This is a genomic window from Methylobacterium isbiliense, assembly GCF_022179325.1.
GTDB lineage: Bacteria > Pseudomonadota > Alphaproteobacteria > Rhizobiales > Beijerinckiaceae > Methylobacterium > Methylobacterium isbiliense.
The window spans coordinates 53,705-94,242 of sequence record NZ_BPQQ01000008.1 but is presented as its reverse complement, the minus strand read 5'-3'; the positions used below and the strand labels follow the sequence as shown (position 1 = coordinate 94,242).

The 40,538-nt window shown below is 72.5% G+C and carries 48 protein-coding genes and 1 pseudogene (1 of these 49 cut by a window edge); 34 read left to right on the top strand and 15 right to left on the bottom strand.

Features of this window, described 5'->3' with window-relative positions:
• The 3 genes from MFF61_RS04015 to MFF61_RS04005 all read right to left on the bottom strand — a co-directional run.
• Nucleotides 1-672 (bottom strand): ABC transporter transmembrane domain-containing protein (locus MFF61_RS04015; RefSeq protein ID WP_238233833.1); only part of this gene is annotated, 672 nt, incomplete at its 3' end.
• Between the two features lie 215 nt (nt 673-887).
• Nucleotides 888-2,231: an MFS transporter gene (locus MFF61_RS04010; RefSeq protein WP_238233832.1), complete on the bottom strand. Its 1,344-nt coding sequence runs from the start codon at nt 2,229-2,231 to the stop codon at nt 888-890.
• Nucleotides 2,228-2,926: a PRC-barrel domain-containing protein gene (locus MFF61_RS04005; protein WP_238233831.1), complete on the bottom strand. Its 699-nt coding sequence runs from the start codon at nt 2,924-2,926 to the stop codon at nt 2,228-2,230. The genes MFF61_RS04010 and MFF61_RS04005 overlap by 4 nt, the downstream gene beginning before the upstream one ends.
• Before the next feature lie 405 nt (nt 2,927-3,331).
• Between MFF61_RS04005 and MFF61_RS04000 the strand changes: the two genes are divergently transcribed.
• From MFF61_RS04000 to era, 5 genes are all read left to right on the top strand, one after another.
• A complete protein-coding gene (locus MFF61_RS04000) occupies nt 3,332-4,090 on the top strand; it encodes a pyridoxine 5'-phosphate synthase (protein ID WP_238233830.1) in 759 nt (252 codons plus the stop codon).
• On the top strand, nt 4,087-4,485 hold the full coding sequence (acpS, locus tag MFF61_RS03995; RefSeq protein WP_238233829.1) for a holo-ACP synthase: 399 nt from the start codon (nt 4,087-4,089) through the stop codon (nt 4,483-4,485). The genes MFF61_RS04000 and acpS overlap by 4 nt, the downstream gene beginning before the upstream one ends.
• Nucleotides 4,486-4,646: 161 nt before the next feature.
• Nucleotides 4,647-5,438, top strand: coding sequence for a signal peptidase I (gene lepB, locus MFF61_RS03990; RefSeq protein ID WP_238233828.1), 792 nt, complete (start codon nt 4,647-4,649; stop codon nt 5,436-5,438).
• Nucleotides 5,439-5,446: 8 nt separating this feature from the next.
• Nucleotides 5,447-6,229 (top strand): ribonuclease III, encoded by a 783-nt coding sequence (rnc, locus tag MFF61_RS03985; protein WP_238233827.1) that lies wholly within the window; start codon nt 5,447-5,449, stop codon nt 6,227-6,229.
• A gap of 3 nt (nt 6,230-6,232) precedes the next feature.
• Entirely contained in the window at nt 6,233-7,144 is a 912-nt protein-coding gene (gene era / locus MFF61_RS03980; protein ID WP_238233826.1) for a GTPase Era, read from the top strand.
• 46 nt (nt 7,145-7,190) lie between these two features.
• Here the strand turns inward: era and MFF61_RS03975 are convergent, their stop codons facing one another.
• Complete coding sequence (locus MFF61_RS03975; RefSeq protein ID WP_238233825.1) at nt 7,191-7,502, bottom strand: hypothetical protein; 312 nt, start codon at nt 7,500-7,502, stop codon at nt 7,191-7,193.
• A gap of 269 nt (nt 7,503-7,771) precedes the next feature.
• On the opposite strand from MFF61_RS03975, the gene sugE reads away from it, so the two are divergent.
• From sugE to MFF61_RS03950, 5 genes are all read left to right on the top strand, one after another.
• Nucleotides 7,772-8,086 carry a quaternary ammonium compound efflux SMR transporter SugE gene (sugE, locus tag MFF61_RS03970; RefSeq protein WP_238233824.1) on the top strand — a complete coding sequence of 105 codons (315 nt, stop codon included), beginning with the start codon at nt 7,772-7,774 and terminating at the stop codon, nt 8,084-8,086.
• A 56-nt stretch (nt 8,087-8,142) separates the two neighbouring features.
• Nucleotides 8,143-9,258 (top strand): chorismate synthase, encoded by a 1,116-nt coding sequence (aroC, locus tag MFF61_RS03965; RefSeq protein WP_238233823.1) that lies wholly within the window; start codon nt 8,143-8,145, stop codon nt 9,256-9,258.
• 53 nt (nt 9,259-9,311) lie between these two features.
• On the top strand, nt 9,312-10,646 hold the full coding sequence (gene ribB, locus MFF61_RS03960; protein WP_373324561.1) for a 3,4-dihydroxy-2-butanone-4-phosphate synthase: 1,335 nt from the start codon (nt 9,312-9,314) through the stop codon (nt 10,644-10,646).
• Between the two features lie 49 nt (nt 10,647-10,695).
• Nucleotides 10,696-11,706, top strand: a complete 1,011-nt coding sequence (locus MFF61_RS03955) for a sensor domain-containing diguanylate cyclase (protein WP_238233822.1) — start codon at nt 10,696-10,698, stop codon at nt 11,704-11,706.
• 211 nt (nt 11,707-11,917) lie between these two features.
• Nucleotides 11,918-12,847, top strand: coding sequence for an AEC family transporter (locus tag MFF61_RS03950; protein ID WP_238233821.1), 930 nt, complete (start codon nt 11,918-11,920; stop codon nt 12,845-12,847).
• 31 nt (nt 12,848-12,878) lie between these two features.
• Here MFF61_RS03950 and MFF61_RS03945 read toward each other — a convergent pair whose 3' ends face one another.
• Nucleotides 12,879-13,139, bottom strand: a complete 261-nt coding sequence (locus MFF61_RS03945) for a hypothetical protein (RefSeq protein WP_238233820.1) — start codon at nt 13,137-13,139, stop codon at nt 12,879-12,881.
• Between the two features lie 219 nt (nt 13,140-13,358).
• Complete coding sequence (locus MFF61_RS03940; RefSeq protein ID WP_238233819.1) at nt 13,359-14,288, bottom strand: histone deacetylase family protein; 930 nt, start codon at nt 14,286-14,288, stop codon at nt 13,359-13,361.
• 202 nt (nt 14,289-14,490) lie between these two features.
• On the opposite strand from MFF61_RS03940, the gene MFF61_RS03935 reads away from it, so the two are divergent.
• The 4 genes from MFF61_RS03935 to MFF61_RS03920 all read left to right on the top strand — a co-directional run bounded on the left by MFF61_RS03935 (nt 14,491) and on the right by MFF61_RS03920 (nt 18,321).
• Nucleotides 14,491-15,072: a L,D-transpeptidase gene (locus MFF61_RS03935; RefSeq protein ID WP_238233818.1), complete on the top strand. Its 582-nt coding sequence runs from the start codon at nt 14,491-14,493 to the stop codon at nt 15,070-15,072.
• A gap of 150 nt (nt 15,073-15,222) precedes the next feature.
• Entirely contained in the window at nt 15,223-15,648 is a 426-nt protein-coding gene (locus MFF61_RS03930) for a hypothetical protein (RefSeq protein WP_238233817.1), read from the top strand.
• A 248-nt stretch (nt 15,649-15,896) separates the two neighbouring features.
• Nucleotides 15,897-17,900, top strand: a complete 2,004-nt coding sequence (locus MFF61_RS03925) for an acetyl-CoA carboxylase biotin carboxylase subunit (RefSeq protein ID WP_238233816.1) — start codon at nt 15,897-15,899, stop codon at nt 17,898-17,900.
• A 4-nt stretch (nt 17,901-17,904) separates the two neighbouring features.
• Nucleotides 17,905-18,321 carry a gamma-glutamylcyclotransferase family protein gene (locus tag MFF61_RS03920; RefSeq protein WP_238233815.1) on the top strand — a complete coding sequence of 139 codons (417 nt, stop codon included), beginning with the start codon at nt 17,905-17,907 and terminating at the stop codon, nt 18,319-18,321.
• Nucleotides 18,322-18,538: 217 nt separating this feature from the next.
• Here MFF61_RS03920 and MFF61_RS03915 read toward each other — a convergent pair whose 3' ends face one another.
• Both MFF61_RS03915 and MFF61_RS03910 read right to left on the bottom strand, forming a co-directional pair.
• Nucleotides 18,539-19,015, bottom strand: coding sequence for a DUF192 domain-containing protein (locus MFF61_RS03915; RefSeq protein ID WP_238233814.1), 477 nt, complete (start codon nt 19,013-19,015; stop codon nt 18,539-18,541).
• A 10-nt stretch (nt 19,016-19,025) separates the two neighbouring features.
• Nucleotides 19,026-19,649 carry a cold-shock protein gene (locus MFF61_RS03910; RefSeq protein WP_238233813.1) on the bottom strand — a complete coding sequence of 208 codons (624 nt, stop codon included), beginning with the start codon at nt 19,647-19,649 and terminating at the stop codon, nt 19,026-19,028.
• Between the two features lie 296 nt (nt 19,650-19,945).
• Between MFF61_RS03910 and MFF61_RS03905 the strand changes: the two genes are divergently transcribed.
• A complete protein-coding gene (locus tag MFF61_RS03905; protein WP_238233812.1) occupies nt 19,946-20,944 on the top strand; it encodes an acetyltransferase domain-containing protein in 999 nt (332 codons plus the stop codon).
• Between the two features lie 27 nt (nt 20,945-20,971).
• On the opposite strand, the gene efp is transcribed toward MFF61_RS03905, so the two are convergent.
• Entirely contained in the window at nt 20,972-21,538 is a 567-nt protein-coding gene (efp, locus tag MFF61_RS03900; protein WP_238233811.1) for an elongation factor P, read from the bottom strand.
• A gap of 137 nt (nt 21,539-21,675) precedes the next feature.
• Here efp and epmA point away from each other — a divergent pair, with 137 nt between their 5' ends.
• The 4 genes from epmA (at nt 21,676) to MFF61_RS03880 (ending at nt 25,249) form a co-directional block, all read left to right on the top strand.
• Complete coding sequence (gene epmA, locus MFF61_RS03895) at nt 21,676-22,743, top strand: EF-P lysine aminoacylase EpmA (RefSeq protein WP_238233809.1); 1,068 nt, start codon at nt 21,676-21,678, stop codon at nt 22,741-22,743.
• Nucleotides 22,740-23,798 (top strand): lysine-2,3-aminomutase-like protein, encoded by a 1,059-nt coding sequence (locus tag MFF61_RS03890; protein WP_238233808.1) that lies wholly within the window; start codon nt 22,740-22,742, stop codon nt 23,796-23,798. Before epmA ends, MFF61_RS03890 begins: the two co-directional genes overlap by 4 nt.
• On the top strand, nt 23,798-24,418 hold the full coding sequence (locus tag MFF61_RS03885) for a glutathione S-transferase family protein (RefSeq protein ID WP_238233806.1): 621 nt from the start codon (nt 23,798-23,800) through the stop codon (nt 24,416-24,418). Before MFF61_RS03890 ends, MFF61_RS03885 begins: the two co-directional genes overlap by 1 nt.
• Nucleotides 24,419-24,544: 126 nt before the next feature.
• Nucleotides 24,545-25,249 (top strand): ribonuclease activity regulator RraA, encoded by a 705-nt coding sequence (locus MFF61_RS03880; protein ID WP_238233805.1) that lies wholly within the window; start codon nt 24,545-24,547, stop codon nt 25,247-25,249.
• A gap of 50 nt (nt 25,250-25,299) precedes the next feature.
• On the opposite strand, the gene MFF61_RS03875 is transcribed toward MFF61_RS03880, so the two are convergent.
• From MFF61_RS03875 to MFF61_RS03850, 6 genes and pseudogenes are all read right to left on the bottom strand, one after another.
• Nucleotides 25,300-25,593: a DUF3253 domain-containing protein gene (locus MFF61_RS03875; protein ID WP_238233803.1), complete on the bottom strand. Its 294-nt coding sequence runs from the start codon at nt 25,591-25,593 to the stop codon at nt 25,300-25,302.
• Nucleotides 25,583-26,269: a DUF599 domain-containing protein gene (locus tag MFF61_RS03870; protein ID WP_238233802.1), complete on the bottom strand. Its 687-nt coding sequence runs from the start codon at nt 26,267-26,269 to the stop codon at nt 25,583-25,585. The genes MFF61_RS03875 and MFF61_RS03870 overlap by 11 nt, the downstream gene beginning before the upstream one ends.
• A gap of 13 nt (nt 26,270-26,282) precedes the next feature.
• Nucleotides 26,283-26,558 (bottom strand): acylphosphatase, encoded by a 276-nt coding sequence (locus MFF61_RS03865; protein WP_238233800.1) that lies wholly within the window; start codon nt 26,556-26,558, stop codon nt 26,283-26,285.
• A gap of 255 nt (nt 26,559-26,813) precedes the next feature.
• A pseudogene (locus MFF61_RS03860) lies at nt 26,814-27,011 on the bottom strand (type II toxin-antitoxin system RelE/ParE family toxin); the annotation flags it as partial.
• 92 nt (nt 27,012-27,103) lie between these two features.
• The gene (locus tag MFF61_RS03855) at nt 27,104-27,355 is read right to left on the bottom strand and encodes a type II toxin-antitoxin system ParD family antitoxin (protein ID WP_238233798.1); all 252 of its coding nucleotides are present in this window, start codon (nt 27,353-27,355) and stop codon (nt 27,104-27,106) included.
• Between the two features lie 114 nt (nt 27,356-27,469).
• Nucleotides 27,470-28,054, bottom strand: a complete 585-nt coding sequence (locus tag MFF61_RS03850; RefSeq protein WP_238233797.1) for a hypothetical protein — start codon at nt 28,052-28,054, stop codon at nt 27,470-27,472.
• A gap of 239 nt (nt 28,055-28,293) precedes the next feature.
• Between MFF61_RS03850 and MFF61_RS03845 the strand changes: the two genes are divergently transcribed.
• The 15 genes from MFF61_RS03845 to MFF61_RS03775 all read left to right on the top strand — a co-directional run.
• Nucleotides 28,294-28,581 (top strand): YARHG domain-containing protein, encoded by a 288-nt coding sequence (locus tag MFF61_RS03845; protein ID WP_238233796.1) that lies wholly within the window; start codon nt 28,294-28,296, stop codon nt 28,579-28,581.
• A 75-nt stretch (nt 28,582-28,656) separates the two neighbouring features.
• Nucleotides 28,657-28,806, top strand: coding sequence for a hypothetical protein (locus tag MFF61_RS03840; RefSeq protein WP_238233795.1), 150 nt, complete (start codon nt 28,657-28,659; stop codon nt 28,804-28,806).
• Between the two features lie 61 nt (nt 28,807-28,867).
• Nucleotides 28,868-29,551, top strand: coding sequence for a DUF1045 domain-containing protein (locus tag MFF61_RS03835; RefSeq protein ID WP_238233794.1), 684 nt, complete (start codon nt 28,868-28,870; stop codon nt 29,549-29,551).
• Complete coding sequence (locus MFF61_RS03830) at nt 29,548-30,183, top strand: LbetaH domain-containing protein (RefSeq protein WP_238233793.1); 636 nt, start codon at nt 29,548-29,550, stop codon at nt 30,181-30,183. Before MFF61_RS03835 ends, MFF61_RS03830 begins: the two co-directional genes overlap by 4 nt.
• A 76-nt stretch (nt 30,184-30,259) precedes the next feature.
• Entirely contained in the window at nt 30,260-31,066 is an 807-nt protein-coding gene (gene phnC, locus MFF61_RS03825) for a phosphonate ABC transporter ATP-binding protein (protein ID WP_238233792.1), read from the top strand.
• Between the two features lie 89 nt (nt 31,067-31,155).
• Nucleotides 31,156-32,088: a phosphonate ABC transporter substrate-binding protein gene (gene phnD / locus MFF61_RS03820; RefSeq protein ID WP_238233791.1), complete on the top strand. Its 933-nt coding sequence runs from the start codon at nt 31,156-31,158 to the stop codon at nt 32,086-32,088.
• Nucleotides 32,089-32,099: 11 nt separating this feature from the next.
• On the top strand, nt 32,100-32,984 hold the full coding sequence (gene phnE, locus MFF61_RS03815; protein ID WP_238233790.1) for a phosphonate ABC transporter, permease protein PhnE: 885 nt from the start codon (nt 32,100-32,102) through the stop codon (nt 32,982-32,984).
• Nucleotides 32,981-33,868: a phosphonate ABC transporter, permease protein PhnE gene (gene phnE, locus MFF61_RS03810; RefSeq protein ID WP_238233789.1), complete on the top strand. Its 888-nt coding sequence runs from the start codon at nt 32,981-32,983 to the stop codon at nt 33,866-33,868. The genes phnE (MFF61_RS03815) and phnE (MFF61_RS03810) overlap by 4 nt, the downstream gene beginning before the upstream one ends.
• A gap of 118 nt (nt 33,869-33,986) precedes the next feature.
• Nucleotides 33,987-35,021, top strand: a complete 1,035-nt coding sequence (plsX, locus tag MFF61_RS03805; RefSeq protein WP_238233788.1) for a phosphate acyltransferase PlsX — start codon at nt 33,987-33,989, stop codon at nt 35,019-35,021.
• A gap of 15 nt (nt 35,022-35,036) precedes the next feature.
• The gene (locus MFF61_RS03800) at nt 35,037-36,014 is read left to right on the top strand and encodes a beta-ketoacyl-ACP synthase III (RefSeq protein WP_238233787.1); all 978 of its coding nucleotides are present in this window, start codon (nt 35,037-35,039) and stop codon (nt 36,012-36,014) included.
• Between the two features lie 310 nt (nt 36,015-36,324).
• On the top strand, nt 36,325-36,639 hold the full coding sequence (locus MFF61_RS03795; RefSeq protein WP_238233786.1) for an integration host factor subunit alpha: 315 nt from the start codon (nt 36,325-36,327) through the stop codon (nt 36,637-36,639).
• Nucleotides 36,640-36,688: 49 nt separating this feature from the next.
• Nucleotides 36,689-37,249 carry a MerR family transcriptional regulator gene (locus tag MFF61_RS03790; RefSeq protein ID WP_238233785.1) on the top strand — a complete coding sequence of 187 codons (561 nt, stop codon included), beginning with the start codon at nt 36,689-36,691 and terminating at the stop codon, nt 37,247-37,249.
• A gap of 6 nt (nt 37,250-37,255) precedes the next feature.
• Entirely contained in the window at nt 37,256-37,696 is a 441-nt protein-coding gene (locus MFF61_RS03785) for a hypothetical protein (RefSeq protein ID WP_238233784.1), read from the top strand.
• 223 nt (nt 37,697-37,919) lie between these two features.
• The gene (locus tag MFF61_RS03780; protein WP_238233783.1) at nt 37,920-38,339 is read left to right on the top strand and encodes a 4-aminobutyrate aminotransferase; all 420 of its coding nucleotides are present in this window, start codon (nt 37,920-37,922) and stop codon (nt 38,337-38,339) included.
• Between the two features lie 352 nt (nt 38,340-38,691).
• A protein-coding gene (locus MFF61_RS03775; protein ID WP_373324558.1) for a PrkA family serine protein kinase crosses the window boundary here: on the top strand, nt 38,692-40,538 show its 5' portion. Its footprint extends 106 nt past the window's final position; the window shows 1,847 of its 1,953 coding nt (coding positions 1-1,847); its start codon is at nt 38,692-38,694; its stop codon lies off the right edge, out of view.

The window sequence follows — 40,538 nt, the reverse complement described above, 5'->3', positions numbered from 1 at the left end:
GCGCTTGAAGGCCGAGAAGGCGCGCACCAGCGGCATGTTGCTGACGAGGTCGACCATCTCGCCGTCCACGGAAGCCGCCTTCTCGGCGAAGTCGTGGTGGAGCGGCTTGCCGGCGGCGGCGATGCGGAACATCAGCACAACCACCCCGCCGCAGATCACCAGCAGGCCGAGCGCCATCGGGATGCTCACGGCGCCGACGTACAGGATCGCCCCGAACGCCGCCGCGCAGGGCGGCATCACGTTCCAGACGAACATGTTCTCGGCGGTGAAGATCGCGTTCGAGGTCGCCGTGATGCGGCTCGCCAGCGTGCCCGGCTGCCGGTCGGCGAAATAGGAGGGCGAGTGCCCGGTGAGGTGCTTGAACAGGTCACGCCGGATGTCGCCTGTCACCGACACGAAGGTGAAGCTGGCGATCAGGCTCGCCACGCGCCAGAGCATGTTGTCGGCGGCGATGAAGACGACCAGGATCGTCAGAGCGGTCCAGATCTCGCCGCTCTGCGGCCCCTTGCCCAGCGCGTCAACGACCCCCTTGAGGCCGTACTGCGTGCTGACCGAACAGGCCACGGCCCCCAGCACCGCCACGATGATCGCGGCATGCGGAACCGCGCGGCGGCGGATGTAGCGGGCGACGAAGGCCCACGGCCGGTGAGCGTACGCGCAGAGGTCGTCCATCGTGCTGATCGATCCCGGTTCTTCGCGTGCGGTTGCTCGCCGGTCGGCGGGCAGGACCCGCCCGAACTCGCAACGCGCAAGCGTCGCCTTATGTTGCAGGCAAAAGACGTCGGTCGCCCGCTTTATACGCGTCCCACATGAACGGGAGTTGAGCGGACGTGCCGCGATGCGGCGGACGCGTGCGGTGCAACGGCCCGCGCCGACGGCGGCGGCGCTCAGCGCCCACGCGCACGGCGCGTCTCCGGCATGAGCAGCACGAGGGCCAGGAATGCGAAACCCGCAACGGCCGCGAGCCCCAGAAAGGCGGCGTGGGTGCCGAATCGGTCGGCCATGTAGCCCGACAGGGTGGTCGAGACCGCCGCCCCGATGCCCATTGCCGTGCCCACCGCCCCGAGCGCGAGGTTGAAGCGGCCGGTCCCGCGCGTGGCGTCGGCCACCACCAGCGGCACCATCACGCCGATCACCGCCGCCGAGATGCCGTCGAGGATCTGGATGACCACGAGCAGTTCCGGCTCGTCCGTGAAGGCGAACAGCAGGCCGCGCAGCGGCAGGGCGGCGAAGCCGAGGAGGAGCAGGGGACGGCGGCCGTAGGTCTGCGCCGCCCGGCCCACCGCCGGGGCGATCAGCGCCAGTACCACCTGCGGGGCCATGATGCAGGCGGCGATCAGGATCGTCGCGGTCTGGCTCGTGCGCATCGTCAGCACGCTGCCCACGAGCGGCAGCATCGCCGCGTTGGCGACGTAGAACAGCAGGATGCAGAACGAGAAGCAGAGCAGCGCCCGGTTGGTGAGGACGAGCCGCAGGCTCGCCCAGCCGCCGGGCGGGGAGGCGCCGCCCTCGCGCGCCTGCGGGCGCACCACGTCGATCTCGCTCGCGCGCACGAACCAGAGCGCGGCGAGCGTCGGCAGGACGAGGGCGGCCGTCACGTAGAACACGGCGGCGTTCGACAGGTAGTAGCCGCAGGCCCCCATGCCGGCGGCCGCGAGCGCGTTGCCGATCGACGAGAAGCGCGCGTTGCGGCCGAGCCGCTCGCCCAGCCGGTCGTGACCGACGAGACCGAGGCTGATCGCCGCGATGGCCGGGGTGAGCGTGCAGCTCGCCAGCGAGTGGGCCGCCATCGCCACGGCGACGATCAGGAAGGTCGGCCACAGGGCGAGGCCGGCGGCGCTCGCCCCGATGATCGCGACCGACAGCGCGGCCACGAACCGCTTCGAGCGCACCCAGTCGACGAAGGCGCCGCCCGGCACTTGGCCGAGCAGGCTGAACAGCCCGCCGATGGTGAGCACGAGGCCGATATCCGCCTGCGTCCAGCTGTGGGAGGTGAAATGGACCGCCAGGAAGGGGCCGAAGCCGGTCTGCAGGTTGGCGACGAAGAACGTGAAGGCGTCGAGGCCGCGGCTGCTGGTCGCCGAGGGCGCCGGCTTCTCGCGCAGCCGCGCCGGCTGGACCGCGGCGGGGGCCGGCCGGGCTTGGTCGCGCAGCACCTCGCCGCGCGGATCGTAGCGGGACGCCTCGCGATGGCTCGGGGGCCGTCGTTGCGTCTGGCGGGCAGGCGTCATTTGTCCGGCGGGTTGCGCGCGGCGGCCTGTTCGGGGTCGGGCGCCGGCGAGGCCGGTCCCAGGACCACGATCGGATCGCCGGGCTTGTATTCGGGCGAAACCCGCACTTGGTTTCGGGTGAGCTGGAGGACGGCCCGGCCGGGCTTGTTGTCGGCCGAGAAGTGCAGCGCCCGCCAGTCGACCGCGATCTTGCGCGAGCCGACGCCGAGGAAGCCGCCGAAATCGATGATCGCGGCCCGCGGCCGGCCCTCCTTGTCGACCACGATGTCGATGATGCGCCCCATGTCCTCGCCGGCCGCGCTGCGCACCGGCTTGCCGAGCACGCCGTCGTAATCCTGGGTGTCGAGGACGGTGGCGGGGGTGCCGGGGGCCTTGGGCGGCGTCGCGGGCTGGGCCGCGGGCGGCGCGGCGGGGGGCTGCGCAGACTGCGCCGCCGGGAGTGCCTGGCCGGCCGGCGGCGGGGAGGGTGCCTGACCGGAGGGCGCCTGGGCGGGGGGTACCTGGGCGGCAGGCGGCGGGGTCGGCGCGGGCTGGGCCGCCGGGGGCGCGGCCTCGGGCGGCTTCGCCTCCTGGGGCGGGGCGACGGGCGGTGCCGTCGTGTCCTGCGCCGCCGCGGCCACGGCCGACAGGGTCGCGAGCGCAGCGATGACTGTCCGCAGGGTCCTCAGCACGTCCGCCTCTCGTCGCAAGGTCACGCCGGTCGCTCCGCCAACCGCGGCCGTCCGCGCGGGTTCCACCAGGAGTTCCGGGGCAGGGCGCCCTGCTCCCGGATGCCGGAGGAAGGCGGCGAAGTTGTGGGAGCAGGCCCGCAGGGCGCGCCGGGGATCGGGGGCGCCGCGGGTGGGCCGTCGAACAGGCATCGTCACTCGTCTCCCGGACCGGCGGGGGCCGGCCCGCATCGGGTCGTCGCTCGGGGAGGGCCGGCGGGCGGCCCGCGCCTCAGAGTGCGGGCACCCCGGGGGCCTGTCCAGGCGCAAGAGCGGGATTTCGCCGCGCGCACCGGCCGCCCTCCGGGCGGAGTCGGGCATTGCCCACTCGTCCGCTGGTTTCGCGGGGCGGCGTCCGCTACATCGCGCGGCAGCCCCGGGAGTGCCCTACCGATGCCCGCGTCATCCCTCCGCCTCGGCGTCAACATCGACCACATCGCCACGCTCCGGAACGCCCGGGGCGGCGTGATGCCGGATCCCCTGCGCGCGGCCCACGCGGCCGTGGCGGCGGGGGCCGACGGCATCACCGCCCATCTGCGCGAGGACCGCCGCCACATCCGCGACGTCGACGTCGAGCGCCTCAAGGCGGAGATCGACCGCCCGCTGAACCTGGAGATGGCGACCACCGACGAGATGATCGCCATCGCGGTGCGCCTGAAGCCCCACGCCGCCTGCCTCGTGCCCGAGCGGCGCGAGGAGCGCACCACCGAGGGCGGCCTCGACATCGTCGGCGCCCGCGAGACGGTCGGGCCGGCGGTCGCGCGCCTGGGCGAGGCCGGCATCCGGGTCTCGCTCTTCGTCGAGCCGGACGTGCACATCATGGACGCGGCCCGGCAGCTCGGCGCGCCGGTGGTCGAACTGCATACCGGCCGCTACTGCGAGGCGGTGGCGGCGGGCGAGACCGAGGAGGCGCGGCGCGAACTTGCCCGCATCGCCCGCGCGGCGGCCCACGGCAGCGCGCTCGGGCTCGAGGTCCATGCGGGCCACGGCCTCACCCTCGACAGCGTCGGCCCGGTGGCGGCCGTGCCGCAGATCCGCGAGCTGAACATCGGCCACGCCATCGTGGCGGAGGCGGTGTTCGTCGGCTTCGGCGAGGCCGTGCGGGCGATGCGCGCGGCGATGGACGCGGCCCGGGCCGAGGCGGCCGCATGATTGTCGGCATCGGCTCGGACCTCTGCGACATCCGCCGGATCGCCCGCTCCCTGGAGCGGTTCGGCGACCGCTTCACCCACCGGGTGTTCACCGCGGGGGAGCGGGCGCGCAGCGACCGCCGGGCCGCCCGGGCGCCGTCCTACGCCCGCCGCTTCGCCGCCAAGGAGGCCTGCGCCAAGGCGCTGGGCACCGGGCTGGCGCGCGGCGTCTTCTGGCGCGACATGGAGGTGGTCAACCTGCCCGGCGGCCGCCCGACCCTGCGGCTCACCGGCGGGGCCGCCGCGCGCCTCGCCGACCTGATCCCCGCCGGCCACCGCGCCAACGTCCACGTCTCGCTCACGGACGACCCGCCGCTCGCCCAGGCCTTCGTGGTGATCGAGGCCGTTCCGGAATGAGGCGCGCCCGTCCTCGCGCCGGCCTCCGTTGCGGGCGCGCCGACGTTGGTCTAGACCCCCCGCACCGCGGATGGCTGGCCCGCGTCCCGGCGGTCGCCCAGGTGACTGGTCCAAGGTGACGGAACCCAGGCGAGATCACGGACCGCCGGAGACGTAACGCAATGGAACGCGCGCGCACGAACCAGGACCTCAAGCCGGCCAAGGAGGCCGGCCTGTGGGAGTCGATCAAGGAGACCGTGAAGGTCGGCCTCCAGGCGCTGCTGATCGCGCTCGTCGTGCGCACGCTGCTGTTCCAGCCCTTCAACATCCCGTCGGGCTCGCTGGTGCCGACCCTGCTGATCGGCGACTATCTCTTCGTCTCGAAGTACTCCTACGGCTATTCCAAGTACTCGCTTCCCTTGAGCGAGTACCTGCCCTTCGAGGCCAAGGGCCGGATCTGGAGCGCGGAGCCGAAGCGCGGCGACATCGCGGTGTTCAAGCTGCCCAAGGACAACGCCACCGACTACATCAAGCGGGTGATCGGTCTGCCGGGCGACCGGATCCAGATGATCAACGGTACGCTGACCATCAACGGCAAGGCGGTGAAGCGCGAGCAGATCGCCGACTACGCCACCACCGACGCCTTCGGCCAGCCGATCCAGGTGCCGCAATACGTCGAGACCCTGCCGGGCGGCGTCTCCCACCGCATCATCGAGCGCGACGGCGACCGCGGCATGTGGGACAACACCCAGGTCTACACGGTGCCGCCCAACCACTTCTTCATGATGGGCGACAACCGCGACAATTCGACGGATTCGCGCGACCTCGGCAGCGTCGGCTACGTTCCCTTCGACAACTTCGTCGGGCGGGCCGAGGTGATCTTCTTCTCGATCGACGAGGGCGCCTCCGCGTGGCAGATCTGGAACTGGCCCTGGACGGTGCGCTGGAACCGCCTGTTCAACCCGATCCACTGAGGCCGGCCGTGGGGGCCGCCGACGCGACCGAGCCGCCCGCGCCCGCGGACGGGAAGGCCGCGACCGCGCGCGCCAAGCGCCGCCGCGAGCGGCCCGACCTCGCGGCCCTCCAGGAGCGGATCGGCCATTCCTTCCGCGATGCCGGCCTGCTGCAGCGGGCGCTCACCCATGTCAGCGCGGGGAGCGGGCTCGAAAGCTACCAGCGCCTCGAATTCCTCGGCGACCGCGTGCTCGGGCTGGCGGTCGCGGACGGGCTGTTCGCGGCGCTCCCCGGCGCCGACGAGGGCGACCTGTCGCGGCGCCTGTCCGGCCTCGTGCGCCGCGAGAGCTGCGCGGCGGTGGCGGGCGCCTGGGACGTCGGCCCGCACCTCAAGCTCGGCAGCGGCGAGGTGCACGGGGGCGGGCGGCGCAACGCCGCCATCCTGGCCGACGTCTGCGAGGCGATCCTCGGCGCGGTCTTCCTCGATGCCGGCTACGAGGCCGCCAAGGCGGTGATCGACCGCGCCTTCGCGGCCGGGAACGAGACCGAGGGCACGCGGACCCGCGACCCGAAATCCGCGTTGCAGGAATGGGCGCAGGGGCTCGGCCTGCCGACCCCGACCTACGCGGTGGTGGAGCGCGCCGGGCCCGACCACGCCCCGATCTTCCACATCGAGGCGCGCGTGTCGGGCGTCGCGCCGGGGCTCGGCATCGGCGGCTCGAAGCGCCTCGCCGAGCAGGAGGCCGCGCGCCTGATCCTCGTGCGCGAGGGGGTGTGGCGGCAGGAGGAGGGCGCCGCGGGCGCCGGATGAGAGATGGCCGAGGATACGCCTGAGACCCGCGCGGGCTTCGCCGCCCTGATCGGGGTGCCGAATGCCGGCAAGTCGACCCTTCTCAACAGCCTCGTCGGCTCCAAGGTCTCGATCGTCTCGCGCAAGGTGCAGACGACCCGGGCGCTGGTGCGCGGCATCGCCATCGAGGGATCGGCGCAGATCGTGTTCGTGGACACGCCCGGCATCTTCGCGCCCAAGCGCCGGCTCGACCGGGCGATGGTGACCTCGGCCTGGAGCGGGGCGGCGGATGCGGACGCGGTCTGCCTGCTGGTCGATGCCCGCAAGGGCGTGGACGAGGAGGTGGAGGCGGTGCTGGGCAAGCTGCCCGACCTGCGCCGGCCCAAGATCCTGGTGCTCAACAAGATCGACGTGATCGCCCGCGAGCGCCTGCTCGACCTCGCCGCGTCGCTGAACGCGCGGCTGCCCTTCGACCACACCTTCATGATCTCGGCGCTCACCGGCGACGGCGTGCCCGATCTGCGGCGCGTGCTCGCCGGCCTGATGCCGCCCGGGCCCTGGCTCTACCCGGAGGATCAGGTCTCGGACGCGCCGCTGCGCCTGCTTGCGGCCGAGATCACCCGCGAGAAGATCTACGACCGGCTGCACGAGGAACTGCCCTATTCCTCGACCGTCGAGACCGACCAGTGGCAGGTGCGGCCGGACGGGTCGGTGCGCATCGAGCAGACGATCTTCGTCGAGCGCGAGAGTCAGCGGAAGATCGTGCTCGGTAAGGGCGGCCAGACCATCAAGGCGATCGGGCAGGCGGCGCGGGTCGACATCGCCGAGGCGGCGGACGCGCCGGTGCACCTGTTTCTCTACGTGAAGGTGCGCGAGAACTGGGCCGACGACCCGGAGCGCTACCGGGAGATGGGCCTCGACTTCCCGCGCGGCTGAGCCTCCGTCACGGACGCCGGTCCGGCGGCGGGGCGGGAGGTCCCGCTCACTCGCAGACGCGGACCCGCTCGACGAAGACCTCGCCGTAGGCGTCGACGACGCGGCGGCGCGCCCAGTAGCAATCCTCCGCCACCACCGGGCGCGGGGCCGCATGCGCCGCGGTCGCCAGCGCGCCGAGCGCGAGGCCGCCGGCCACCGCCGCACCGACGCCCCAGCCGGGCACGCCGCAGGGATGGAACTTGCAGTAGGGACCGGCCGAGGCGGCGGTCGAGGCGGTGAGGCCTGCGCCGAGCACGGCGGCCGAGGCGGCCATGAGGGCGGTCTTGCGGAGGGAGGGGCGGAAGGCGGGGAAAGACATCGGCGGATCCTCAGGGTGGGTGCGGGGAGCACCGCGGGGGAGGGAGATCGCCGGACCGCGCCGGCGATGACGCGACCATGCCCCGGGCCGCCGCCCGGATCGGTGCGCGGCGGCACGCGCGCGGGGCGCGATCCGGCCTGGCGGCCTTGGCCGCGTGCTTGGCTGCGTGCTTGGCCGCGTGCGCCCGCGCACTATCTCAATGGGGCCGGGACGACCCGGCCGGCGAACCGAACGCGGGGACGGCCCTGCCTTTCCAGGGGGTCCCCCACATGGCTTGGCTCTACCTCTTCGTCGCCGGCTTGCTTGAGGTCGGCTGGGCGATCGGCCTCAAGTACACCGAGGGCTTCACCCGCCTCGTGCCCTCGCTGCTGACCGTGGCGAGCATGGTCGTCAGCCTCTGGCTGCTCGGCCTCGCCCTGAAGACCCTGCCGGTCGGCACCGGCTACGCGGTCTGGACCGGGATCGGCACGGTGGGCACGGCGATCCTCGGCATCGTGCTGCTCGGCGAGCCGGCGACGCTCCTGCGCCTCCTCTGCATCGGGCTCATCGTGGCGGGCATCATGGGGCTGAAATTCGCCGCCTGAGGCGGGTGGGCGCGCGGTTTGTGCCCGGCCGCGTCCCGCGCTAGAGCGGTGCGGCCATGTCGCACAACAGCTTCGGCCATCTCTTCCGCGTCACCACCTTCGGCGAGAGCCACGGCCCGGCCCTCGGCTGCGTGGTCGACGGCTGCCCGCCGCTGATCCCGCTGGAGGCCGCCGAGATCCAGGCCGAGCTGGACCGGCGCCGGCCGGGCCAGTCGCGCTTCACCACGCAGCGCCAGGAGCCCGACGCGGTGCGCATCCTCTCGGGCGTCTTCTCGGACGACCGCACCGGCGGGCGCCAGCTCACCACCGGCACGCCGATCGCGCTGATGATCGAGAACGTCGACCAGCGCTCGAAGGATTATTCGGAGATCCGCGACAGCTACCGGCCCGGCCATGCCGACTTCACCTACGAGGCCAAGTACGGCATCCGCGACTACCGGGGCGGCGGACGCTCCTCCGCCCGCGAGACCGCAGCCCGGGTGGCGGCGGGCGCCATCGCCCGCAAGGTCCTGCCCGGCATCACCATCCGGGGCGCCCTGGTGCAGCTCGGCCCCCACCGGATCGACCGCGCCCGCTTCGACTGGGACGAGGTCGGCCGCAACCCGTTCTTCTGCCCCGACCCGGTGGCCGCCGCCGAGTGGGCCGGGATCCTCGATGCCGTGCGCAAGCAGGGCTCGTCGCTCGGCGCCGTGATCGAGGTGGTGGCCGAGGGCGTGCCGGCGGGCCTCGGCGCGCCGATCTACGGCAAGCTCGACGCGGACCTCGCGAGCGCCATGATGTCGATCAACGCCGTGAAGGGCGTGGAGATCGGCGACGGCTTCGCGGCGGCCGCCCTGCGCGGGGAGGAGAACGCCGACGAGATGCGCCCCGGCAATGCCGGCGCTCCGCACTTCCTCGCCAACCACGCGGGCGGCATCCTGGGGGGCATCTCCAGCGGCCAGCCGGTGGTCTGCCGCTTCGCCGTGAAGCCGACCTCCTCCATCCTCACCCCCCGCGCCAGCGTCACCCGCGACAACCGCGCCACCGACGTGGTGACGAAGGGCCGCCACGACCCCTGCGTCGGCATCCGGGCGGTGCCGGTGGGTGAGGCGATGATGGCCTGCGTGCTCGCCGACCACTACCTGCGCCATCGCGCGCAGGTCGGCAGCAATGCGGCGTTTCAGCCCGGCTGAAACGCCGTCAGATTTCGGTTTCGCCGAAATCGCTCCGGGTCTATGACGGCGCGGTGAAACTCGGCGACTGGCTCCGGCGGCAGGGCGTGTCCCGCCTCGACTTCGCGCGGCGCTGCGGCCTGTCGCCCGCGGCGGTGACGGGCCTGTGCAACAACCCCGCCCCCTGGCTGACCCGCGAGACCGCGGCGCTCGTCGCCCGCGAGACGGGCGGCGCCGTGACTCCGAACGACTTCCTGGGCCTTTCGCCCCCGCGGCAGGAGATGTCCGTGCCCCACGCTTCCGTCGTCGAGACCATCGAGGCCTTCGCCCGCGGCGAGATCGTCGTCGTCACGGATGACGACGACCGCGAGAACGAGGGCGACCTCGTCGTCGCGGCCTCCCTCTGCACGCCGGAGAAGATGGCCTTCATCATCCGCAACACCTGCGGCATCGTCTGCGCGCCGGTGACGGCCGCGGAGGCGCGGCGCCTGCGGCTCGAACCGATGGTGGCCTCCAACGACGCGCCGCTCGGCACCGCCTTCACGGTCACGGTGGACGTCAAGCACGGGCTCACCACCGGCATCTCGGCCGAGCAGCGCTGCAACACCGTGCGGGCGCTCGCCAACGGCAACATGGGGGCGGCGGATTTCGTGCGGCCGGGCCACGTCTTCCCGCTCATCGCCCGCGACGGCGGCGTGCTGATGCGCTCCGGGCACACGGAGGCGGCCGTCGACCTCTGCCGGCTCGCCAAGCTGCCGCCCGTGGGGGTGATCTGCGAACTCGCCAACGACGACGGCACGGTGATGAAGGGGCCGCAGATCGCCGCCTTCGCGCAGACCCACGGGCTGCGCCAGATCTCGGTCGCCGACCTCATCGCCTACCGGCAGGCCCGCGAGAAGCTCGTCGAGCGCGTCGGCACCTTCCCGGTGAGGACCGAGTGGGGAGACCTGACCGGCTACGCCTACACGACGCCGTTCGAGCCGATGCAGCAATTCGCCTTCGTGCACGGCCGCATCGGCGACGGACGCGACGTGCTGGTGCGCCTGCACCGCTCCAACGTGGTGGCGGACGTGATCGAGGGCGGGCACGCGATCGGCTGCGTGATGCGCCGCTTCGCCGAGGCCGGCCGCGGCGTGCTGGTCTACCTGCGCGACGGCACCGCGGGCGTGCCCCTCACCACCTTCCCGGACGAACAGGGCGACGGCGCCGAGGCCGCCCGGGTGCGCCAGTGGCGCGAGATCGGCCTCGGCGCCCAGATCCTGCGCGACCTCGGCGTGGTCTCGATCCGCAACCTCGCCACCGCCTCGCGCTCCTATGTCGGCCTGTCGGGCTTCGGGATCGAGCTTGTGGGCGACGAGCCGCTGGAGGGGGAGGGGATGCCGCGTTCCCCGGCGGCAACCCCGGGTTAAGGCGCCTGCGGCAGACTGGCCCGGACACTGCGCACAGGCTGGACACGCGATGGACAGGGGTCCGGACCCGCTCGGCACGCACGCCCCGCTCGGGCTCCACAAGCGCCTGCACGAGCAGGCCTTCCGCCTCGCCCGGATGGGCGCCTGGGAATGCGATCTCGCAGACGAGCGGCTGATCTGGACGGACGGCGTCTACGACCTGTTCGGGCTGCCCGTCGGCGCGCCCCTGCGGCGCGGCGCGATCGTCGATCTCTACGCCGACGAGTCGCGCCGCGAGATGGAGGCGATGCGGGCGGCGGCCCTGCGCACCGGGCAGGGCTTCACCCTCGATGCCGAGATCCGCACCCCGCGGGGCGAGTGCCGCTGGATCCGGATCGCCGCCGACATCGCCTGCGAGCAGGGCCGGGCCGTGCGCCTGTTCGGCTACAAGCAGGACGTGACCGCCGAGCGCGCGGCCTGGGCGCGGCTGCGCGCGCGGGCGGAGCACGACCCGCTCACCGGCTTGGCCAATCGCGGCGTGTTCGAGGCCCGCTCCCGCGAGCTGGCCTCCGGCGTCATCGGCGCCTCCGCCCTCGTCCTCGTCGATCTCGACCACTTCAAGGCGATCAACGACGGGCTCGGGCATGCCGCCGGCGATGCCTGCCTGCGCGAGGTGGCCCGGCGGCTGGCGCGCACCTTCGAGGATGCCGTCCTGATCGCCCGGCTCGGCGGCGACGAATTCGCCGTGCTCTTGCCCGCCTCGCTCGGTCCGGCGCAGGTCGCCGAGCGGCTCGCGCGGGCCTCCCGCGCGCTCGCGCGGCCGCTGGCCTGGTCCGGCCGCTGCCTGCGCGTCGGCGCCTCGATGGGCGCGACGCTGGTGCGGCGGTCGGGCGGCCCGGCGCCCGATCTCTTCGCCGAGGCGGACGCGGCGCTCTATGCCGCCAAGGCCGCGGGGCGCAATACGGTGCGGATCTTCGATCCGGCGGCGCAGGCCACGCGGGGTCCGGAGCACCTGCTGCCGGCGCACGCCGCCGCCCGCGCCGGGACGAGGCTCGCCCCGTCGGCGCCGTCGACCGGCTGAACGGACGGGCGCCGGACCATGCCGGCGGCGCAGAGGTGACCGTGCGTCGCCCCGGCTTCGCCCCCGGCGCGATCGCCCGTATGGTCGCGCTCGACGCAAGGGACTGATCCACCATGGCGCCGAACCCGGCCGTCCGGACCGCCGCTCCGGCCGCGACAGCGCGGCCGCGCCGTACGGGCCTCCGGGCCGGACGGGCACGGGGACGCGCGGCGTGATCGGCCCCATCCTCCTCGCGCTCGTACCGATCGCCCTCCTGATCGGCCTCGGCGCGCTCCTGCGCCGGGCGGCCTTCGTGTCGGAGGCGTTCTGGCCGCAGGCCGAGCGGCTCGGCTATTACGTGCTCCTGCCGGCCCTGTTCATCCACGGGCTCGGCACGGCGCGGCTCGACGGGGTTCCGGTGGCCGCCCTCGCAGGCGTTCTGGTGGTCTCCACCCTCGCGGTGGCAGCGATCCTGCTGGCGGCCCGCCCGCATCTCGGCTTCGACGGGGCCGCCTTCACCTCCGTGTTCCAGGGCGGCGTGCGCTTCAACAACTACGTCGGCGTCTCGGCGGCGGCCGGGCTGTTCGGGGCGCAGGGCATCGCGCTCGCGGCGGTCGCCAACGCGGCCATCGTGCCGACCGTCAACGTGCTCTGCGTGCTGGTCTTCGCGCGCTTCGGGGCCGGAGGCCGGCTCACCGGGCGCGCGGTGCTGCGCCAGCTCGCGCTCAATCCCCTGCTGGTCGCCTGCGCGATCGGCATCGGCCTTCAGGCCGCCGGGCTCGGGCTGCCGCCGGGGCTCGAACCGATGCTCAAGGCCCTCGGCCAAGCCTCGCTGCCGCTCGGCCTGCTCTGCGTGGGGGCGGCCCTTGAGTTCGGCGCGGCGCGCCGCTGGGCGCGCCCGGTCGCCGTGGCCTCGGCGGCGAAGTTCGTGCTCATGCCGCTCGCGACCCTGCTGGCCTGCCGCGCGCTCGATCTGCACGGTCCGGCCGCCGCGACGGCGCTGCTGTTCCAGGCGCTGCCGACCGCCTCCTCGTCCTACATCCTGGCCCGCCAGCTCGGCGGCGACGCTCCCCTGATGGCCGGGATCACGGCGGCCCAGACGGTGCTGGCCGGCGCCGCCATCCCGCTCGTCCTGATGGGGCTCCTCGGGCTCGCGGCCTGACCCGGCCCGGCGGCCGGCCGGCGCCCCGGATTCACTCCGCCGCTTCCGGCTTCCGGCGGATGCGGGGACGCAGATCGGGCCGCGCGTAGCCGATGACCGGGACGGCGACCCAACCCGTCAGCTCCTTGACCGCCTGCCGGATGGAGCGCGCCTTGCCCTCCACCAGCAGGGCCGAGGCGGATGACCGGTCGAGCAGCGCGATGTTCGGGTCGGCCTCGATCCGGCTCGTCGCGGAGTCGGCGGGCGTGCCGTGCGGTTCGGTCCGGCGAAGGACCATACGTGTGCCGCTCATCTCGATCCATCCCTCCGACCTCAGGAGACCAGCCCGGCCCCCTCGTGGTTCCGGCCGAAGCCCTTCGAGGCGGCACTGCCGGTGAGCTTCGCCTTCCACAGAGCGACCCGCCGGGACGCCGCACATTGCTGCAATACCGGATCCGCGCCGAGCAGCCGGACGGCCGCGGGATTCCTCGGTCGAATCCCGATCTTCTCACCGGTGGCCGCGCGGCCGGGGTCACCGCCCCATCAGCGCCTCGACATGGGCGACGACCGAGCGCGCCAGACCGTCGAGGTCGTAGCCGCCCTCCAGCACGGAGACGACGCGCCCGCCCGCATGCCGGTCGGCCAGGTCCATCAAGCGGCGCGTCGCCCAGCCGAAATCGGCTTCCGTGAGCTGGAGGTTGGCGAGCGGGTCGCGCCAATGGGCATCGAAGCCCGCCGAGATCAGGATCAGGTCCGGCGCGAAGGCGTCGATCCGCGGCAGGACGCCGTGCTCGAAGGCCTCGCGGAAGCGCTCGCCGTCGTCGCCGGGGCGCAGGGGCACGTTGACGATGGTGTCGTGCTCGCCCCGCTCCGAGGTCGCGCCGGTGCCGGGATAGAGCGGCATCTGGTGGGTGGAGCAGTACAGGACGCTGCGGTCGTCCCAGAAGATGTCCTGCGAGCCGTTGCCGTGGTGCACGTCCCAGTCGACGAGGGCGACGCGCTCGGCGCCGTGCGCCTTCTGCGCGTGGCGCGCCGCGATCGCCGCGCTGTTGAACAGGCAGAAGCCCATCGCCCGGGTGCGCTCGGCGTGGTGGCCGGGCGGGCGCATGGCCGAGAAGGCGTTGGCGACGCGCCCGCTCATCACCTCGTCGACCGCGTGCATGGCCCCGCCGACCGCGCGCAGCACCGCCTCCAGGGTGCCGGGGGACATCACCGTGTCCCCGTCGATCGCCACCATGCCCTCGCGCGGCGCGGCCTCGGCGATCGCGTCCACGAAGGCCTGCGGATGAACGAGCGCCGCCGCTGCGAGGTCCGCCCGCGGCGCCTGCTCGCGCACGAGCGGGGAGAAGCGCTCGTCCTCCAGCGCCCGCTCGATGGCGCGGATGCGGTCGGGCCGCTCGGGATGGCCGGCGGGCATCGCATGATCGAGGGATGCGGGGTGGCAGAGATACAGCGTCGTCATGCGCGGTCCTTGACCCGGCGCGGGGCCGGCCTCCCGTGATCGTGCGACACGGTGGCAGGAGGCTGACACGGACGCAACACGTGCGTGCTTTCGATCCGGACCCGTCTGCCCACGTCTTCGCAGCGCTACGGCCAAGCTCTACACGTTAGGACTTGGTCAACCACGAGTCGATTCAACTCGGGCTCCCAGCGGAAACACGTCGATGCGTCGCCCCTTGATCGTGCTCGCGGCCGCCCTCGTGCTCGCGGGCTGCAGCTACAAGTCCCTGCCGGATCCGGCCCTGTCCGCGCAGGACGCCGCCTGGATGGCGATGGTGCCGGATGCGGAGGCCGACCCGCGCTTCGCCCGTTACCTGATCGACGATCCGACCGGCGAGGCGCCCGGCACCATCGTGGTCCAGACCAAGGAGCGCCAGCTCTACTACGTGCTGCCCGAGCGCAAGGCGGTCCGCTACGGCGTCACGGTAGGCGACGAGGCCTATGGCTGGACCGGCACCGCGCGGGTCTTCCGCAAGGCGGCGTGGCCGGACTGGAATCCCCCGCCCGAGATGGTCCGGCGCTGGCCGCACGTGCACCCGATGAAGGGCGGCCCCGCGAACCCGCTGGGTGCGCGGGCGCTCTACCTTGCGGACGGCAACCGCGACACGCTCTACCGCATCCACGGCACCAACGAGCCGGAGCGGATCGGGCAGGCGGCCTCCTCCGGCTGCATCCGCATGCGCAACATCGACGTGGTCGACCTGTTCAACCGCGTGCCCGTCGACGCGAAGGTCATCGTGCGCTGAAACCGTTTCGCAACGCTGCCTCCTTGCTCAAGCTTAACCTGAACGCCGATTCAGACTCCGCCGTTAACCGCCGGCAGGATCATCGCCTCGCATAGTCGTCCTCACACAGGGACAAGCACCGGCACCAAAAAAGCCGGGGAGGCACGACAGATGATCCAGGCTTCGCTGCAAGACTTCTGCAACCGTATGGTCGCCAAGGGCACGATCACCCGCGACGACGTGAACGAGCTGATCCGCGAGATCCTGCCCGAAGGGCTGGCCTGCCGCGACGAGGCCGACATGCTGATCGGCCTCGACCGGGCGGTGCGCGGCGCCGACCCCGCCTTCGGGGACGTCCTCACCGCCGTGCTGGTCGACTTCGCGGTATGGGGCGAACGGCCGACCGGCCACATCGACGCGGAGATCGCCCGTTGGCTCGCCGGCTCGCTGAGCGTCGGCGGCGGCCCGACCCCGCTCGGGACCCGGATCGCCCGCGAGGTGATCCGCGAGGCGCAGTCGAGCCACGAGCTGCTGCTGGCCTGCGCGCTCGGCGGCAGCGCCTGCATCCCCGCCGTCACTCGCCGCCTCGCGGCCTGACGGCACGCAGCAGCCCCGGGCTCCGCCCGCGCGGCTAGCGGGCGCCCCGCTGCGGCGCCGGTTGACGCTAGGGCCGCGCCCGGGCCGAAATCACCGCGCCCCACCCGTTCGTCAGCTTGCCCAACCGCGCGCATGTGCTTTAACGGGGTCGAAGCTTGAGTTTTTGAACCGGACCGGACCCGGAAAGCCGGCGGCGCGCCCGCTGGCGCCCGCGGCCGTCCCGGTGCGGAGAGTGGGCGCGGCATCCGATGTTCGAGAAGATCCTGATCGCAAACCGGGGCGAGATCGCCTGCCGCATCATCAAGACGGCGCGCCGGATGGGGATCAAGACGGTGGCGGTCTACTCCGACGCGGATCGCGACGCCGTCCACGTGGCGATGGCCGATGAGGCCGTCCCTATCGGCCCGGCGCCGGCCGCCCAGTCCTATCTGGTGATCGAGAAGATCATCGCGGCCTGCAAGGCGACGGGCGCCCAGGCGGTGCATCCGGGCTACGGCTTCCTGTCCGAGCGCGAGGCCTTCCCCAAGGCGCTGGCGGAGGCCGGCATCGTGTTCATCGGCCCGAACCCCGGCGCCATCGCGGCGATGGGCGACAAGATCGAGTCGAAGAAGGCCGCCTCGGCGGCCAAGGTCTCGACCGTGCCGGGCTTCCTCGGCGTGATCGAGTCGCCGGAGCACGCGGTGACGATCGCCGACGAGATCGGCTACCCGGTGATGATCAAGGCCTCGGCCGGCGGCGGCGGCAAGGGCATGCGCATCGCCCACTCGGCCGGCGAGGTGGCGGAGGGCTTCGCCCGCGCCCGTTCGGAGGCCGCCTCGTCCTTCGGCGACGACCGGGTCTTCGTGGAAAAGTTCATCACCGACCCGCGCCACATCGAGATCCAGGTCATCGGCGACAAGCACGGCAACGTGATCTATCTCGGCGAGCGCGAATGCTCGATCCAGCGCCGCAACCAGAAGGTCATCGAGGAGGCCCCGTCCCCGCTCCTCGATGCGGAGACCCGCCGCCGGATGGGCGAGCAGGCGGTCGCGCTCGCCAAGGCGGTGAACTACGATTCCGCCGGCACCGTCGAGTTCGTCGCCGGCCAGGACAAGTCCTTCTACTTCCTGGAGATGAACACGCGGCTGCAGGTCGAACACCCGGTCACCGAGATGATCACCGGCCTCGACCTCGTCGAGCTGATGATCCGGGTGGCGGCCGGCGAGACGCTACCGCTCTCCCAGGACGACGTGAGGCTCGACGGCTGGGCGGTCGAAAGCCGGGTCTACGCCGAGGACCCGACCCGCAACTTCCTGCCCTCGATCGGGCGCCTCACCACCTATCGCCCGCCGGCCGAGGGCGCGCGGGGCGGCGCGACCGTGCGCAACGACACGGGCGTGGAGGAGGGGAGCGAGATCGCCATCCACTACGATCCGATGATCGCCAAGCTGGTGACCTGGGCGCCGACCCGCGCCGAGGCGATCACCGCGCAGGCCGAGGCACTCGACGCCTTCGCGATCGACGGCATCCGCCACAACATCCCGTTCCTCGCCGCCCTGATGGCGCATCCGCGCTGGCAGGAGGGGCGCCTCTCCACCGGCTTCATCGCGGAGGAATTCCCGGGTGGCTTCGAGGCGCCGGTGCCGGCGGGCGACGTCGCGCGCCGGATGGCGGCGGTGGCCGCCTCGATCGACCACCAGCTCAACGAGCGCAAGCGCGGCATCTCGGGCCAGATGCGCGACCCGAAATACCTGCGCTTCGAGCGCGAGCGCGTGGTGTGGCTCGGCGAGCAGCGCTTCGAGGCGACGGTCGAGACGGTCGACGGCGGCGTGGCGGTCGCCTTCGCGGACGGCACCACCTGGATGGTCGAGAGCGCATGGCGCCCGGGCGAGCCGGTCTGGACCGGCAGCGTCGGGGGCGCCCGGGCGGCGATCCAGGTGCGCGGGCTGCTCAACGGCGTGTTCCTGCAGCACGCGGGCGCGGCCGCTGAGGCGCGGGTCTACACCCGGCGCGAGGCCGATCTCGCCGCGCTGATGCCGGTCAAGGAGGCGGGCGGCTCGGGCAAGCAGCTGCTCTGCCCGATGCCGGGCCTCGTGAAGAGCATCATGGTGAGCGCCGGCCAGGAGGTGAAGGCGGGCGAGCCCCTCGCCATCGTCGAGGCGATGAAGATGGAGAACGTGCTGCGCGCCGAGCGCGACGGCACGGTGCAGACCATCCAGGCCAAGGAGGGCGACAGCCTCGCGGTGGATGCGGTGATCCTCGAATTCGCCTGACGCCGTGCCGCTCTACTTCGCGTACGGCTCCAACATGGACCGGGCCGCGATGGCCCGGCGCTGCCCGGCCTCGACGGTGCGGGGTGTCGGGCGTCTCTACCGCCACCGGTTCGTGATCATGCGCGAGGGCTACGCCTCGGTGGTGCGCGATCCCGCCGCCACCGTGTGGGGGCTGGTCTGGGACCTCGCCCTGTCCGACGTGCCGGCGCTCGACCGCTACGAGGGCGTGGCGGGCGGGCTCTACGTGAAGGCACAGCAGCCGGTGGCAACGCCCGAGGGGGTGCGCCGCGCGCTGGTCTATCTCGGGCGCAGCCAGGGCGGCACGCCGCGGCCGGGCTACCTGCAGGGCGTGATCGCGGCGGGGCGCGAGGCCGGGCTGCCGGAGGCGTATCTGCGCGGGCTTTCGGGATTGCTGCGGTAAGCCGCGTCGCGATCAGACCTTCACCGCGAGAGGATGGCTGACGAGGATGCGATCGACGGTCGCAAGCCGCAGATCCTCGCACTGACAAGCGGCGAACAGCAGCCGGTCGCACGGATCGCGCGTCGGGGGCTCGGGCGCGACCGCGGCGACGTCATGTGCGCTCGCGATCGGAAGGACGTCCACGGCCGACGGAGACCAAGCCGGGGCCTGGGAGCCGCTACCGCCCCCTGAACACCGGGTGCTCCACCTTGTCCCCCGCCCGGATGCCGAGCTTGGCGGCGGTGCCGGCGTTGAGTTCGAGCACCGCGAGCACCGGCTCGCCCGACGAGATCGTGCGCGTCGAGAGCGGCTCGGTGTCGGCGGCGATGCGCGCGACCGTGCCGTCGGCGCGGATGAACAGCATGTCGAGGGGCAGGTAGGTGTTCTTCATCCACATGGAGACCGGAGCCACCTGCGCGAAGTCGAACAGCATGCCGCGGTCGGGCGCCATGGTGCGGCGGTACATCAGCCCCTGGGCGCGCCCGGCCTCGTCGCGCATCACCTCGACCTTGAAGGCGTGGCGGCCGGAGCGGGAGGCGATGGTCAGGGGCTCGGTCGGCCCCTCGGCGAGGGCCGGGCGGGCGAGGAGGGCGAGTGCCAGGACCAGGACGGCGAGCGCCGCCGCGGCGCCCTGCTGCGCGGAGCGAATCGACATGCGGGACAAGCTAGTGCGAGGCCGGCAGGGCGCCATCCGCCAGCCGCACCTCGGCGGCCATCAGCCCCTTCGATCCGTCGCCGTAGCGCACCATCACCCGCTCGCCGGGCTTCAGCTCCGCGATGCCGTAGCGGCGCAGGGTCTCCATGTGAACGAAGATGTCGGGCGTGCCCTCGCCGCGGCTGAGGAAGCCGAAGCCGCGCAGGCGGTTGAACCACTTCACCACCGCGCTCTCCAGCGCGCTGGTCGGCACCACGGTGACGTGGGTGCGCGGCATCGGCAGTTCGGCCGGGTGGAGTGCGGTCGACTGATCGAGGGAGATCACCCGGAAGGCCTGCCAGCCGCGGGCCCGCTGCACCGCCTCGACGACGATGCGGGCGCCCTCGCTCGCGCTCTGGTGGCCGTCGCGCCGCAGGCAGGTCACATGCAGCAGCACGTCCGGTGAGCCGTCGTCCGGGACGATGAAGCCGAAGCCCTTGGCGACGTCGAACCACTTGATCCGGCCGCTGACCTCGACGAGGTCGAGAGGTCGTTCGGTCTCCGCGTCGGATCCTGCCGCCGCGCGGCGCGCGCCGGTCTCGAACGTACTCCCCGGCAGCGGGCCGAGCGGGCCTGAACCGACTTCGTCCGACATGGTAAGCAACCCAACACCGAATCGCGCAGTGCGATTCCCGGAGGAGCTTAACAAAGTCATGACCCCGGGAAAGCCCGTTTCCTCGCTTCCCGCGGCCTAGTCCGCGCGAAATCCGGCGCGACGACCGTCGCGCGTGCCCGGTCCGCATGCCCGAGAGGCAATCCGCCGCCGCACTGTGCAGCACCGGCGGCCGGAGCGCGGCGCGCGGGCGGACACCGCGCGATTCTGTCGCAGGGTTCGACGGATCGTCCGTGCAGCGCTATCAGCGTCGGCGCCCTCCTCGGATCCGCTGCCCGATGCCGCTGCCCGCGCGGTTGCGCCGCCCCCTCGCTCCCGCCGCCCCGACCGGCGCGACTCGCCTTCCGGGCATCGACGCCGCGCGCGGCGCGGCGCTGGCCGCGATGGCGCTCTACCACCTGACCTGGGATCTCGGCTTCCTGCGGCTGACGCCCGAGAACTACGCCCTGACGCCGCCCGGCCGCGTCTGCGCGCACGCGATCGCCGGGAGCTTCCTCACCCTCGTGGGCATCGGCCTCGTCCTGGCGCAGGGCAAGGGATTCCGGCCGCGTCCCTTCCTGGCCCGGCTCGCCCGCATCGCCGCGGCCGCCGCCGCCATCTCGCTCGCGACCCGGATCGCCTTCCCGGATTCCTGGATCTTCTTCGGCATCCTGCACTGCATCGCGCTGTCGAGCGTGCTGGCGCTCCCGGCGCTGCGGGCACCCCGCCCGCTCGTCGGGGCGGGTGCGGCGGCGGCCTTCGCGGCGCCGGCGCTCGCCGCGTGGAGCGGGGCGGATGCGGGTCTCCTCGACGCTCCGGCGCTGCTGTTCCTCGGGCTCGGCCGCACGGTGCCGGCCACGAACGACTACGTGCCGCTGTTTCCCTGGATCGGCTTCGTGCTCGCCGGGATCGGCCTCGCGCGGCTCGGCCTGACGCGGCGCGCCGCCCGGGAATTGCCCGGCCGGGCCGGGCGGTTCCTCGCGGCGGCGGGGCGGCACAGCCTCGCGGTGTACCTCGTGCACCAGCCCGTGCTGTTCGGCCTCGCGGCCGGAGTCGCGGCGATGACGGGGCCGCATCCGCGGGCCGGCGAGGGGGCCTTCCTGCGCGAGTACCGGGAGAGCTGCGCGACGGCGGGAGGCGAGGCGGGGGCCTGCCGGGCGGCCGCCCGCTGCCTGCTCGGGCGCCTGCGCGCGGAGGGGCTGTGGCCGGCGGTCGAGCGGGGCGCGCTGACGGCCGAGGCGCGCGAGCGCGCCGTCGCGGCCTCGCAGGATTGCTTCAGCCGGGCCAAGCCCGGCTGAGCGTCGCGGCGCCGGAGCGCCGCCGGATCAGTCCTTCGCCCGCTCCACGTAGGAGCCGTCCGCCGTCATGATGACGACGCGGGTGCCGGTGGTGATGTGGGGCGGCACCAGGGTGCGCACGCCGTTCGAGAGCGTGGCGGGCTTGTAGGAGGAGGAGGCGGTCTGGCCCTTCGTCACCGGCTCGGTATCGGTGATCTCCAGCGTCACGCGCTGGGGCAGTTCGATGGCGAGCGGCACGCCGTTGTGCAGCGAGAGCATCACCGCCATGCCCTCCTGGAGGTAGGCGGCCTGGTCGCCGATCACGTCCTCGGGCACCGCCACCTGCTCGTAGGATTCGGGGTTCATGAAGTGGAAGCCCTCGCCGTCCGAGTACAGGAAGGTGTGCTCCCGGTCCTCCACGAAGGCGCGCTCGACCTGCTCGGTGGTGCGGTAGCGCTCCGAGACCTTCACGCCGTCGGTGATGCGGCGCATGTCGAGCTGCGTCACCGGGGTGCCCTTGCCGGGATGGATGTTCTCGGCGGAGAGGATCACGTAGAGGCGGCCGTCCTTCTCGACGACGTTGCCCTTTCGGAGCGAGCTGGCGATCACCTTCACGGGGTCAGATCCTGGGTGCGAGCGTTGACAGAAGCGGCCGGCGTCCCGCAAGCCGCTGCCGGCCCAGGGGCGCCCGAGCGCCCGCCCTATCGCATCTGACGCGCGACCGCCAGTCGCGAGCGGTTCGAGCCCGATCCATGCCCTCCCGTGCCCCGACCTCCGCCTCGCCCTGGTGGGCGCCCCACGTCCACGCCGACCGCCGCCCGCGGCTGCTGGCCCGCAACCGTATCCGGGCGGCGCTGCGGGGCTGGTTCGAGGAGCGCGGCTTCGTCGAGGTGGAGACCGCCGCCCTCCAGGTCTCGCCGGGCAACGAGACGCATCTCTCGGCCTTCGCCACCCGGGCCATCGGCCCGGACGGGCGGACGAGCCCGCTCTACCTGCACACCTCACCGGAATTCGCCTGCAAGAAGCTCCTGGCGGCGGGCGAGCGCCGGCTGGTGAGCCTGTCCGCCGTCTACCGCAACCGGGAGCGGGGTCCGCTGCACCACCCGGAATTCACGATGGTGGAATGGTACCGGGCCGGCGAGCCCTACGAGACCCTGATGCGCGATTGCGCGGCGCTGCTGGCGCGCGCCGCCGAGGCGGCGGGCACCGGCCGCCTCGCCTGGCGCGGCCGCGAGGCCGACCCGTTCGCGGAACCCGAGCGGCTGACCGTCGCGGAGGCGTTCGCGCATTTCGCCGGGATCGACCTCCTGGCGAGCGTCGCGCCGGACGGCGCCACCGACCGCGCGGCCCTGCACGCGGCCGTCGCGGCGGCGGGGATCCGCACCGCCCCGGACGACACCTGGGCCGACCTGTTCAGCCGCGTGCTGGTCGAGCGGGTCGAGCCGGCGCTGGGGCAGGGCAGGGCGACGATCCTGTGCGAGTACCCGGTGCCCGAGGCGGCGCTCGCGCGGCCGAGCCCGGCCGACCAGCGCGTCGCCGAGCGCTTCGAGCTCTACGCCTGCGGGGTCGAACTCGCCAACGGCTTCGGGGAACTCACCGACCCGGCCGAGCAGCGCCGCCGCTTCCAGGCCGAGATGGACGAGAAGGAGCGGATCTACGGCGAGCGCTATCCCCTCGACGAGGATTTTCTCGACGCCCTCGCGCTCATGCCGGAGGCGAGCGGGGTGGCGCTCGGCTTCGACCGCCTCGTGATGCTGGCGACCCACGCCCGGCGGATCGACGAGGTGATCTGGACCCCCGTCGCGGGGGGCGGTCCGTGAGCGCGCGCACCCTGCGCGATCCCGCCTCCCTGGCGCAGGCCGGGCTGGTGGCGCCCGAGCGCCTGCCCGCCCTGGAGCGGGTCGCCGCCCGCTACGCCGTGGCGGTCACGCCCGACATGGCCGAGCTGATCGAGTCGCCCGAGGACGGCATCGGCCGCCAGTTCCTGCCGGACCCGGCCGAACTCGACACCGCGCCCGGCGAGCGCGCCGATCCGATCGGCGACGACGTCCACGCGCCGCTGCCCGGCATCGTGCACCGCTACCCCGACCGGGTGCTGCTGAAGCCGCTCCACGTCTGCCCGGTCTATTGCCGCTTCTGCTTCAGGCGCGAGGTGGTGGGACCGGAGGGCCTCGGCGCCTTGAGCGAGGCGGATCTCGACGCGGCGCTCGCCTACGTCGCGGCGCGGCCCGGGATCTGGGAGGTGGTGCTCACGGGCGGCGACCCGCTGCTGCTTTCGCCCCGCCGTCTCGCGCGGATCGCGCGGGCGCTCGGGGAGACCGAACACGTCCGGGTGCTGCGCCTGCACACCCGCGTGCCGGTGGTCGAGCCCGCCCGGGTCGACGCGGCGCTGATCGCGGCCCTGAAGGCGTTCGGCCGGGCGGTGTTCGTGGCGCTGCACGCCAACCACCCGCGGGAATTCACGCCCGCCGCCCAGGGGGCCGTCGCCCGGCTGGTCGATGCCGGCATCCCGCTGGTGAGCCAGTCGGTGCTCCTGCGTGGCATCAACGACGACGCAGAGACCCTGGCGGCCCTGATGCGCGCCTTCGTGGAGAACCGGGTCAAGCCCTACTACCTCCACCACGGCGACCTCGCGCCCGGCACCGGGCATTTCCGCACGACGCTGCGGGAGGGGCGGGATCTGATGCGCACCCTGCGCGGGCGGATCTCCGGCCTGTGCCAGCCGACCTACGTCCTCGACATTCCGGGCGGGCACGGCAAGGTGCCGGTGGGGCCGGACTACCTCGCGCCGCGCGCCGGGGCGGGAGAGAGCTGGACCGTGACGGATCCGGACGGGCGGCCGCACGCCTATCCGCCGGAGGAGGGAGAGGCCTGATGCGCAGACTCTGGGGACGGCTGAGTTCGGTCAACGTGCAGAAGGCGGTCTGGGGCCTGGAGGAGCTGGGACTGCCCTACGAGCGGGTGGAGGCCGGCGGCGCCCACGGGCGGGTGCGCGACCCGGACTACCTCGCGCTCAATCCCAATGGCCTCGTGCCGGTCCTGGAGGAGGACGGCTTCGTGCTGTGGGAGTCGAACGCCATCCTGCGCCACCTCGCGGAGACGCACGGGCGCGGGGGCCTGTGGCCCCAGGAGCCGCAGGCCCGCGCCCACGTCAACCAATGGCTCGACTGGCAGGCCACCGCCTTCACGCCGGCCATGCGCGACGCCTTCTGGCAGACGGTGCGGGTGCCCGAGGCGGAGCGCGATCCGGCCGTGATCGCCCGCTCGGTGGCGGAGACCGAGGCCTGCGCGGCGATCCTCGACGCGCACCTCGCCGGCCGCGCCTTCGCGGTGGGCGACCACTTCACGGCCGCCGACATCGCGCTCGGCTGCCCGGCGCATCGCTGGCTCCACCTCGCGGTGCCGCGCCAGCCGCGGCCGGCGCTCGAAGCGTGGTACGCGCGCATCGCCGCCCGGCCGGCGGCCGCTACGGTGCTGCTGACGCCGATCACCTGAGCACGGCGCGGAGAAAGGGGCAGAGAACTGGGCAGAGAACTGGGGAGGAGTCCGTCCGCCGGGTCTTCTGCCCCGCGCCCCGATCGGCTAAGGCGCGGGTCAGGCCCCTCGCACCCGGACCCTTCGATGCCCCTCGACAAGACGCTGATCGACGCGCTCCAGGCGGTCACCACCGCGACTCTCACCACGGTCATGCTGAAGAAGGGCCTGCGCCGCTGCTGGATGCGCGGGCCGATGCCGCGATTCGCCGCCGACCGGCGCATCGTCGGCCCGGCCTTCACGCTGCGCTTCGTGCCCGCCCGCGAGGACCTCGCGACGCCCGAATCGTGGTCGAGCCCGACCTCGACGCGCGGCGCCATCGAGGCGATGCCTGAGGGCTGCATCGCGGTCGTGGACGCCATGGGCGTGACCGACGCCGGCATCTTCGGCGACATCCTGGCCGCGCGCATGCACAAGCGCGGCGTCGCCGCCCTGGTGACCGACGGCGTGATGCGCGACGGCGAGGGCGTGGCCGGCACCGGCCTGCCGATCTGGTGCTCCGGCGTCGCGGCCCCCGCCTCGGTGGCGGGGCTGACCTTCGTCGGCTGGAACCAGCCGATCGGCTGCGGCGGCGTCGCGATCTTCCCCGACGACGTGATCGTGGCGGACGGGGACGGCGCCGTGGTGATCCCGGCCGCCATCGCCCAGGAGGTGGCGCTCGCCGCCGTGGAGCAGGAGCGGCTCGAACTCTGGATCATGCGCGAGGTCGAGAAGGGCCTGCCGCTCCCGGGCCTCTATCCGCCGAACGCCGAGACCAAGGCCCGCTACGAGGCCGAGATGGCCGCCAAGTAGACCTAGCCCCAGGCCTCGGCGGATCGGCGCGGTGCACGCCCCGGTCCGCCTCAGCGCGGCAGCGACAGCCGGTAGACGCCGCGGAAATCGTCGGGGTCGACGACGCGCCCCTTGCGCAGGATGACGATCCGGCCGTCCTTCATCAGCCGCACCGCCGCGCGGCGCACCGGCTGCATCAGCGGCCCCCAGCCGTCCGGATGCGGCCCGCCGAGCGCGCGCGCCACCTCCGAGGGGCAGACGGTCTTGTCGGCGCCGCGCTCGGCGACGAGGCGCAGCAGCGTCTCGGCGATGGCCGCCTCATCGGGCTTCGCCGGGGGGCTCGCCTGTGAACTCTCAGACGTCATCGGTCTCCTGCAGGGCGCGCCGGGCGTCGGAGGCGAACTGGCGCTGCCACATCACGTACATCACGGCGGCTGTGGTGGCGAACAGCACGTAGGCGCTCACGAACCAGCCGAGATAGGCGAGCGCGAAGAAGAACGCCCGCTGGCCGCGATTGAAGTGCCCGCCCGCCACCACGTTCATGGCGGCGGCCCGCCGCGAGGCGCGGAGGATCTCCTCCGGGTCGGATCCGCGGGGCGGCACCGCCCCGATCAGGATGGCGCCGTAGTTGAACAGCCGGTAGGCCCAGGCGAATTTGAAGAACGCGTAGACGAAGATCAGCGCCAGCCCGGCGACCTTGATCTCCCAGGTCACCCGCGTGGTCTGCATGCCGAAGGGCAGCGTGGAGAAGAGCGTCAGCACGTCGTCGGCCGAGCGCGTGAGCGTGAGCACGCTGCCGAGCGCGATCAGCGAGGTCGAGGCGAAGAAGGCGGTGCCGTTCTGCAGCGAGGCGTTGATGGTGGTGTCGACCACCCGGTTGTCGCGCACCGCGAGCTGATCGGTCCAGGCATGGCGGTAGCGGTTCATCATCCGGTTCAGGCTGGAGCGCCCGCGCACCCGCTCGACGGCGGTGCTGTAGGCGATCCAGGCGACGAGGAAGGCCGCCACGGCCGCGAAGTCGAGGAGCGAGAAGTCGTTCACGCCCGGGCCGGCGTCACGGCGCGCGCAGGATGTCGAAGCCGCCGCCGGCCGGGCGGGGGGCGTCCGCGACCTCGGCGACCGCGACCTCGGCGACCCGGGCGCCCGCCGGCCCGTGCCGCAGGGCGGCGAGCATCGCCTCCACCGCCTCGGGCGGGCCGGAGAGCAGGGCCTCGACGCTCCCGTCCGGACAATTGCGCACGTGGCCCGCGAGGCCGCGCCGCACCGCCTCGCCGCGGGTCCAGGCCCGGAACCCGACGCCCTGCACCCGCCCGCGCACGACGACCCGCACCCTTCGCTCCCGGCTCGACTCGTGGCTCACAGGGTCTCGGCTCCGGCGCGTCCCGATGGGGCCGAGTGGTAGGCGGGCCCTGCCCGAGGAGCAAGGCCCTTCGCCGAAGCCGAGACCGGTTCGGCGATGAGTGCCGGGACGCTGGAGCGCTCTGTCGCCGACATGGGCGCCGGTCCGGCGAAAGAGCGCGGGAATGCAAGGCCCTGGATCTGCACCTTGGATCTGCATCCGCTCGGGTTGCGAGCGGATGCAGAGCTAACGGAGATGCCGCTCCACATCCATCCGGCCGTGCAGGATGCGCACCACGATCACGAGGCCGGAATCGTCTCGCCTGAAGATGACGAGGTGCGATCTGACCGTGGCCCTGAAATAGCCCGGCTTCACGTCGACCGGCCGGCTGATCCGCCTGCCGCATGCCAAGTCCTCGCAGGCGTCCCGGATCGCGCGGAGGTAGGATGTCGCCTGCTCTCAACTCCACCGCTCGGCCGTGTAGTCCCAGATCTCCGCCACATCGGCCTGTGCCTGAGGCGTGAGGACGTAGCCGCTCATTGCGACTCCGACCCGGGCGCGCTTCTGCTGGCGATGAAAGCCTCGAAGTCGAAAGCGGTCGCCGGTCCGGATTCCTCGCCGGCCTGGAGCGCGGCCTGGAGCGCCTGCACCTTCGCCTCGTGCTCTTCGAGCAGACGCAGACCCGCCCGTACCACCTCGCTCGCCGAGCCGTAGCGTCCCGCCTCGACTTGGCGGTCGATGAAGCTGGTGAAATGGTCGCCCAGAGTGACGGATGTGTTCTTGGCCATGGCTGCCTCCCGATGGCAACATGTACCAAAAAATATTAGAATGCACACCGCGTTCCGGCCAGGATCTGAAACCGCCCTCGGGCGCGACCGGCTATCAGGCGCCGATCCGCCTGCTCACTCCTCGTCCGATTCCCGGAACCATCCCCGTGCCGGGTCGTGGCCGGAGCGGCCCGTCATGGATTCCCAGGTGCTGCGCCGCATCACGAGGTAGCCCGCCGCCTGGGCGCGGCGGATCCGCTCCATGCGGTCGGCCTCCCAGACCTCCCAGCCGCCGTCGTAAGCGGCGGGCCGCGGCGTCTGGAGGCGGACGGGCCGGGGCCGGACGGCGGCGGTGCGCACCACGGGGTGGCGCACCGGACGGGCCGTGGCGGCGATCGCCGGGCGGGCCTTGGACACGGCCCGGGCCACGGGCGCCGGCCGGCGCCGCGCCGCCTCGGTGCGGACCCGCGCGGGGCGGGCCGCCACCGCCGGCGCGGGCCGGGCGGGGGCTTCCACCTTCGGGGCGGCCGCTTTCGGGGTGGCCGTCTTCGGGGTATCCGCTCTCGGGCTCTGGGACGGGGGCTCGGGCGGTGCGGTGCGGACCGGCGGGTCGGTCCATCCCGGCCGGGACTGCGCCGCGGCCGGAGCGGCCCAGACCGCGCCGAGCAGGATGGCTGCCGAGACGAGGCGGCATGGCGGGATGAGGGATCGCTTCGGCATCGGGATCCTCCTCGCCGGAGAGGCCGCCTCCGGCGGGCCACGGCGCGAACGGGAATCGCCCCGCTCTCTGGTTGTAGGATCGGGCACCGCCGCCGTCCACGCTTCCGGTTAAGGATTCCTCAACCATCTGCCGGATGCGCCCGTGCGGCGTCCGCAGCCCGTGCGGGGATGCGGCGGGCGCCGGATCGGTCATGATGCGCCCGCCCGCGGGACCTGTGGGCGAATGGAGACCACGGACGATGACCCACCCCGCCGCGTTCCGGCGCGCATTCCTGGCCGCGCTCGCCTGCGCGGGCGCCTGCCTGACGGGCGAGGCGGCCGCGCAGGGCTGCGACGAGCTCTGGTACGAGCGCAACCGCATCTACAAGGAGGCGGGCTACTGCTTCCGCACGCCGCGCGGCATCCGGGCCTTCGGCAATGCGGGCTGCAGCTACGACGACGAGCGCGACGTGCCGCTCTCCGCCCGCCAGCGCGAGACGGTGGCGCAGATCCGGCGGACCGAGCGGGCGATCGGCTGCGCTCCGTGAGGGCGGCGCGGCGCTTGCGCCGAGGCGGGCCGACCAGACAGGAGGGCTCACGCCTTGCGCAGGAACGACACGCACTTGTCCGGGAACGGCGCCGGTGGCCCGTACGGGGACAGGCTGCGGCAGGCCGCCTTCGTGCTGACCCTCGCGGTCGGCATTCCCCTCGTGGTCGCGTGGTTCGGCCTCGTGGGGTGGGGCGTGGTGTGGCTCGCCATCAGCGTGCTGTAGCCGCCCCGTCACCGATCCGTCACGGGCGCGTGCTGAAGCGGAAGGCCAGGAGGACGCCCCCGTGAGCGACCGCAGGCGCTACGCGCTCTACTACACGCCCGCACCCGGCACGCCGCTCGCGCATTTCGGCAACGGCCTCCTCGGCTACGACAGCGCCACCGGCGCGGCGGTGGCGCCGCTGCCCGGCGTCCCGGAGGCCGGCGCGGTGACGGCCTCGCCCCGGCGCTACGGCTTCCACGCCACCCTCAAGGCGCCGATGCGCCTGCGCGAGGGCGTCGGCGAGGACGACCTGATCGCCGCCGCCGCGGCCTTGAGCGCCGATCACCCGCCGGTGGCGGTGGGCCGCCTCGCGGTCGCGACGCTCGGCGGCTTCACCGCCCTGGTGCCGGTCGAGGCGAGCCCGGATCTCGGCCTGTTCGCGGCCGAGTGCGTGGCCGCCCTCGACCCGCTGCGGGCGCCGCTCACCGCTCCGGAGCTGGCCCGCCGGAACCCCGAGCGCCTGAGCCCGCGCCAGCGCGCGCTGCTGGCGCGCTGGGGCTACCCGCACGTGTTCGAGGAGTTCCGCTTCCACATGACGCTCACCGACGCGCTGCCGGAGGCGGAGCGCGAACCCTGGCGCGCCCGGCTCCAGGCCGCCTACGGCGCGGGGGAGCCGCTCGTCATCGACGCCGTGACGCTGCTGTGCCAGGAGGGCGACGCGCCCTTCCGGGTCCTGCGCCGGCTGCCCTTCGGAGCGACGCGATGAGCGGGAAGCGCCTCGGCCACAAGCGCCTCGGCCCCTTGCCGCTCATCGACCCGAGCGCCCGGGTCGTGGAGAGCCGCCTCGGCCGCTACACGGAGGTGGGCGCCCGCACGCAGCTCACCGAGACGGTGCTGGGCGACTATTCCTACATCGTCAACGACGGCGAGGTCTTCGCCACGACGATCGGCAAGTTCTGCTCCATCGCCGCGATGGTGCGCCTCAATCCCGGCAACCACCCGATGCAGCGCGCCTCGCAGGCGCATTTCACCTACCGCTCGCGCCTCTACTGGCCGGAGGAGGCGGACGAGGCCGCGTTCTTCGACTGGCGCCGCGAGAGCCCGGTGACCGTCGGCCACGACGTCTGGATCGGGCACGGGGCGGTGGTGCTGCCGGGCCGGCGCATCGGCACCGGGGCGGTGGTGGGCGCGGGCGCGGTGGTGACCCGCGACGTTCCCCCCTACACGATCGTGGCCGGCAACCCGGCCCGGGTGCTGCGGCGGCGCTTCGACGAGGAGACCGCCCGGCGCCTGGACGCCCTGGCATGGTGGGACTGGGACCACGAGCGCCTGCGCGCGGCGCTGCCGGACTTCCGGTCGCTGGAGATCGACGCCTTCCTGCGCCGCTACGGCGGGTGAGGCGCGCGGGCCTCTGTCATCCGTCTGTCGTTAAACCGGCGTTTAGGTTTGCCGGCCCCGCGAACCGGACGGACGGATGCTGGTCGTCGAGAATCTCACGCGTCAGTACGGCGCGCGCCGCGCCGTGGACGGCGTGTCCCTGCGCATCGAGCCCGGCAGCTTCGTCGGCGTGATCGGGCGCTCGGGCGCCGGCAAGTCGACGCTGCTGCGCATGATCAACCGCCTCCAAGACCCCAGCGGCGGGCGCATCCTGTTCGGCGACACCGACGTGACGGCCCTGCGCGGGTCGGCGCTCCGGGCGTGGCGGGGGCGCTGCGCGATGATCTTCCAGCAGTTCAACCTCGTCGGCCGGCTCGACGTGCTGACGAACGTGCTGATGGGACGGCTCAACCACGTGCCCGCGCACCGCTCGCTGCTCAAGCTGTGGAGCGAGGAGGACCGGGCGCTGGCGCTCGCGGCGCTGGAGAGCTTCGACATGGGCGGGTTCGCCGCCGCGCGGGCCGACCAGCTCTCGGGCGGGCAGCAGCAGCGCGTGGCGATCGCCCGCGCCCTGGTGCAGGAGCCCGAGATCATCCTGGCCGACGAGCCGGTGGCCTCGCTCGATCCGCGCAACACCCGCCTCGTCATGGACGCGCTCGCCGAGGCCAACCGGCGCTACGGGATCACGGTCCTGTGCAACCTGCATTCCCTCGATCTCGCCCGGGCCTATTGCGACCGGCTGGTCGGCCTCTCGGCCGGGCGGGTCGTGTTCGAGGGCCGCGCCTTCGACCTGACCGAGGACGTGGCGCGCGACCTCTACGGGCTTGAGGCCGGCGAGGTCATGGACGACGCGCCCGGCGGCCGCGCCCCCGCCCGGGCGGAGCCGCAGGCCGCGGTCGCCTGAGAGCCGCGCCGGAGACCAGTTCCGCGCGGGAGAGTGCTGCCGCGCGCCGCGCGGGGTCACGCCCCGCGCCCACACCAGAGGATGGACCGATGCTCACCCGACGCACCCTCGCGGGCGCCGCCGCCGCGGCGTTCGCCTGTCTCGCCGCGCCCGCCCTCGCGCAGGACTGGAAGGCCAAGTACCCCGAGCTCACCCTCGGGGTGATCCCGGCCGAGAACGCCTCCGGCACCGTCGACCGCTACACCCCGCTCACCGCCTATCTCACCAAGGAGATCGGCGTGCCGGTGAAGCTGCGGGTCGCCAACGACTACGCGGCGGTGATCGAGGGCCAGCGCGCCGGCAACATCCACATCGCCTTCTACGGCCCGGCCTCGTTCGCCCGCGCGGTGATGACCGGCGTGAAGACCGAGCCGGTGGTCAACCAGAAGCACGACAACGGCGCCTCGGGCTACTACTCGGTGATCTACGTGCGCGCCGACAGCCCCTACCAGAAGATCGAGGACCTCAAGGGCAAGAACCTCGCCCTCGTCGATCCCAACTCGACCTCCGGCAACCAGGCGCCGCGCTTCTTCCTGCAGAAGGCCGGCCACGACGTCGACAAGCTGTTCGGCAAGACCTTCTACGCGGGCAGCCACGAGAACGCCGTGCTGGCGCTCGTCCAGGGCACGGCGGACGCCGCCGCCAACCTGTGGAACTCCGAGACCGACACCGCCGTCACCCGCATGGTCACCAAGGGCATGCTGAAGAAGCCCGACGGCTCGCCGATGGCGCAGTCGGACTTCCGGGTGATCTTCCGGTCGGACTTCCTGCCCGAAGGCCCCTTCGCCATGCTCTCGGCCCTGCCGGACGACCTCAAGCAGGCGATCCGCACCGCCCTCACGGCGATGCCGAAGAAGGACAAGGCCGCCTTCGACCGGCTCTCCGACGGCAAGGACCTCGACTTCACGCCCGTGACGCTGAAGGACTACCAGCCGATCATCGAGATGCTCCGCTACAACGACGAGCAGCGCAAGCGCTCCTGAGGCGGCCGCGCGTGACGCTGCCCCTCGACAGATTGCCCCCCGCGCGGGCCTCGGCCCTCGCGGGGGCCTACGCGGCGAGCGTCGCGGGAGCGCGCCGGCGGGGCCTCGCCCTGCTGGTGCTGCTCCTCGCGCTCGTGGCGCTGGCCGGGTTCGCCGCCGAGGTGCGCCCGCTGACGCTCGCGGAGAACATCCGCAACTTCACCGCCTACATCGCCCAGATCGTCCCGCCGCTCACCCTGTCGAACCTCGGCGGCGACCTCGCCGCCTGGTACTGGGGCCTGCCGAAATGGCTGGCGCTGCTCGGCGAGACGCTGCTGATGGCCTATCTCGGCACCCTGTTCGGGGGGCTCGCCGCCTTCGCGCTGTGCTTCGCCGCCGCCTCCAACCTCGTGGCCTCCCGCGCGGTCCGGTTCGGCACCCGGCGCCTGCTCGAGATCTGCCGCACCGTGCCGGAGGTGGTGTTCGCGCTGATCTTCGTGATCGCCTTCGGGCTCGGCCCGATGGTGGGGGTGCTGGCGCTCGCCATCCACACCGCGGGCGCGCTCGGCAAGCTGTTCGCGGAGGTGGTCGAGAACATCGACATGAAGCCCGTCGAGGGGCTGACCGCGACTGGCGCCTCCTGGGTCGAGACCGTGCGCTTCGCGGTGATGCCGCAGGTCCTGTCGAACTTCGCCTCCTACGGGCTCCTGCGCTTCGAGATCAACGTGCGCGGCGCGGGCGTGATGGGCTTCGTCGGCGCGGGCGGGATCGGCCAGGAATTCCTCGTGGCGATCCGCAACTTCTACTATTCGGACGTGAGCGCGATCCTGCTGCTGATCATCCTGACGGTGATCGGGATCGATCTCGCGACCGAACGCCTGCGCCACCACCTGCTCGGCCGGGAGGCCGCCCGATGAGCCGGGACGCCCTGCCCAGATCCGCCCCGCAGCGATCCGCCCTGCGCCGGGCGGCCCTCGCCGACCTTGCGGGCCTGCGCGCCCGCCACCCGCAGGTCTTTTCCGTGCCGCTGCGCCGGCGCCTGCTCGTCGCGGGCGTGGTGGCGGGCCTCGCCGGCCTCGCCCTCGTGGCGATGGTACGGCTCGACTTCTCGCTCCTGCGCATCCTCACCGGGCTGCACCGGCTCGGCGAGTTCGCCGTGCTGATGCTGCCGCCCTCGCCGGAGGGGCAGGGCCTCGTCTTCCTCAAGGCCCTGGCCGAGACGCTGGCCATCGCCTTCCTGGGCACGCTCACGGCCGCGCTCCTCGCCCTGCCGGTGGCGCTGCTGGCCGCCCGCAACGTGATGCCGAACGTCTTCCTGCGCTTCACCGTCAAGCGCGGCTTCGACGTGATCCGCGCGGTCGACGTGCTGATCTGGGCCTTGATCTGGATCAACGTGGTCGGGCTCGGCCCCTTCGCGGGGGCGCTCGCCATCGCCTGCTCGGATTTCGGCGCCTTCGGCAAGCTGTTCTCGGAGGCGATCGAGGCCGCCGACCGCCGGCCGCAGGAGGGCGTGACCGCCGCGGGCGGCAGCCCGCTCCACCGCGTCCGCTTCGGCCTCCTGCCCGGCGTGCTGCCGGTGCTGGCGAGCCAGGTGCTCTACTTCTTCGAATCGAACACCCGCTCGGCGACGATCATCGGCATCGTCGGAGCGGGGGGCATCGGCCAGTACCTGACGGAGCTGATCCGGGTGCTGGAGATGCAGCAGGTCGCCTTCCTGGTGCTGATGATCCTCGTGACGGTCGCGGGCATCGACTGGGTCTCGGGCCGGCTGCGGCGGGCGATCATCGGGGCGCCGGCCTGAGGCGGGCGCCGGGCAGCGGGGCCTGAGAATTCGTTTGCGGCCGGGCGCCGGGTCGCTATTTTCCGCCGCGCCGCGGCCCCCCTCCCGCCCGCCGCGAACGAGGCTTGTCAACGTCCCCATGTCCCAGAGAGTGCGCATCTCGCTCGACGCGATGGGCGGCGATCACGGTCCGTCCACGGTCGTGCCCGGGGCGGCGATCGCCCGCGAGCGCCATCCCGAGACGACCTTCCTGATGTTCGGCGACGAGGCGGTCCTCACCCCGATGGTGGAGGCCGAGCCGCGGCTCGCGGGCGCGGTGGAGATCCGCCACACCAGCGTGGCGGTGTCCATGGACGAGAAGCCGAGCCAGGCGGTGCGCACCGGGCGCGGCAAGTCCTCGATGTGGAGGGCGATCCAGGCCGTGCGCGACGGCGAGGCCGAGGCCGCCGTCTCGGCCGGCAACACCGGCGCGCTGATGGCGATGTCGAAGATCTGCCTCAAGACCATGGCGCATATCGAGCGTCCGGCCATCGCCTGCCTGTGGCCGACGGTGCGCGGCGAGAGCGTGGTGCTCGATGTCGGCGCCACCATCGGGACCGACGCCGCCCATCTGGTCGACATGGCGCTGATGGGAGCCGCCATGGCGCGCATCGTGTTCGACCTCGACCGGCCGACGGTGGGCCTGCTCAACGTCGGCACCGAGGAGATGAAGGGCAACGAGGCGGTCAAGGAGGCGGCGCGCATGCTGCGCGAGGCCGACCTGCCCAACCTCAGCTATCACGGCTTCGTGGAGGGCACCGATCTCGGCCGCGGCACCGTGGACGTGGTTGTCACTGAGGGCTTCACCGGCAACATCGCCCTCAAGACCGCCGAGGGAACCGCCAAGCAGATCGCCACGTATCTCAAGGGCGCGATGAGCCGGACCCTGATGGCGAAGATCGGCTACCTGTTTGCCCGCGGCGCCTTCGAGGCCCTGCGGGAGAAGATGAATCCGAGCCGGGCCAACGGCGGCGTCTTCCTCGGGCTGGAGGGCATCGTGATCAAGAGCCACGGCTCGGAGGACGCGCACGGCTTCGCGAGCGCCATCGACATCGCGCACGACATGGCCCGCCACGACCTGATGCGCACGATCCGCGACATGCTCGAGACCACCCCGGCGGTGACATCGGCCTGAGAGAGGACACCCGCCATGACCCGCCTTCGCTCGGTGGTGCGGGGCTGCGGCTCCTATCTGCCGCGGACCGTCGTCACCAACGACGACCTCGCCACCCGCGTCGACACCTCCGACGAGTGGATCGTGCAGCGCACCGGCATCCGCCAGCGCCACATCGCGGAGCCCGACGAGACCACCTCCGTGCTCGGCGTCAAGGCCGCGCGGGCCGCGCTCGCCGCCGCCGACATCGACCCGGCGAGCATCGACCTCGTGATCTGCGCCACCTCGACGCCGGACCACACCTTCCCGTCCACCGCGACCCAGATCCAGCACGGGCTGGGCATCCACGGCGGCGCCGCTTTCGACCTGCAGGCGGTCTGCGCCGGCTTCGTCTACGGGGTCGCCACCGCCGACAAGTTCCTGACGACCGGCGCCGCCCGGCGCGCGCTGGTGGTCGGGGCCGAGACCTTCTCGCGCCTCCTCGACTGGGAGGACCGCACCACCTGCGTGCTGTTCGGCGACGGCGCGGGCGCGCTGGTGCTGGAGGCGCAGCCCGGCGAGGGCCATGCGGGCGACCGCGGGGTGCTCACCAGCCACCTGCGCTCGGACGGGCGCTACCGCGACAAGCTCTTCGTGGACGGCGGCCCCGGCTCCACCGGCACCACCGGCAAGCTGCGGATGGTCGGCAAGGAGGTCTTCCGCTTCGCGGTCGGCTCGGTCACCGACGTGATCGCGGACGCGTTCCGGGCCACCGGCACCACGGCGGAGGACCTCGACTGGTTCGTGCCCCACCAAGCCAACCGCCGCATCATCGAGGCTTCGGCCGACAAGCTCGGGATCGCCCGCGAGAAGGTCGTGCTGACCGTGGACCGCCACGGCAACACCTCGGCGGCCTCGATTCCCCTCGCCCTCGACGCGGCCTGTCGCGACGGGCGCATCAAGCGCGGCGACCTCGTGATGATCGAGGCGATCGGCGGCGGCTTCGCCTGGGGCAGCGCCCTCATCCGCTGGTGAACGGCGCGCGGCCGAGAAACCGCACCAGGGCCCCCGGGCGAAGCCCGATCATCGAGAGGGCGGGCGCGACGAGCGCCCCGCGGCGCGGGTCCGAGAGGACAGTCTTCCTCTCGGACGCATGGCCAAGCGAAGCCGAGGCCGCCGATGCGGCCGCCGGCGCCTGAGGCCCCGTCGACAAGGCAGCGCAATTGGGCTCACCCGATTGCCCCGGAAACCGCACGACTCCCGGTTGACCCCGCGACCGGCGCGGATTAGCGTGCACGATCATACACATATGACGGTTTTTGAAGAGCCGCCGGGGAGCAGCAGGATGGCAGGCAAGACGGTCACGCGGGCTGACCTGACCGAGGCCGTCTACCAGAGGGTCGGCCTCTCGCGGACCGAATCGGCGGCCCTGGTCGAGACGGTGCTGGCCCAGATCTGCGATTGCCTGGCCGCGGGCGAGACCGTGAAGCTGTCCTCCTTCGGCTCCTTCGTGGTGCGGGGGAAGGGCAAGCGGGTGGGGCGCAACCCCAAGACCGGCGTCGAGGTGGCGATCGAGCCGCGCCGTGTCATGGTGTTCAAGCCCTCGAACGTGCTCAAGGCCCGCATCAACGGCGATCCCGCCGAGCCCGACGAGGGCTGAGCGCCCGGGGCGCGGTCCCCGGAACGACGGAGGCTGAAGGGTCGCGCGCATGACGACGCTCGCGGCGGCCGAAGCGGCCGGCGACAAGGCTCCGGATGCGTTCCGCACCATCAGCGAGGTGGCGGAGGATCTCGACCTGCCCCAGCACGTGCTGCGGTTCTGGGAGACCCGCTTCGCGCAGATCCGGCCGCTCAAGCGCGGCGGCAACCGGCGCTACTACCGGCCCGACGACGTCGACCTGCTGCGCGGCGTGCGCCAGCTTCTCTACGGGCAGGGCTACACGATCCGCGGCGTGCAGCGCATCCTGCGCGAGCGCGGCATGCGCTTCGTCCAGGCGGTGGGCCGCGGCGAGCAGGTCGCCCCGGCGGCCTTCCCGGAGGCGGAGCCGGACGGCACGCCGGCGGACGGCGCGAGGCCGGCCCTGTCGCCCGCCGACCGGGCGGCGCTCGGGCGTGCCCTGGCGACCCTGCGCGACTGCCGGGCGCAGCTCGCCGCGTGGCGGACCGGCCGGGACGACGAGGAGCGGTCCGACGCGCACCCGGCGGCGGGAACGTTGCCGAGAACCTTGCCGAGAACCTTGCCGAGAACCTTGCAGAGCGAAGGGAGTTAGGCGGACATGGCCGAGCCGTCCCGCCACGCTTCTCCGACCACCGCGCTGATCGCCCGGCTGATGCGCATCGTGCGCACCTGCCCGGAGGCGACCGCGGACGTGCTCGAACTCGTCCTGCTGGTGAGCCAGATCGAGGCCCTGACCAACGTCGACCGCGACTACCGCGACGCCAAGCGGGTGATCGCGCGCCTGCGCCACCCGCTCTGGGACATGACGCCCGACCAGCGCGCCACCCTGCGGCGGGCCGCCGACACCATCCGGGACGCCTGCGGGCTCGCCGAAGCCGAGATCCCGGCCGACCCGATCGGGGATGCGGGCGAGCGCCAGCGTATCGAGGTGCAGCTCGGCACGGCCCTGTCGGGCGAGTTCACCCCGACGCAGATCGCCCGGGTGACCGGGGCCGTGATGGCGGTGCTGCAATCCTCCGGCAGCGGCGGGGAGCGGTGATGTTCGGCGACTATCCGGTCGAGGGACGCGGCTACTGGCTCTGGCTGGCCGGCATCGCGCTCTTGGGCCTGTTCAACCTCGCGGTGATGCTGACGCTGCATTAGGGCGGGCGCCTCGTCGGTCCGGCGCGCGGAAAGTGCTCCTGGGTCAGCCCGGCGGACTCGACGCGGGTCGGCGCGCTCCCCACATCGGGGCCGCAGCGCTTCCTCGGAGAGACACGCTCATGATCCGCCCCCTCCTGACGCTCGCCGCCTGTGCGGTGCTCGCAGGCCCGGCCCTCGCCCAGACCACCAAGACCCGCGAGCAATCGGTCGCGTCCGGCAAGCAGGTGCGCATCCTGCTCGCCCCCAACCTGAAGAAGGATTGCTCGCTCGGGCCGCAGCCCGAGATCAAGATCACCACGGGGCCGAAGAACGGGTCGCTGATCCAGCGCGCCGGCAAGCTCAAGACCCCCGCCACCTACCGCTGCCCGAACACCGAGGCCAACGTCCAGGCGGTGTTCTACGAGAGCAAGGCCGGCTTCACCGGCACCGACGAGGTGACGGTCGAGGTGAAGGGAGCGGACGGCAACACCACGGTCGAGACGATCAAGATCAAGGTCGGCGGGCCGGGCGGCGCCAAGTCCGAGACCACCGACCTCTGAGGGCGCCCGCCCCCTCGGGCACATCGCCCCCTGGGGCGATGTGCCCGGAACGTCCCGCCCCGGGCCGGCGTTTCCTCCATGCCGCCGGCGCGGGCCGTACGGACGGCCGGTTCGAAGATCGCCGATCGGCGTGTCCTTTCGAACACACGGGCGGAGCCCGCCACCCTTTCGCCTTGGCGGGCCACGGACTTTCCGCACGGTCGCGACGGCGCGGGCGCAACTCCGCCCCGTTTCGGGGCCACGCTGCTCCCGCCTGCGCAGTCTGCCCGTCGCCGCACTGCGACAAACATGGGGATATCGATTGCATCCGAGGCGGGACAGGATGAAGCTGGCGATGTCGTGAGGGTTCGGGATGCCAATGCCGTCAGCGAGCGACCTATTTCAGACCTTTGCCCGCAGCTATGAGGCTCGGCGCGACGCGGAACTGTCGCTGACCGAGTACCTTGAAGCGTGCCGCGACGACCCCCTGATGTACGCTAGCGCCCCGGAGCGGATCCTGGAGGCGATCGGCAAGCCGGAATTCGTGGACACGGCGCGGGACTCACGCCTCGGCCGGATCTTCATGAACCGGACGATCCGGATCTACCCGGCCTTCTCCGAATTCTACGGCATGGAGGAGACGATCGAGCGGATCGTCTCGTTCTTCCGCCATGCCGCGCAAGGCTTGGAGGAGAGGAAGCAGATCCTCTACCTGCTCGGACCGGTGGGCGGCGGCAAGTCGTCCCTGGCCGAGCGGCTCAAGGCCCTGATGGAGGTGCACCCGATCTACGTGCTCAAGGCCGGCAACGAATTGAGCCCGGTCTTCGAGAGCCCGCTGGTGCTGTTCGACCCCGAGACGATGGGGCCGGCGATCGAGGAGCGCTACGGCATCCCGCGCCGCCGCCTCACCGGGCTGATGAGCCCCTGGTGCCTCAAGCGCCTCGACGAGTTCGGCGGCGACATCTCGCAGTTCAAGGTGGTGAAGGTGCGCCCCTCGCGCCTGCGCCAGATCGCGGTTGCCAAGACCGAGCCGGGGGACGAGAACAACCAGGACATCTCCTCGCTCGTCGGCAAGGTTGACATCCGCAAGCTCGAGACCCTGAGCCAGGCCGATCCCGACGCCTATTCCTATTCCGGCGGCCTCAACCGGGCGAACCAGGGCATCCTCGAATTCGTCGAGATGTTCAAGGCGCCGATCAAGATGCTCCACCCCCTGCTCACCGCGACGCAAGAGGGCAACTACGTCGGCACCGAGAACATCGGCGCGATCCCGTTCTCCGGCATCATCCTCGCCCACTCGAACGAGGCCGAGTGGCAGAGCTTCAAGACCAACAAGAACAACGAAGCCTTCATCGACCGGATCTACGTCATCAAGGTGCCGTACTGCCTGCGCGTCACCGAGGAGCAGCGGATCTACGAGAAGCTGGTCTCCGGCTCCGAACTCGCCGCCGCGCCCTGCGCGCCCGGCACCCTGGAAATGCTGGCCCGCTTCTCGGTGCTCTCGCGCCTGCGCGAGCACCCGAACTCCAACGTCTTCTCGAAGATGCGGGTCTACGACGGCGAGTCGCTGCGCGAGGTCGACCCCCGCGCCCGCTCGCTGCAGGAATACAAGGACTCGGCCGGCGTCGACGAGGGCATGGACGGGATCTCGACCCGCTTCGCCTTCAAGGTCATGGCGGCGACCTTCAACCACGACACCACCGAGGTCTCGGCCGATCCGGTCCACCTGATGTACGTGCTGGAGCAGTCGCTGCGCCGCGAGCAGCTGCCCCCCGAGACCGAGAAGCGCTACCTCGAATTCATCAAGGGGGAACTCGCGCCGCGCTACGCTGAGTTCATCGGCCACGAGATCCAGAAGGCCTACCTCGAATCCTACCACGATTACGGGCAGAACCTGTTCGACCGCTACATCGACTATGCCGACGCCTGGATCGAGGATCAGGACTTCAAGGATCCGGAGACCGGCCAGCTGCTCAACCGCGAGCTCCTGAACCAGGAACTGACCAAGATCGAGAAGCCGGCGGGCATCGCCAACCCGAAGGACTTCCGCAACGAGGTGGTGAAGTTCGCCCTCCGCTCGCGGGCGCAGCACGGCGGGCGCAACCCCTCCTGGACCTCCTACGAGAAGATCCGCGAGGTGATCGAGCGGCGCATGTTCTCCCAGGTGGAGGAGCTGCTGCCCGTCATCTCCTTCGGCTCGAAGAAGGACAGCGAGACCGA

What these genes read in the sequence shown, in the direction of transcription:
- MFF61_RS04010 (WP_238233832.1), bottom strand. Translation starts at nt 2,231, where the DNA reads ATGACGCCTGCCCGCCAGACGCAACGACGGCCCCCGAGCCATCGCGAG.
- MFF61_RS04000 (WP_238233830.1), top strand. Translation starts at nt 3,332, where the DNA reads ATGCCCGCGTCATCCCTCCGCCTCGGCGTCAACATCGACCACATCGCC.
- acpS (WP_238233829.1), top strand. Translation starts at nt 4,087, where the DNA reads ATGATTGTCGGCATCGGCTCGGACCTCTGCGACATCCGCCGGATCGCC.
- lepB (WP_238233828.1), top strand. Translation starts at nt 4,647, where the DNA reads ATGGAACGCGCGCGCACGAACCAGGACCTCAAGCCGGCCAAGGAGGCC.
- era (WP_238233826.1), top strand. Translation starts at nt 6,233, where the DNA reads ATGGCCGAGGATACGCCTGAGACCCGCGCGGGCTTCGCCGCCCTGATC.
- MFF61_RS03975 (WP_238233825.1), bottom strand. Translation starts at nt 7,502, where the DNA reads ATGTCTTTCCCCGCCTTCCGCCCCTCCCTCCGCAAGACCGCCCTCATG.
- sugE (WP_238233824.1), top strand. Translation starts at nt 7,772, where the DNA reads ATGGCTTGGCTCTACCTCTTCGTCGCCGGCTTGCTTGAGGTCGGCTGG.
- aroC (WP_238233823.1), top strand. Translation starts at nt 8,143, where the DNA reads ATGTCGCACAACAGCTTCGGCCATCTCTTCCGCGTCACCACCTTCGGC.
- MFF61_RS03955 (WP_238233822.1), top strand. Translation starts at nt 10,696, where the DNA reads ATGGACAGGGGTCCGGACCCGCTCGGCACGCACGCCCCGCTCGGGCTC.
- MFF61_RS03945 (WP_238233820.1), bottom strand. Translation starts at nt 13,139, where the DNA reads ATGAGCGGCACACGTATGGTCCTTCGCCGGACCGAACCGCACGGCACG.
- MFF61_RS03940 (WP_238233819.1), bottom strand. Translation starts at nt 14,288, where the DNA reads ATGACGACGCTGTATCTCTGCCACCCCGCATCCCTCGATCATGCGATG.
- MFF61_RS03935 (WP_238233818.1), top strand. Translation starts at nt 14,491, where the DNA reads ATGCGTCGCCCCTTGATCGTGCTCGCGGCCGCCCTCGTGCTCGCGGGC.
- MFF61_RS03930 (WP_238233817.1), top strand. Translation starts at nt 15,223, where the DNA reads ATGATCCAGGCTTCGCTGCAAGACTTCTGCAACCGTATGGTCGCCAAG.
- MFF61_RS03925 (WP_238233816.1), top strand. Translation starts at nt 15,897, where the DNA reads ATGTTCGAGAAGATCCTGATCGCAAACCGGGGCGAGATCGCCTGCCGC.
- MFF61_RS03915 (WP_238233814.1), bottom strand. Translation starts at nt 19,015, where the DNA reads ATGTCGATTCGCTCCGCGCAGCAGGGCGCCGCGGCGGCGCTCGCCGTC.
- MFF61_RS03910 (WP_238233813.1), bottom strand. Translation starts at nt 19,649, where the DNA reads ATGTCGGACGAAGTCGGTTCAGGCCCGCTCGGCCCGCTGCCGGGGAGT.
- MFF61_RS03905 (WP_238233812.1), top strand. Translation starts at nt 19,946, where the DNA reads ATGCCGCTGCCCGCGCGGTTGCGCCGCCCCCTCGCTCCCGCCGCCCCG.
- epmA (WP_238233809.1), top strand. Translation starts at nt 21,676, where the DNA reads ATGCCCTCCCGTGCCCCGACCTCCGCCTCGCCCTGGTGGGCGCCCCAC.
- MFF61_RS03885 (WP_238233806.1), top strand. Translation starts at nt 23,798, where the DNA reads ATGCGCAGACTCTGGGGACGGCTGAGTTCGGTCAACGTGCAGAAGGCG.
- MFF61_RS03880 (WP_238233805.1), top strand. Translation starts at nt 24,545, where the DNA reads ATGCCCCTCGACAAGACGCTGATCGACGCGCTCCAGGCGGTCACCACC.
- MFF61_RS03875 (WP_238233803.1), bottom strand. Translation starts at nt 25,593, where the DNA reads ATGACGTCTGAGAGTTCACAGGCGAGCCCCCCGGCGAAGCCCGATGAG.
- MFF61_RS03855 (WP_238233798.1), bottom strand. Translation starts at nt 27,355, where the DNA reads ATGGCCAAGAACACATCCGTCACTCTGGGCGACCATTTCACCAGCTTC.
- MFF61_RS03850 (WP_238233797.1), bottom strand. Translation starts at nt 28,054, where the DNA reads ATGCCGAAGCGATCCCTCATCCCGCCATGCCGCCTCGTCTCGGCAGCC.
- MFF61_RS03845 (WP_238233796.1), top strand. Translation starts at nt 28,294, where the DNA reads ATGACCCACCCCGCCGCGTTCCGGCGCGCATTCCTGGCCGCGCTCGCC.
- MFF61_RS03830 (WP_238233793.1), top strand. Translation starts at nt 29,548, where the DNA reads ATGAGCGGGAAGCGCCTCGGCCACAAGCGCCTCGGCCCCTTGCCGCTC.
- phnC (WP_238233792.1), top strand. Translation starts at nt 30,260, where the DNA reads ATGCTGGTCGTCGAGAATCTCACGCGTCAGTACGGCGCGCGCCGCGCC.
- phnD (WP_238233791.1), top strand. Translation starts at nt 31,156, where the DNA reads ATGCTCACCCGACGCACCCTCGCGGGCGCCGCCGCCGCGGCGTTCGCC.
- phnE (WP_238233789.1), top strand. Translation starts at nt 32,981, where the DNA reads ATGAGCCGGGACGCCCTGCCCAGATCCGCCCCGCAGCGATCCGCCCTG.
- plsX (WP_238233788.1), top strand. Translation starts at nt 33,987, where the DNA reads ATGTCCCAGAGAGTGCGCATCTCGCTCGACGCGATGGGCGGCGATCAC.
- MFF61_RS03800 (WP_238233787.1), top strand. Translation starts at nt 35,037, where the DNA reads ATGACCCGCCTTCGCTCGGTGGTGCGGGGCTGCGGCTCCTATCTGCCG.
- MFF61_RS03795 (WP_238233786.1), top strand. Translation starts at nt 36,325, where the DNA reads ATGGCAGGCAAGACGGTCACGCGGGCTGACCTGACCGAGGCCGTCTAC.
- MFF61_RS03790 (WP_238233785.1), top strand. Translation starts at nt 36,689, where the DNA reads ATGACGACGCTCGCGGCGGCCGAAGCGGCCGGCGACAAGGCTCCGGAT.
- MFF61_RS03785 (WP_238233784.1), top strand. Translation starts at nt 37,256, where the DNA reads ATGGCCGAGCCGTCCCGCCACGCTTCTCCGACCACCGCGCTGATCGCC.
- MFF61_RS03780 (WP_238233783.1), top strand. Translation starts at nt 37,920, where the DNA reads ATGATCCGCCCCCTCCTGACGCTCGCCGCCTGTGCGGTGCTCGCAGGC.